This window comes from Bordetella hinzii LMG 13501 (assembly GCF_001548475.1).
Classification (GTDB): domain Bacteria; phylum Pseudomonadota; class Gammaproteobacteria; order Burkholderiales; family Burkholderiaceae_B; genus Bordetella; species Bordetella hinzii.
Window position 1 is genome coordinate 1 of the sequence record NZ_LRUJ01000022.1, and the last position, 57671, is coordinate 57671.

Genomic DNA, 57671 nt, shown 5'->3' on the forward strand with positions numbered 1-57671 from the left:
GGTGGTGCCGTCGTAGGTCTTGCCCGAGGCCGTGATCGCGCCGCTGATGGCCAGCTTGGCGATATCGGCCAGCGTCGTCGTGTTCACCGACGTCAGGCTGTAGTTGCCCGCGTCCAGCCCGGCCAGCGCGCCCGAGACATTCACCGTCTTTCCCGTGCCGGCGTTCTTGTCCGCGAAGCTGCCCGAGGTCGACAGCGAGATGCTGTCGCCCGCCACCGTGCCCGTCAGCGTGCCGCTGGTCGTGGCCGAGGTGGTGCCATCGTAGGTCTTGCCCGCCGCCGTGATCGCGCCCGTGATCGCCAGCTTGGCGATGTCGGCCAGCGTGGTCAGGTTGTAGCCGCTCAGGGAGTAGTTCTGGGCGTCCAGGCCGCCCAGGCTGGCGGACAGATAGACCGTCTTGCCCGTGCCGGCATTCTTGTCCGAGAACAAGCCAGAAGTGTTGAACACCACCTGGTCGCCGCCAAGCACCCCGGTCAGCGTGCCGCTGGTCGTGGCGGACGTCGTGCCGTCATAGGTCTTGCCGCCGGCCGTGACGCTGCCGCTGACGGACCGGGGCGTGATGTCGGCGTAGGCGGTGGCGCTGCCGCTCTCCAGATAATAATTCTGCGCATCGATGCCGCTGAGCGAGATGCCGCTGATCGTCACCGTCTTGTTGTTGCCGGCGTTCTTGTCCGTGAACATGCCGCCATAGGCATTGACGTCGACCCGGTCACCGGAGACGAGGCCATCCAGGCTCTGCAGAGAGACCGTCGCATCGGCGCTGCCATCGTAGATCTTGTTGAGGGCGTTGTAGTTGGCGCTCACGCCCTTCTTGGCGATGGTCAGCGACAAGTCATCGCCGTAGCTGATGTCGTAGCCCAGCTGATCGGAATACAGGCTGCCATTGACCGTCAGCGTGCCGTTGTTCACCGTATAGACACCGGCATCCTTGGCGCTGGTCTGGTAGGTGATCGAGCCGCCGAGCACCGCGTTGGGGATAGACGCGATATACGACGTGCCGCCCGACACTTGGCCGTCGTAAGTCTTGCCTGCCAGGCTGACCGTGACCGGTTTGAGAAAGGCGCGCAGCAGCGGGCCGCTCTGGCCATCGTACAGGCGCCAGACCGTATCGCTGCCGCCGGCGTTGTCTATGCTCCAGCCCTCGGCCACGAACGTGGAGAGCTGCTTGAGTTCGGCCGCGCTCTTGCCGGTGGCGCCCGTATAGACAATGATGAGAGTGGTCGCCGTCAGATCGCTGTTCCAGAAGGAGTGTTCCAGCACCCCCCCGTTCTGCCCGGTCACGCCTCCGGCCAGGATTCCCGGCAGGGACTGGCTGAAGTCCGCGTTGCCATAGGCATAACGCACAGTGCCACCATTCCAGCCCACGACCCCGCCCAGGAATCCCGAGGGGACAAAGTTGTTGGACACCGTCCCATCGAAGTACACGTTCTCGACAAGACCCTTATTCCAGCCCACCAGGCCACCCAGGTAATCAAGGCCCTTCACCTGGCTGCCCATGGCGAAGGAGCCGATGAGGGTGCCGATGCTATAGCCCGCCAGGGCGCCGGTATAGTTTGCGCCCTGGATCTGGGCATTGACCAGGCCGACATCCCTGATCAGGCCGGTGACATCGACCCAGCCGAACAATCCCGTTCCGGTCTGATAGCGCGTGATGTTCACGTCGCGTATCACATGGCCTTGCCCATCCAGGCTGCCGCTGAACAGCCAGGAACTATTGCCGATAGGCTGGAAACCCTCGGCGCCCCACATCCCTTGCGACTGCATGGCGAAGTCGCGCGTCAGGAAATACTCGCCGTCCAGCTTGTAGGCCATCAGCTGCAGCTGATGATCATTGCCGATGCCAACGCTGTATTCGCTGGCCAGCATGGGCCGCGTCTGGCCTTCGATCATGATCCACTGGGCCTTGCCCTGGGCGTCCTTGGCCACCCAGACATCCGTGCTGCCCGGGGCCTGCGACCAGTTGCCGAACGCGGTGTAACTGGCGTGCTGGTAGCCGAGATTGCTGTTGATGCCGGTGACGCTCGGGTCCAGCGTATAGAAGCCGCCCACGGCATTGGCCAGGCCCGTGGTGGTCACATCCCAATGGGAGTTGGTGAGGGTGCCGGCCATGCCGTAGCCGACCAGCCCCCCGGCCAGGCTGCCATTGACCTTGCCGGAGGCATAGGCATTGGTCACCGAGCTGCCATCGTGGCTCGTGCCCACCAGGCCGCCCACGCCCACGCCGCTGTTATTGCCATTGCCCGAGACATTGCCCAGGGCATAGGCATTGCGTATCGTGCCCAGGTTGACCCCGGCCAGGCCGCCGATATCGCTATTCCCGCCACTGACATTGCCGGTGGCGTAGACATTGTCCAGCACACCCTGGCTGCCGTTATTGCCCACCAGGCCGCCGATGAAAAAACCGCCGCTCTGGCCGGTGACCGTCACCCGCGCATTGGCATTGACGATGGTCCCGGTGTTCGAGCCCACCAGGCCGCCGACATTGGCCGACCCACTTAACACGCCCGTGGCCGAGACATTGCGCAGCATGCCGGCATTCTCGCCCGCCAGCGTGCCGGCATAGCTGCCGCCCACCACCTGGGCATTGTCCAGCGCCAGGTCGCGCACCGTGCCGGAGCTGGTCACATTGCTGAACAGGCCGTTACTGCCATTGCCCGGCAGGCCGATGGTCAGGTTGCTGATCGTATGGCCCAGGCCGGCGAAGGTGCCGGACAGCGAATTGATCACCGAGCGGGTATACGAAGTGCCGCCCATGTCGATGTCCTGCGCCAGCGCGTAGCGGCCATTGCCCGCGGCCACCTTGTTGATGATGTCCGCGACCGAGTGCAGCAAGGTATAGGACTGGCCATTGATGGCCAGCGTGGCATTCGCCCCGCTGAGCGTGATGGCGGTATTGACGTAGTAGTCGCTGCCCGCGGCGGCGCTGCCGTTCTGCTTGTAGCCGCCATAGTTGAGCGCCAGGCCGGCCGCCTGGCCGGTGGCGGTGATGGGCGCATTGATGTTGATATCGCCCTGCGCGCTCAGGGTCAGCCTCGTGTCGGCGCTCCACTTGACCGCCGCATTGACGTTGATGTCGCCCTTGCCGCCGCCGCCGGCCAGCGTCTGCAGTTCCACGTTGGTGCCCTGCAGAAGGGCCGCCAGCGTATCCGCCCCGATGCCGCCGCTGGCCGCCGCGCCGGCACCGGCGCTCACCGTGAAATCGGTCGGGTCGATCAGCCAGTTGCCGGTCTTGCCCGCCGCCGCCTTGGTGCTGATATTGGCCCCGCCGGCAATGGCCACCGTGGCCGCCGAGGTCTCGATAAAGCCGCCATTGCCGCCGGCCGGCGCGCTGGCGTCCAGCGTGCCGCCCACGGCGATGCGGTCATTGACCATGTCGCCCAAGAGCATGATCTGCCCCTGCTCGCCCGTGGCCAGCGTGCGCGCCTGCGTGATGCCGGTATGGTTGATGACCGTGCTGGCCAGTTCTCCGGCCGCCTTGGCCGTCAGGTACACCAGCCCGCCATCGGCGCGGATGGCCCCGCCCTGCTCGATCAGCGCATCGAGCGCGCCGGCCTCGACTTCCAGCTTGACCGGGCCGCCCAGGTCCAGCTTGACGCGGCTGCCCGCCCCGATCAGCACATTGCCCCGGTCGGCCACCAAGGTGCCGGTGTTGGTCACCTTGGCGGCGATCAGCGCGATGGAGCCGCCCGGCGCGGCGGTGATATTGCCCTGGTTGACGATGGCATTGCTGCCCGCGCCCTCGAAGCGGTAATTGCCCGCCAGGAAGTCCGCGGTGCTGATGTTCAGCGTGCTGGCCACCAGGCCGCCCACATTGACCTGCGCCGTCGGCGTGAACAGCACCCCATTCGGGTTCACCAGGAAGACCTGGCCATTGGCGTTCAAGGCGCCCTGGATGACCGACACATCCGATCCCAGCACCCGGTTCAGCGCCACCGCGTCGCGGCCGGGCTGGTTGAAATTGACCGTCTTGCCCTGCCCGATCGAGAAGCTCTGCCAGTCGATGGCCAGCTTGCCGCTCGATTGGTCGATATTCATGGTGTTGCCGTTCTGGCGGATGCCGCCCGAACCGGCCACCACCTGCCCGCCCGTGGGCAGATCGGCCGCCAGCGCCGCCGAAGACGCCAGCAGCGCCGCGCTCAATACCGCGGCCGCCGCCGGCCGGCCGCGCTTGCGGCGGCTGTTGGCATGCTCGGCCACGGGTACGAAAGCTCCCAGGCTGTCGTTCCAGACCAGACGATAGATGTGGTTAAGGGAAGGCATCTTCATGGCAATATCCGGCAGCGTCACAATTTGTAAATTTAGCGGCTGAAATATACAGATAGTTGCCTGGCTCAATCTGAGCAAATCTGAGCACTTCGTAATTTTGTGGATATACATCGCACAAAATCAGCGATAAACCGGCGTTTATCGCCCATTCCCTCCTGATCGGCCGGCGTCGGCGCGTTGCAACAAAGCGTCTTCTATGCCGCAAGCGCCGCCGGCCCGCCCGGCAAGCTCAGGCGAAAGCAGATCGGCGCCTCGCCCCCGGCCGAGACCAGCGCCACCGCGCCGCCCAGCCGTTCGGCGATGGAGCGCACCAGGTACAGGCCCAGGCCCGCGCCCGGGCGGGCCTGGGCGTTTTGCCCGCGGTAATACTTCTGGAACAGCCGGCCCTGGTCGGCCTCGGCGATGGGCTTGCCCGGATGGGCGATATCGATATGCAGGCCGCCGCCCCCCTCCGCCAGGCGGACCCGGATGACGGCCTCCGCCGGGCAATGGCGGTCGGCATTGGCCAGCAGATTGCGCAGGGCGATGCGCAACAGCCCGGCATCGCAGACCCGCGCCGGCGCGCCGCCCTCCAGCAGGACGCGCCCGGGCGCGAACTCGCCGGCCAGTTCGGCCAACAGGGCCCGGGGATCGCAGAGGCTCAGGCGCAGTTCGGCGCGCGGTTCGCGCATGCGGTCATCGGTCAGGTATTCATCGACCAGCGCCAGCAGGCGCATGGCGGCATCGCGGATATTGCCGCAGCGCGCCAGGCTTTTTTCCGCCGGCGCGCCCAGGTTGCGCGCCAGCTGCTGGGCCGAGGTGGTGATGATGGCCAGCGGCGTGCGGAACTCGTGCGACACCATGGCGACGAAGTCGCGCTGCTCGGCGAAGACGCGCCGCTCCATCGCCAGCGACGCCCGCAGCTCGTCTTCCAGCGCCACCCGGCGCTGGATCTCGCCCTGCATCTCCACCGTGCGCAGCGCCACCTCCTTCTCCAGCCGCTGGCTGTGCTGGCGCGCCAGCTCGGCCGCCAGATTGGCCTGGCTGCGCTCGCGCGCGCGGCGCCGGCGCTCGTGGCGGCCGATGATGAACAGGCTCAGCAAGAGCATGTGCGCCATGGTCGCCAGCGTGGACACATATTCGGTGTAGGGGTTGACCGGCAGCACGCCCAGGTTGCGCAGAAAAGCCAGCAGCACGCCCAGATAGAACACCCCGAACACCAGCAGGAAAAAGCGCGCCGGCCGCCAGCCGCGCCGCAGCAGATAGAGCGCGCTGCCCGTCAGGCCGACGATGCACAGCAAGGCCAGCATCTGGATGGGCGCCATGCCCTGCCCATAACGGCCCAGCATGACCAGGGCGGCGCAAACCGCGGCCGCCAGCCAGCTCGCCGCTTGCAGCCAGCGCGCCGCGCGGGTCGTCTCCACCTCCAGCTGCTTCAAGGACATGCGCAGGGCCACGGGCAGGCTGACCGCGATGCCCACGCCCAGCCAGCGGTCGCTCCAGTCCACGGGCAGTCCGGTGAGCTGCTGCACCAGGCCCAGCGACAAGACTTCGTTCATGACGCAATTGCCGATATAGGCCAGGAACAGGCCGCTCATGGGCGCGCGCGTGGCGCGCCAGAACAGCGCGTGCAGGCCGATGAGCAGGAGGTAGAAGCCGAAATACAGGCCGAACAACAGGCCTTCGCGCCGCGAACGGTTGTCAAAGGCCAGCCGCTCCCAGACTTCGAGCCGGGTCGCCAGCGCGTTCTTGCTCTGCAACCGCAACATCACGGTATACACGCCGGGCCCCGGGGGCTCGAAAGGGATGACGGGGCTGCGATATTCCACCGGCCAGCGCGAGCGGCTGACGTCCTCGCCGCTATGGCCCAGCAGCGTCCAGGTCTCGTCGCGTCCCATATAGACACGGACATCGTCGAGCAAGGCATTGCTCAACTGCAGCATCCAGCCGCCCGGCGCCATCTCGTCGACCTGCAGGCGCAGCCGCAGCCAGATCGTCGCCGGCGTGAATCCCTGCCCCAGGCTGGCGGGCAAGGCGACCCAGCCCGGCGCCTGGGCCGCGCCCGCGGCGTCGAGCGTGCCCTGCGGGTCGACCAGGCGTTCCATATGGCCCGCGGCATCGGCCATCCGCCCCATGAGCGGCAGGACGCCGGCGCGCGCGCCGCTGCCCGCCAGCAGGCAAGCCAACAAGACCAGCCACGCCCATCGCGTGCGGTAATATTCCGCTTGATTCAAATTCCTTCCCCATGTAACCGGACAGATTACACCAGGCGCAGCCGCCTGCCCCTGAACGCGGAATCCCCATGGCCGAAGTCCTTCTGCTCGAAGACGAGCCCGTGCTGCGCCAGGAACTCTGCGAGTTCCTGGAAGAACAAGGCTATGCGCCGCTGGGCCTGCCGACGCTGGAGGCTTTCGAACAGGCTTTCGATCCGCAGCGCCACCATCTGGCCGTCATCGACCTGGGCCTGCCCGACGGCAATGGCCTGGACCTCATCGAACGCTTGCGGCAAGACGGCCGGCAATTGGGCATCGTGGTGTTCTCCGCGCGCCACGCCAGCGCCGACCGGATACGAGGCCTGGCCACGGGCGCCGATCATTTCCTCGGCAAGGGCTGCGACCTGGACGAGCTGGCCGCCACCCTCGGCGCGCTCAGCCGCCGGCTGCGCCTGGACCCCGGCCCGCGCGCCGCAACGGCCGGATGCTGGATACTGGAAAGCGGCCCGCGCCGCTTGAAGGTTCCCGGCGCGCCGGCGATCGCGCTGTCGCAGCAGGACCTGCAGGTGCTGCGCTGCCTGATGAGCCACGCCGGCCAGAACATCAGCCGGCGCCAGATCATCGAGGCGCTGGGCGCCGACTATCTCGATTACGACCAGCGCCGGCTGGACACCCAGATGCGCCGCCTGCGCCGCCGCGTGCAAGAAGCCAGCGGCCAGCAACTCCCCGTCAAGACGCTGCGCAACAGCGGCTATTGCTTCTATCTGCCGGCCGCCGTGCAGCCCTGAAGCCGCGATGCGGCGCGGCCCGCCGGCAAGACTGTCCACCCCTTGGACACGACGGAACAGGACGCACAAGAATATTGCGGGTAAACCCTAGGTTTTATGTTTTTTTTGCGAAAAACCGACATCCAGCAGCAACTTTTAGTAGCGTTATCCGATATTCCCCCGGAGCAAACGGGTATTCTTCGTGCTCTTGGTCGAAAATCCGCGCTACATCGCGCATCCGACCTCCAGGCCGGGCACGACCCGGCCGGATCCCTATTAGCTATTCGAGACAACGAGGGTGGTACTCAATATGCAATTCAAGCCCCAGAAACTGCTGGTCGCGCTCGCCGCCGCCGGCCTCATCCCGGCCGCCCACGCCGCGGACATCAAACTCGGCGTGGCCGAGGCCCTGTCGGGCGGTGCCGCCCAGTACGGCGTGTCGATCCGCAACGGCTTCCAGCTGGCCGCCGATGAAATCAACGGCGCCGGCGGCATCAATGGCAACAAGCTGGTGCTGGTGGTCGAAGATGAGCAAGGCAAGAAAGAAGAAGCCATCAACGTCTTCAAGAAACTGATCTTCAAGGACAACGTCCTGATGGTCTTCGGCCCGACGCTGTCGAACTCGGCCCAGGCCGCCGACCCCATCGCCCAGGCCGCCAAGACCGTGGTCTTCGGCACCTCCAACACGGCTGACGGCATCACCTCCATCGGCAACTATGTGTTCCGCAACTCGGTCACCGAAGCCGACGTGCTGCCGGCCACCATCTCCACGGTCAAGGCCAAGACCGGCCTGAAGAACGTCGCCGTCCTCTACGGCAACGACGACGTCTTCACCAAGAGCGGCTACGACAACTTCAAGAAGGCCCTGGAAGACCAGAAGATCCCGGTCACCACGACCGAGACCTTCGCCAAGGGCGACGTGGACTTCAAGGCCCAGCTGACCAAGATCAAGGGCACCAACCCCGATGCCATCGTGCTGTCGGCCTTGCTGGCCGAAGGCGGCCCCATCATGGTGCAGGCGCGCCAGCTGGGCCTGAACGTGCCGGTCATCGGCGGCAACGGCATGAACTCGGTCAAGATCTTCGATCTGGCCCCGGGCGGCGCCTCCAACAACCTGTGGATCGGCAGCCCCTGGTCGATCGAGAACAAGACGCCGGAAAACAGCAAGTTCATCGACGCCTACAAGGCCAAGTTCGGCAACGCCCCGGACCAGTTCTCGGCCCAGTCGTATGACGCCATGTACATCGTCGCCCAGGCCCTGAAGAACACCAAGCTGACCGGCGACCTGCCCAAGGACCGCGCCGCCCTGCGCGACGCCCTGCCCTCGGTGCAATGGACGGGCGCCACCGGCGCCTTCAAGTTCCGCCAGGCCAATGACCGCGCCGGCAAGCCGGCCGGCTACGATGCCGACCAGGCGCCGATCATCAGCGTCACCAGGGACGGCAAGTACGTCATCGAGAAGTAAACTGCCGCGCTGTCGGCAGGCCGCCTCTCTATCGGGAAGCACAGCGCCTTGCGGAAGACACAATCCTCCGCAAGGCGCTTGATTTGGGAAGTCCCTCATGTTGGAACAACAATTCGTCAACGCGCTCTCGCTGGGCAGCGTTTACGCCCTCTTTGCGCTGGGATTCACACTGGTCTTCGGCGTGCTCGGCGTCATCAACCTGGCGCATGGGGCAGTATTCATGGTCGGCGCCTATGCGGCCCTGACCGTGGTACAGCATTTCGCCATGCCTTTGTGGCTGGCGCTCATCGTGGCCTTCGTCGTCGCCGGCCTGACCGGCATGCTCATCGACTATCTGGTGCTCAAGCCGCTGCGCAAGCGCAACGCGCCCCACCTGATCCCGATGATCGCGACCATCGGCGTGGGCATCATCCTGAACAACGCCGCGCAAGGCATCTTCGGCGCCAGCAATCTGCGCTTCCCGCATGGCACGGTGCCCGAGGAAGTCATCGAGATCGCCGGCCTGCACCTGACGGTCATCGAGCTGGGCATCATCTTCCTGTCCTTCGCGCTCATGGCCGTGCTGATGTTCATCATGCGCCGCACCCAATTCGGCCGCGCGCTGCGCGCCATCGCCGAATCGCCCAAGGCCGCCTGGCTGCTGGGCATCAACGTCGAAAAACTGTTCATCACCACCTCGTTCGCCGCGGCCGCCCTGGGTGGCGTGGCCGGCGTGCTGATCGGCCTGTATTCGAACGCGCTCTTCCCGCTCATGGGCCAGCCCATGCTGCACAAGGGCATCGCGGTCATCATCCTCGGCGGCATGGGCGACATACGCGGCGCCATGCTGGGCGGTCTCTTCCTGGGATTCGCGGAGGTGCTGTCGGTCGCCTACATCGGCTCGACCATGCGCGATGCCGTGGCATTCGGCCTGCTGTTCCTGATCCTGCTGGTGCGTCCGCAGGGCCTGTTCGGCAAAGTGGTTCAACGCAAGGCGTAAGTGATGAGCGGATTCGAGAATTTCTGGGCCATTTATGGCAACCTGGTGCTCACGCTTGGCACCAACGCCCTGCTGGCGCTTTCCATCTGGCTGACCCTGGCCTGCGGCATGCTGGCCATGGCCAACGCGGCCTTCATGGGCATCGGCGCCTACACGGCGGCGCTGCTGACGATGAACTACGAGGTGTCCTTCCCGGTGGCCTTGGCCGGCGGCATGCTGGCGCCGGCCGTGGTGGCGGCCATCATCGGCCTGCCCACCCTGCGCCTGTCGGGCGTCTACCTGGCCATGGCGACGCTGGGCTTTGGCGAAGTGGTGCGCGTGACGGTGCTCAATACCGAGTCGGTCACCGGCGGCGCCCTGGGCCTTAACGGCATCCCCCAGGTGACCCAATGGTGGCATGTGGCGCTCGCGCTGGTGATCGTGCTGTTCGTGCTGTGGCGCGTGCGCCGCTCCAAGATCGGCCGCGCCTTCGACGCCATCCGCGGCGACGAAACCGCCGCCGGCCTGATGGGCATCGATGTGCGCGCCAACAAGATGCTGGCCTTCGTGGCGGGCGCCATGATCGCCGGCCTGGCCGGCGCGCTCAACGCCCATCTGACCTTCTTCATCGGCCCCAACGAATACGGCTTTGACCGTGGCGTCGAAATCCTGACCATGGCCATCCTGGGCGGCATCGGCGGCCTGGCCGGCCCGGTGCTGGGCAGCACCATCATCACGGTCCTGCCCGAGCTGCTGCGCGGCTTCGCGGATTTCCGCCTGGTCATCAACGGAGTGATCCTGGTGGTGATCGTGTTGTTCCTGCCGCAAGGCATCTGGGATCCGGCGCGCTTCAAGCGCTGGACGCGCCAGGGAGGCAAGCGCCATGCTTGAGCTTTCCTCCATTTCCAAGAATTTCGGCGGTCTGCACGTCCTGCATGATGTCAACCTGTCGGTGCCCGAGGGCAGCATCTACGGCCTGATCGGCCCCAATGGCGCCGGCAAGACCACGGTGTTCAACCTCATCACCGGCCTGCTGCCGCCCAGCGGCGGCAACATCACCTTCAAGGGCGAGAGCCTGTTGAAGCGGGCGCCGCACAAGATCACCCGCATGGGCATTGCCCGCACCTTCCAGAACATCCGTCTCTTCAAGGAGATGACGCTGCTGGAAAACGTGGTGGTGGGCGCCTACCGGCACATGAACTACGGCCTGCCCGGCCTGCTGCTGAGCCTGCCTGGTTTCCGCGAGCACGAGCGGCGTGCCCGCGAGCGCGCCCATGAGCTGCTGACCTGGATGCGCCTGGACCACAAGGCCAATGACCTGGCCGACAATCTCTCCTACGGCGAACAGCGCCGGCTGGAGCTGGCGCGCGCGCTGGCGACCGAGCCCAAGCTGCTGTTGCTGGACGAGCCGGTCGCCGGCATGAACACCGGCGAGCGCGCCGAACTCATGCGCGAGATCCTCGCCATCCGCGAACGCGGCTACACCATCCTCATGATCGAGCATGACATGCGCTTCGTGATGGGCCTGTGCGAACGCATCGCGGTGCTCAACTTCGGCAAGATCATTGCCTGCGGCGGTCCGGACGAGATCCGCAACAATGAACAGGTCATCGAGGCCTACCTGGGCCGCGAAGACGACGAAGACACTGAACAGGCGGAGGCCGTGCAATGAGCGCCATGTTGGAAGTCCGTGGGCTCGAAGTGAACTACGGCCATATCGAAGCGGTGCGCGGGATCAGCCTGGACCTGCGCGCCGGGGAAATCACCGCGCTGGTCGGCGCCAATGGCGCCGGCAAGTCCACCACGCTGCTGGCGCTGTCGGGCCTGCTGCCCAAGGCCGCCGGCCGGATCGTCTTCGAAGGCGAGGACATCACCAACCTGCCGCCCCACCAGCTGGTGATGCGCGGCATCGTGCAGGTGCCGGAAGGCCGGGCCATCCTGACCACCATGACGGTGCTCGAAAACCTGGAACTGGGCGCCTATCGCCGGGGCCTGAAGAACCTCGACAGCGACCTGGAGTATGTCTTCAACCTGTTCCCGCGCCTGAAAGAACGCATCCACGGCATGGCGGGCAACCTGTCGGGCGGCGAGCAACAGATGCTGGCCATCGGCCGCGCCCTGATGGCCAAGCCGCGGCTGCTGCTGCTGGACGAGCCCTCCATGGGCCTGGCGCCCATCGTGGTGCAGGACATCTTCCGATCGCTGCGCGCCATCAACGCCGACGGCCTGACGCTCTTCCTGGTGGAACAGAACGTGCGCCAGGCGCTGAAGATCGCCCAGCACGGCTATGTGCTGGAAAACGGCGCCATGGCCCTGGAAGGCACCGGACGCGAACTGCTGGGCCATCCCCGCGTGCTGGAAGCCTATCTGGGCGCCTGACGGCGCCGCAGCGCTGCGAAAAAAATGCCTGCGCCGCAGGCATTTTTTTCGCCTCTTGTCCGCCGCATGAGACGGCCGCCTGGCCGGTGTCCGTCACCCGAGGGTCAGGCCGTCAACTGCCCGATGGCCGCGCGCAACTTGTCAGGGTCGACGGGCTTGTGCAGCAGCGGCCAGCCGCGCGCGGCGACTTCGGCCAGGCGCCCGGGGTCGGTGTCGCCGCTGACCAGCAGCGCGGCGATGCCGTCGTCGTTGTATTCCTCGCGCACGCGCTCGATGGCCTCGATGCCCGTGGCGTGCTCGCGCAGGCGGTAGTCGCTGATGACCAGCGCCGGCCGCTCGGTCTCGGCCCCGGTCAGGCACAGCAGCTCGTCGGCGCTGCCGGCGGCCAGCACCCGATAACCCCAACTCTCCAGCAATTGCTGCAAGCCATGGCGGCTGAACCCATCGTCCTCCACCACCAGCACCAGCGGCGCGCCGGCCGGGACATCGGCTGGCGGCGGCAAGCCCGGCGCGTCGGCCACGGCGGCCCGCGTGCGAGGCAGGGTGAGGCCGAACACCGTGCCCCTGCCGGGCCGCGAACGCAGCTGCAGGCGGTGGCCCAGCAGCCGGGCCGTGCGCTGCACGATGGCCAGCCCCAGGCCCAGGCCCTTGTTGCGGTCGCGCTCGGGGTTGCCCAGCTGATGAAACTCCCAGAACACACTCTCCTGCTCATGGGCCGGGATGCCGGGGCCCGTATCCCAGACCTCCACCCGCAGGCCGGCGCCCTCGCGCCGGCAGCCCACCAGCACCCCGCCGTCCCCGGTGTGACGGATGGCGTTGTCGATCAGATTACGCAGGATGCGGTCCAGCAGCGCCGGATCGGAGAGCACCGTGGCCGACACCGGCCGCAGCCTCAAGGTCAGGGACTTGGCGGCCGCCTGGGGCGCGAACTCGCGCTGCAGCCGCCGCAGCAGCGGCCCCAGCGCGACGGGCTCCACGCGCGGACGCACGACGCCGGCATCCAGGCGCGACAGGTTCAAGAGCCCGTCGAACAAACCGCCCATGGCCTGGACCGCCTGCGAGATATTGTCCACCACGCGGCGGCTGTTCTCGGGCAGCGGCTGCTCGCGCAGCACGCCGACGAACAGGCTCAGCGCATGCACCGGCTGGCGCAGGTCGTGGCTGGCCGCCGCCAGGAAGCGCGACTTGGCCAAGTCGCTGCGCTCGGCGGCCTCCTTCTCGTGCTGCAGGCGAGCCAGCAGGTCCAGGTTGTCAAAGCGCAGGCGCAGCGAATCAAGCTGGGTGCGATGCATGCGGTGGGCAAACGCCAGCGACACGGCCAAGTAGAGGATGCCGGCGATGCCCATCACCGTCAGCAAGGTGTCGGGGCGCGCCGCCAGCACGAACATGGTCGGCAGGAAATACGGCAGCATGAAGCTGTGGAGCAAGGGCAGATCGATGCAATAGGCATAGATGGCGCCCGTGCCCATGGTCAGGAGGGCGATGATGAAGAACATCTGGTAATGCAGGGGCACATGCGCGATCCAATAGGCCACCGGCAGCCCCCAGGCCAGGCCGCTCAGGAAGACGCCCAGCAGCATGCGGCGGCGCCAGCGGCGGCCCGCCTCCCGCTGCGCCGGCGAAGGCGGCTCGTCGAGCCGCGGAAAACGCCGGGTGTCGCGCCAGCGCAGCAGCGACAGCAGCACATTGCCCCCCGCCCAGCAGGCCAGCTCGGCGTCCGGCACCACATCGGCCAGGGCGGCGACCACCAGCACCATGGTCAGCAGGGTGCCTAACAAGGAAAAAGGCAGGTTGCGCCGCAGCACCAGCAGGCAGGCGGCGAACACGGGGTCGGGCGAGGCAGGACGCATCGGCGGCGGCGGGGCGAAGACGGAAGGCCCATTGTCGCCGTTTCCGGGCCCGGCGGCACGCCGGCCGCGACGGTGCTTCCTCAGCCGCCGATCACGCCCTGCTCCACCCAACGGCGCAAGTCCGCCTCGTCATGTCCCAGCCAGCGGCCGAACACGTCCCGATTGCCGGCCCCCAGGGGCAGGCTGGGTTCGATGGCGCGGCGCGGGCTGCCCTCGAAGACCAGCGGCGAATGCGGCAGGACCACCTCGCCCAGCTCGGGATGGCGCAGGCGTTGCAGGCTGCCGCGCGCATGCATGTTCTCGTCCTGCATGACCTCGGCCAGTTTGCGCACCGGCGCGCAGGGCACTTTGGCCGCCAGCATGCGCCGCGCGATGTCTTCCTTGTCGTGCTGGCGCGTCCAGCCCTCGATCAGTTCGTCGACCCGCTCGAAGTTGCGCACCCGGTCCGACCGCGTGCGCAGGCGCGGGTCCTCGGCCAGGTCGGCCCGCCCCAGCACGTCCAGGATGGCGCGGAAATGATGGTCGCCCGGCGCATTGAGCACCACATAGCCGTCGCGCGCGGCATAGACGTTGTAGGGCGAGATGCCCAGGCCGCCATGGCGGTTGCCGGTGCGCGCCGGCGCGGCATCGCCGCGCGCGTGCAGCATGCCCAGGTTGGACGCCAGCGAGGCATAGGTGGCGTCCTGCATGGAGACTTCCACCACCCTGCCCTGCCCGCTTTGCGCGCGTTCATACAAGGCGGTCACGATGGCCGCATAGAGATGGATGCCCGCCATGAAGTCGCAGATGGCCGCGCCGGCCTTCACCGGAGGCTGGTCCGGATAGCCGGTGGAATCGATGACGCCGCTCATGGCTTGCATGACCAGGTCCATGGCGGGATAGTCGCGATAGGGGCCGTCCTTGCCATAGCCGGAACTCGATCCATAGACCAGCCTGGGATTGAGCTTCAACAGCTCGTCCGCGCCGACGCCCAGCCGGTCCATGACGCCGGGCGCGAAATTCTCCACCAGGATATCGGCGCGCGCCACCATCTCGCGCAACAGCGCCCGCCCCTGCTCCGCCTTGAGGTTGAGCGTGACGGGTTTTTTATTGGAATTGAGCATGGCGAAGGGCAGCGCCGCGCCGCCCATGTCGCCCCGGCTGCGCAGGTGCTCGCCCTGGAAAGGCTCGACCTTGATCACCTCGGCGCCGGCCATGGCCATCAGGAAAGTGGCGTAGGGCCCGTTGTAGACGTGCGAAAGATCGATGACCGTCACTCCTGCCAGGGGCAGGGCGCGCTGCCCGCCCATGCTTGCCGCATTCATGGTTTTCGTCTCCGTGGTCATGCTTTGCCGGCCGCCCGCTCCAGCACCCTGCGCGCCGCGCGGTAGTGCGGGCGATCCAGCATCTTCCCGTCCAGCGCGACCACCGCCGCGCCGCCGGCCTCCTGGAAAGCGCGCAGCACACGTTCGGCCTGCCGCAAGGCTTGCGGCGCGGGCGTGAAGGCTTCGTTGATCACCGCCACCTGCGCCGGATGGATGGCCGCCTTGGCCGAGAAACCGTCGCGCAGGGCATCGAGCGCCTCGGCGCGCAGACCTTGCAGGTCGCGGAAGTCGGGATAGACCGCGTCGATGGCCGGCACGCGCGCGGCCGCCGCGCCCAGCAGGGCGAGGCTGCGCGCCATCTCGTAGGGCGCGGTATAGCGGCCGGAGGCATCGCGGTTGGCCTGCGCGCCGAGGTCGGCGGCGAGATCCTCGCCGCCCCACATCAAGCCATCCAGGCGCCCGCCTGCTTCGTACTGCGCGGCGCGCAACGTCGCCGCGGCCGTCTCGGTCACGATGGGCAGCAGCCGCAGGCTGCCCGCCGGCAGCCCTTCGCGCACTTCCAGGATGTCCAGATAGCGCGACACGGCCTGGACATCGGCCGCTCCGCCGCACTTGGGCAACAGGATGCCCCGCGGACCGGCGCGCGCCACGGCCGCCAGGTCCGCCAGGGCATGGGGCGTGTCCAGCGCATTGATGCGCACCCACAGCGGCAGGCGGTCGCGATGCCGCGCGACAAAACCAGCGCAGCCCGCGCGCGCCGCGTCCTTGGCCGCTGGCGGCACGGCGTCCTCCAGGTCCAGGATGAGCGCATCGGCGCCGCTGTCCAGCGCGCGTGCGAGTTTGCGCGCATCATGGCCCGGCACGAATAGCAGCGACCGCATCTCAGAACGTCCCCATGCCCAGGAAACCCTCCACCGGATCGAAATCGGCCAGCAATTTCTTGCCCACCAGGTCCTTCAGGGTCTCGGTGGCCCCGCCGCCCAGGGTGCCGTAGCGCACGCCCCGGTAAAAGCGCGAGACCGGATACTCGTCGGTGAAGCCATAGCCACCATGCACCTGCAAGGCCTCGCTGGTCACGCGGATGGCCATCTCATTGACCACCATCTTGGCGATGGCCGCCTCATGCGGGTCCGGGAAGGGATCGGCCGTCAGGCAGGCGCGATAGAGCAGCGAACGCCCGGCCTCGATCTCGCGGTACATATCGGCCAGCTTCCAGCGTATGCCCTGGAACTCGCCCACGCTGTGGCCGAAGATCTGGCGCTCGCGCACATATTTGATGGCCTCCTCGAACGCGCCTTCGGCCAGGCCCAGCGACACGCTGGGATTGAGGCAGCGCTGGGTATTGAAGGCCGACAGCAGCTTCTTGAATCCCCCCTGGCGCAGGATGACGTTCTCCACCGGCACCTCGCAATTGTCGAACTGGATCTCGGCCAGGTTCTCGCCGCCCATGGTGTGATAGCGCGCCGTCACGCTGAAGCCCGGGGTATTGCGGTTGACCAGGACGCAGCCTATGCCTTCGCGGCCGGGCGTGCCGTCGATGCGGCTGAAGACCACGAACCACTCGGCCTCGTCGGCGCGGCTGATCAGGGTCTTGACGCCCTTGACGATCGCGCGGTCGCCCTTGATGACGGTGTTGGTGCGATAGTTGGGCACATCGGTGCCCGCATGCGGTTCGGTCATGCACACGGCCAGCATGGCCTCGCCCGTGCAGACCTTGGGCAGGATGTCGCGCTTCATGCCCGGCGGCGCATAGGTCGAGATCACGCGCACCTGCACGCCGACCTCGCCCATCAAGGCCATGGCCGTGGCATAGCAGACCTTGGACACCTCCTCGATCACCAGCGCCGTATCGAAGACCGCGAGATCGGAGCCGCCGTACTCCTCGGGAATCGACATGCCCAGCACGCCGATGGCCGCCAGGTCGCGCAGGTTTTCCCACGGAAAGGTGCCGTCCAGGTACTTCGTGGCGCGGTCGCGGAACTTGTCGCGCGCCAGTTCGCGCACCGTGCCCACCAGGGCGCGTTGTTCGGACGTCAGTTGCAGGCGTGGATGGCTCATGGATTCCTCGATGTGATGAAGCCGCGCGGCGACAGGCCGCGCCGGTGTTTGTCGCGCCTCAGCGCAAGGTGTCGGTAGAACGGGGCGCGGCCCGCCCGGATCGTCCCGCGGCGCATCGGGACTCATACCGGTTCCTCGCCGAAAGCCTGGCGCAGGCCGTCCCGGAACGCGGGATGCGCGATGGCCAGCAGCCGGGCCCGGCGCTGCCGCAATCCCACCCCGCGCAGATGCGCCGCGCCATACTCGGTGACGACCACGTCCACGTCGCTGCGCGCCGTGGTGACCGGGCCGGACAGCCGTGCCACGATGCGCGAGCGCGCGCCATCCGGCGTGGTGGACGGAAAGGCCAGGATGGACTTGCCGCCGGGCGAAGCCATGCCGGCGCGCACGAAGTCCACCTGCCCGCCCACGGCCCCCAGATAGCGTCCACCCGCCACTTCGGCATTGACCTGGCCGCTCAGATCGATCTCGATGGCCGAATTGATGCTGTGCAGTGCATGCAGGCTGGCGGTCACCGCGAGCGCATGCGTGTACTCGGCGCCGCGCATGGACACCAGGCCCGACGCCGCCGCGAAGCGCCGCAGGCGCGCGGTGCCGAACAGGCCGCCCGTCACGCTGCGGCCCGCATCGCGCCCCTTGTGCGCATTGCTCACCACCCCGGCCTCGACCAGGTCCACCAGCGCGTCCGAGACCACGCCGCTGTGCACGCCCAGCTCGCGGTGCCCCATCAGGGCGCGCGCCACGGCGGCGGGCAAGGTGCCCACGCCCAGCTGCAGCGTGGCGCGGTCGGGCACCAGGGCCGCCACCTGGGCGGCCACGGCATCTTCCACCGCCGAGGACCGGGGCTCGGGCATTTCCACCAGGCGCTCGTCACGCTCGACCAGCAGATCGATGTCGTCCGCCGCCACCGCCGCATCCTCGCCGAGGGCCGGCAAGGCGGGATTGAGCAGCGCGATGACCACCCGGGCGCGCGCGATCATGGCCGCCGTGAAATCCGCGATGACGCCGAGGCTGTAGCGGCCGTCGGGCAATGGCGTGACCTGGATCAACAGCACGTCCAGCGGCAGCGCGCCGCCGCGCAAGAGCGCCGGCAAGGCGCTCACATGCAGGGGATAGCATTCGGCGTCGGCGGTCGCCCGGCGGCTGCCGCCCGCGCCATTGAGCGCATGCAGGGCAAAGCGGCGGGACAGTCCGGGCCGCAGGGTATCGCTCGCCGTCAGGCCGAACAGCAGCCCCCGGTCCGGCAGGCTGTCGGCCTGGTCCAGCAGGGCGCGCGTCAGCGCCAGCGGCTCGCCCGGTCCCTGGGGCCAGGCAATCACATCGCCCGGCCGGGTCCACTCGCTCAAGCGCAGGTCCTGGATCGCACAGCGGCGCATGGCTACTCCGCCTTCAGGCCGGCATCGCGCGCCAGCTTCTGCCAGCGCTGGTAGTCCGCGCGGATGAGCTCGCTGAAGGCCTGCGCGCTGCCCGGACGCGGCGTGATGCCTTCGCGGGCCAGCACTTGCTGCATCTCGGGGGTGGCCAGCGCGGCGTTGAGTTCGGCGTTCAGGCGCTGCACGATCCCGGCCGGCAGCTTGGCCGGCCCGCTCAGCCCCCACCACACTTCCAGCTCGAATCCGGGCAAGCCGGCTTCGGCCGCCGTGGGCATCTCGGGCAGCAGGGGCGAACGCTGGGCGCTGGTCACCGCCAGCCCGCGGATGCGCCCGTCGCGGATAAAGGGCGCGGCCGAGGGCACGCTGGGCAGCATGACCTGCAGGCTGCCGGCGAACATATCGTTGAACGCCAGCGAGATTCCCTTGTAAGGCACGTGCACCAGCTTGATGCCGGCCGCGTGCGCCACCAGCTCGGTGCCAAGATGGTTGATGCCGCCCACGCCGGCGGTGCCGTAGTTCAGCGTGCGCGGCTTGGCGCGGGCCAGCGCGATCAGCTCGCCCAGGGTCTTGGCCGGCACCGCATTGCCCACCGCGATCACAAAAGGCCCCGAGCCGATCTCGCCGATGGGTTGCAGGTCCGTGACCGGGTCATAGGGCAGTTTCTTGCCCACCACCGCGTTGGTCATGATGGACTCGGACGCGAACAGCAGCGTGTATCCGTCGGGCGCGGACTTGGCCACGAACTCGGTGCCGATGGAGCCGCCCGCCCCGCCGCGGTTCTCGACCACCACCGGCTGGCCCAGGCGATCGGTGAGCTTGGCGCTGACCACGCGCGCCACCACATCGTTGCTGCCGCCCGGGGCGAAGGGCACGATAAGCCGTATCGGACGCTCGGGCCAGGCCGCCGCTGCCGACATGGCTTGCGCCGCCAGCGCGAAGGCCGCCACGATCGGCGCGCAACGCGCCAGGATCCTGCCAGTGTGAATCCGCATCTCTGTCTCCTTGTTGTCGTCCGGCGCTGCCTGCCGCCGGTTCGGGGTCCGTCCGGATCAGCGCCGCGCCACCATCGCGGCGGCCAGCTCGCGCACGTCGCCAAGTGTCTCCAGATCCATCACCAGCTCGCGCAGATGCCCGGGGGCATCGGCGGCAAAGCGCAAGGCCGAGGCCGCGAAGCAGTCGCCGGCCTTGGCGTCGCGGGCCGCCCGCGTCATGGGCCGGGCCGGATCGCCTTCGGGACGATCCACCCGCTCGCGCAGCACCGTCCCGTCGCGCAGCCGCAGCTCCAGCAGCGCGGGCGACACACCACGCCCCCAGTCGCGTTCCAGCGCATCGTCCACATAGGGCTGGACCCGGGCGGCGACCGCCAGCAGGTCTTCACGGCGCCAGGCATCCGCCTCGAAGTGCGCCAGCGTCACGGCGCCGTCGACCAGGGCCGCGGCCACGGTATACGGGAGGCTGAACTGGGCCTGCACGGTGGACTGCGGCGCCCGGCGCACCGCCGGCGGCGTGCACACCGCCTCATAAGCCTGGCGGTTGAGCCCCACGCGCAGCGATTCGATGTCGGCGGGCGCGATCGCGTGGCGCCGCCGCAGCGCCGCCACGGCGTCGATGCCGGTGTGGTTCAGGCGGCAGCAGGGGTAGGGCTTGTAGCTGAGATTGAGCAGCTCATAGCGCCGCCCCAGGCCCTCGCGCAGCGCGGCGCGGTCGCAGGCGCCGCGCAGATAGACGCGCAGAAAACCGTCCAGGCCCTCGAAGGTGGCCTGCGCGCCGCGGATGCCGCGCCGCGCCATCTGCGCCGACACCAGCGCTGCCTTGGCCGCGAAGCCCGGCTGCATGCGCTTGGTGAGCGCGCCATCGCGCGTGACCTGGTGATTGCCGGCGACTTGCGAATAGCCGATGCCGATGGCGTTGAGCGTCTGGCCAGGCGACAGGCCCAATACCCGCGAGGCGGCGACCGTGGCGGCGAAATGCCCGAACAGCGAGGTATACATATACCCGCTCTCGACGATGCCGATGCGCGTGGCCACGCCCAGGCGGCAGATGGTCTCCAGCCCGGCGGCCACCGCCGCGATGAAGTCCGCGCCGCTGGCGCCGCCGGCCAGCTCGGCCGCGGCCAGCGCGGCCGGCACCACGGACACGCCGGCATGCAGCACGGCGGCATCGTGGGTATCGTCGTAATCGCGCGCATGGGCCATGGCGCCGTTGACCCAGGCCGCGTGATGCGCGGGCACCTTCAGGCCATGCACCCAGATCGTGGCCTGGGGCGCGCCGCCCCATTCGCCGGCCAGCTCGCGCAATGCGGCGATGCCGGCGGCCGACGAACCCGCCACCGCGCAGGCCAGCGTATCGTGGACATTGGTTTTCACCGCCTGGACCACGGGCGCTTCGAGCGCCTCCAGCCCCAGCCCGGCGCCGAAATCCGCCAGCACTTCGGCAAAATCCGCGGCGCCCGCGGCGTCTCCGGCCGGCACCGCCTGCTCCTGGGAAGGGGTCACCATCTGTCTCCGTTGCGGCATGGCCCTTTGTCCATGCACTGTCTGGGGATATAGTTTAGGAAACGACGACAGGCCACTCCATGGGGATTTTTGGGACACGGCATTCTCGATTCCCGAACAATCCCGCAACAGGCGCGGCGGCGACCGCGAGGCCATCACAAGGGAGACCGGACGCGCGCGTCCGACACCAGCATGCTTATCGATCTCGTGCAGCTCAGGACGTTTGTCGCGGTCGCCGATGAACAGCACCTGACCCGCGCCGCCGAACGGCTGCACATCAGCCAATCCGCCGCCAGCGCCCATGTGCGCGCGGTGGAAGACACGCTGGGCACGCAGCTGTTCGCGCGCACCAATCGCAATCTCGAATTGACCGAGGCGGGCAAGCTGCTGCTGGCGCGCGCCAAGACCCTGCTCAACGAAGCGACGCTGTTCACCTCCTTCGCGCGCGAACTCAACGGCAAAGTCGAAGGCAAGCTCATCGTCGGCTCGACCAGCGAGCCGGTTTCCAGCCGCATCGGCGCCATGATCGCCCGGCTGCGCGGCACCCATCCGCTCATCCATGTGGACCTTCGCGCCCGGCCGTCCTCCAGCTCGCGCGAGGGCCTGCATGGCGGCGAACTGGACCTGGGCCTGTTCCTGGACCGCCCCACCGACCCGGACTTCACTTACTATCAACTGGCGACCATCCCCTTCCGCGTGGCCGGACCCATTGCCTGGAAGGCCCAGATCGAAGCCGCCGACTGGGCCGGGCTGGCGCGCCTGCCCTGGATCGCGCCCAACGAAAACAGCATCGCCTACGCCACCATGCTGCGCCAGCTCTTCGATGAGCGCGGCCTGACCCTGAACGCGGTGGCCTGGTTCGACAACGCCACCCTGGGCCGCGCCATGCTGGAAGCCGGCGTCGGCATGATGCTGATGCGCGAAGAGCGCGTGCGCCAGGGCGTGGCGCAGGGATTGCTGGCGGTCTCGCCGCTGGTCGAGACCGCTTTTCCGCTGTTTCTGGCCCACCTGGCCAGCCGCCGCAACGATCCGCTGGTCGATGCCTTCCTGGGCGCGGCCGCCGAGACCTGGCCCGATATGCGGCGCACGCGCCAGGAGAGCGTCACGGCCCCCGCCTAGGCGAGCGCGCCATCGACGCAACAGCGCGGCGATAGACCCTGATTGACGCGCGGCCCGAATCCTCGGAAACTCAGCAGGCGACTGCTCTCGTCGCTTTGCTTCTGCCCGTTCGGCTTGACCTGCAAGAGATGAGGATGGTTCCGCCATGCCCGGCCGTTTGCCTGCCCCGCCCTCCCTGCGCGCCACGCTGTGCGCCCTCCTGACCACGCTGTCGGTGTCGGCCCATGCCCAATCGGCCGACGACGCCAACACGTCCAACAACCCGCTCCACCCGGCCCTGTCCCTGGGCCTGCAGAACTACTACACCCCCCGGCTGTTCGGCACCTCGTCGCATACCAATGATTTCCTGCTGCGCCCCACCCTGCCCATCGCGCCCGGCGACGGGATAGGCGTGCCGCAGATGCTGCGTCCCACCGTGCCCATCTCGACCCGGCCGCAGGCCGATGGCAGCTACCGCAGCGGCCTGGGCGATATCAGCGTGTTCGATATTTTCCTGCTCCAGCAGGGCAGCGTGGACATCGGCGTGGGGCCGATGCTGACCCTGCCCACCGCGACCGACAGCGTGCTGGGCGCGGGCAAGTGGTCGGGCGGCTTTGCCGCGGTGGCCGTGCACAAGAGCGCGGCCGGCCTGTTGGGCGGCCTGCTCGAGTGGCAGCACTCCTTTGCCGGACAGAGCAACCGCGACACCGTCCATACGGCCACGCTGCAGCCCTTCCTCATCCGCAATCTGCAGCAGGGCTGGTACGTGCGCTCGACGGCCACCTGGACCTTCGACCTGCAGCACAAGGAGTACTACATCCCGCTGGGCCTGGGCGCGGGCCGCGCCTGGCGCATGGGCAAGACCATCGTCAACGCCTACATCGAGCCGCAATGGACCGTCGCCCACAAGGGCGAAGGCCTGCCGCAGTTCACGGTTCTCGCGGGCGTGAATTTCACCTTCGGGCAATAAGCTTTCCGGAGAAGACTCCATGTCGGCGCTGAATCGCAATCTCAGGCTTGGCGCGCCCGCGCTCCTCCTGTCGCTGCTGGCCGCCTGCGCCCAGCCGCCGGCCAAGCCGCGCGCTTATTCTCGCCCACCCGGCCCAAGGACGCTGCCAACTGGATACAGACCCTGCCCGGCAAGAGCTGGTTCACGATCTTCCGTCTCTACGGGCCGCTGCAGCCATGGTTCGACAAAAGCTGGAAGCTGAACGATATCGAAGCGCAATAACGTCCACCGGCAAGCCCACCCACAGGAAACCACCATGAACCGTACCCTGATCGCCGCGCTGGCCCTGGCCTGTGCCGGCACTGTCCAGGCCAAGGACACAAACGCCTACCGCTTTGAGCGCGGCTACCCGACAGCCCAGACCTCGCGGCAGGCGCGTGCCGACCAGGCCCTGCAGCGCGCGCTGATCGCCTATCGCTATTGGTACCCCACCGTTTCGATGGAAGGCATCTTCAATGGCAATCGCGTCGCCGGCATCGCCGACGGCAAGCAATGGGGCATCGCCGCCACCGGGCCGCGCCAAGTGGGTTTCACGCTGAACTCCGACACTCCCTACGGGTCCGCCGTCATCGACCTGAGCAAGGGCCCGGTGGTGGTCGAGCTGCCGCCCGGCCCCTACATCGGCCTGGTCAACGATCACAACCAGGGCTGGGTGCAGGATCTGGGTCTGCCCGGCCCCGACGCCGGCAAAGGCGGCAAGCACCTGGTGGTGCCCATGGACTACCAGGGCAACATCCCCGAGGGCTATCACGTGGGCCGCTCGCCTTCGATCAAGAACCTGTTGGCCATCCGCGCCTTGCCCGTGGGCGGCGATGCGGCCAAGGCGCTGCAGGCCTTGCGCGCCGTGAAGATCCACCCCTGGTCGGAAAACGGCGCCGCCGCTCCTTCGCTGGAAACGGTGGATACCTCGCAGGTCGCGCTGGACAGCTCATCGCTCAAGTGGGAAGACAACTTCCGCTTCTGGGAGGTGCTTGACAAGGTCATCCAGGAAGAGCCCGTCGATACGCGCGCCCGAGCCATGTATGGTCTGCTGGCCGAGCTGGGCATCGAAAAAGGCAAGCCTTTCAAGCCGGACGCCAAGCTGCGCGAAACGCTGACCCAGGCCGCGCGCCTGGGCCGCGACCAGATGCTGGTGGCCGCCTTCGACAGCGACCGGAGCGACCGCCGCGCCTGGCCCGACCGTCAATGGGAGTGGGTGGGCCTGGTGCCGGGCAGCGCCCAATTCGAAACCCCGGCCGGCATGGACATGGAGGCGCGCGACCGCTGGTTCGCGCAGGCCATCGTCACCTCGCCGGCCATGTTCCGCCGCGATCCGGGCGCGGGCTCGCTGTACTGGCTCGGCGCGCGCGACGCCAAGGGCACCTATCTGGACGGCGGCAGGCAATACACGCTGACGCTGCCGCAACCCGTGCCGGGCAAGCTTTTCTGGTCGGTCACCCTCTACGACAGCAAGACACGTTCGCAGGTGCAGACCAGCCAGGACAAGGCCGCGCTGCGCTCGCTGTTCGAGCTAAAGGACGTGGACACCAGCAAACCGCTCACGCTCTACTTCGGTCCCAAGGCGCCGGCCGGACTGGAGAACCGCTGGATCAAGACCAATCCCGGCCAGGGCTGGTTTGCCTATATCCGCATCTACGGACCGGAAGCGGCCGCCTTCGACAAGAGCTGGAAACCGGGCGACTTTGAACGGCAGGAGAAGTAACCGGCCCCGGCCCGCGGCCGGGCATCCCATTTATCCGCCTATATGCCCGGCCAGGAACTCGACGCAGGCGCGGACTTTGGCGGAGGCGTTCAGGCGCGCGGGGTAGACGGCCCAGACATTGGCGGTCTGGCGGTATTGGGGCAGGATGGGGACGAGCTTGCCCGCGTCGATCAGCGGCTGCACGTCCCAAGTGGAACGCAGGATGATGCCGCGCCCGTCGACCGCCCATTGCACGGCCATCTCGCCATTGTTCGCCGACAAAGGCCCGCGCACCTTGACCGTCTGCTCGCGCCGGCCGCGCTGCAGGCGCCAGACGCCAAAGGGATGGTCGCGCTCCTTGATGACCAGACAATCGTGCGCGGACAACTCGGCCAGGCTGCGCGGCGTGCCGCGCTCGGCGAGGTAGGCGGGCGAGGCGCAGAGCACGCGGTGATTGGCGGCGAGCTTGCGCGCGATCAGGTGCGGCGCGATGTCGTCGCCCACGCGCACGTCCAGGTCATAACCTTCGGCCGCGACATCGACCAGGCGGTCGAAGACCTCGAAGCGCACCTGCACGGCGGGATGGCGCGCCACGAAGGCCGACAGCGCCGGCGCCACCACGCGGCGGCCATAGCCGAAGCTGCTGCACACCCGCAGCAGGCCGCGCGGCTCGCGCCGCGTGATCCCCGCCTCTTCGACCAGATGATCGACGTCGTCCAGGATGCGCTGGGCCCAGTGGTAGACCCGCTCGCCGGCCTCGCTGATCACCACGCGGCGCGTGGTGCGATGAAACAGCGGCGTGCCCAGGCCGGCCTCCAGCAGGCGGATGCGCTTGGTGACATAGGCGGGCGACATGCCCAGGGCTTCGGCGGCGGCGGAAAAGCTGGAGGCCCGCGCCACGGCGCAAAACACCCGAAGATCGGCCGGCAGCACGTCATTATTCATGTTTCGTGCATAGTCATTTCACAGATTGATCCATTGTATATGGATCATGCAGATCCTAGGATGGGCCTTTTTTCGCCTGAGCCCGACCATGACCCAAGTATTCAAGATCGCCGCCATCGCCGGCGACGGCATCGGCAATGAAGTGATGCCCGAAGGCCTGCGCGCCGTGCAAGCCGCGGCCCGCCGTTTCCATCTCCCGCTGCGGATCGACAGCTTCGACTGGGCCAATTGCGATTACTACGCGCGCCACGGCGAGATGATGCCGCCGGACTGGAAAGAGCAGCTGCAGGGCTATGACGCGATCTTCTTCGGCGCGGTGGGCTGGCCGGCGACCGTGCCCGACCATGTGTCGCTGTGGGGGTCGCTGCTGAAGTTCCGCCGCGAGTTCGACCAGTACATCAACCTGCGCCATGTGCGCCTCTTCGAGGGCGTGCCCTGCCCGCTGGCGGGCCGCCGCGCCGGCGACATCGATTTCTTCATCGTGCGCGAAAACACCGAGGGCGAATACACCAACCTGGGCGGCCGCCTGTTCGCCGGCACGGACCGCGAGATCGTGATCCAGGAGTCGGTCTTCACGCGCCACGGCACGGACCGCGTCATGCGCTTTGCCTTCGACCTGGCCCGGCGCCGCGAACGCAAGCACCTGACGGTGGCCACCAAGAGCAATGGCATCGCCATCAGCATGCCCTGGTGGGACGAGCGCGCCGACGCCATGGCCGTCCACTATCCCGACGTCAGCACCGACAAGCAGCACATCGATATCCTGGCCGCGCGCTTCGTGCTGCAGCCCCAGCGCTTCGATGTGGTGGTGGCGTCCAATCTGTTCGGCGACATTCTTTCCGACCTGGGCCCGGCCTGCGCCGGCACCATCGGCATCGCGCCGTCGGCCAACCTCAATCCCGAACGCCGCTTTCCCTCGCTGTTCGAGCCGGTGCACGGCTCGGCGCCGGACATCTATGGCAAGGGCATCGCCAACCCCATCGCCATGATCTGGTCGGGCGCGCTGATGCTGCAATTCCTGGGCAGCCAGGAGGCGCATGACGCCATCCTGCGCGCCGTCGAACACTGCCTGAAGGACGGACCGCGCACGCCCGACCTGGGCGGCCAGGCCCGCACGGCGGACATCGGCCAGGCCATTGCGGCGCACATCGAGGCCGGACGCTGAGGTCGCTCGCCGCGCCGGGCGCGGCGGATGTACATTCACTTCACGGAACAGGCCCGGCTGGTCACGATCGAGCAGCAGGGCCGGCCTCTACCGCGCCGCCACCGCCGCGAGACCCACACCTGCCGCTATCGACCATGTCCGCTTCCCGCAACGTCCTGTTCCTGTGCACCGCCAACTCGGCGCGATCCATATTGGCCGAAGGCCTGTTCAACAGCCTGGCCGGCGCGGGCTGGAAGGCGTATTCGGCCGGCAGCCATCCCAAGGGCGAAGTCCACCCGCTGGCCCTGGCCACCCTGCAGGCGCTGGGCCTGCCGGCCGAGGGCTATCGCAGCAAGAGCTGGGATGAATTCGCCGGCGGCGACGCGCCGCCCATGGACGTCGTCATCACGGTGTGCGATGCCGCCGCCGGCGAAGCCTGCCCTCTCTGGCCCGGACGCCCCCTGACCGCCCACTGGGGCGTGGCCGACCCGGCCGCCTGCGCCGGGGGCGAGACCGAGCAGCGCAAGGCCTTCCATGACGCCGCGCGGGTGCTCAAGCGCCGCATCCAGCTGTTTTTGTCGCTGCCCTTCGACCGCCTGGACAGGCCGTCGCTGCAGGATGAGCTGCGCGGCATCGGCAAGACCTGGGCCCCCCTACAATAGCGCTGTCCTCCTTGCCCTCGATACGACCCATGTCCTTGCACGCTCACGCCGAACAATACCGGTTCGAACTCCTGGACGCCGCCCAGCAAGCCGCCCGCCTGCCCGCGCCGGTGGCCGCGGCGCTGCCGGCCCGCGACGCCCTGGTCTTCGCGGTCGATGACGCCCATTCCGACACGGCGCAGTTCAGCGCCCGCTACGGCTTCGGGCTGGGCGATTGCGCCAATACCCTGGTGCTGCGCTACAAAAAGGCCGGCGGCGAACACTACGCCGCCGTGGTCTCGCTGGGCGACCGCCGGCTGAACATCAATGGCGCGGTCAAGGCGCGCCTGGGCGCGCAGCGCCTGTCCTTCGCCAAGCGCGAGGACGCCGTGGCGCTGACTGGCATGGAGTTCGGCGGCATCACGGCCTTCGGCCTGCCCGCGGACTGGCCCGTCCTGATCGACGAGGCCGTCATGGCGCGTCCCCATGTGGTCATGGGTGCCGGCGTGCGCACCCTCAAGCTGCTGCTGCAGCCGGACCGGCTGCGCGGCCTGGCCGGCGCCGATATCGCGCCGCTGACCCTGGCCGGCGAGTAACCGGCGCTGCGCGTTTTCCCCAGCTGTCCGGCATGGCGGACGGCGGTAAAAGCCTAGGACGATCATCCCGGGGGTAGACCCATGTCCCGTCTTCAGGCCGCCGCCCTGTTCTGCCTTGCCTGCGCCACCACCCAGGCGCAGACCACGCTGGACCTCATCAACGAATACCCGGCCACCTCCATCACGGCGGCGACAGACCTGCAGTTCGCCGACGCGGTCAAGACGCTGTCGCAGGGCAAGCTGGCGATCCGTCCGCTGCAAGAGAAGGACAACCCCTTCAAGGGCGTGGACCAGGTCGACGCCGTGACCAGCGGCAAGACACAGATGGGCACGCTGTTCGGCGGCATCGTCGGCAACCGCGACTCGCTCTTCCTGCTGACCTCCCTGCCTTTTGCCGCGCGCGACTTCAAACAAGCCAGGGCGCAATACGATTGCGTGCGCGGCGCGCTGCAGGCGCATGCGCTCAAGCTGGGCGCCCGCCTGCTCTATGTCACGCCCTGGCCGCCCTCGGGTATCTGGTCGGTCAAGCCGCTGCAAAGCGAGGCCGACATCAAGGCCCTGAAGATCCGCACCTACGACGCCACCAGCAAAGCCGTCTTCGAGCGCCTGGGCGCGCAAAGCGTGGAGCTGCCCTATTCGGCCCTGGCCCAGAAACTGGCCGCCGGCGAGGTCAACGCCGTGCTCACCTCGGGCGATGGCGGCGCGGGCCGCAAGCTCTGGGACCAGCTGCCCCATTTCACGGCCGTGAGCTACTCCATCCCGTTGAGCTACACCCTGATCAATGAAAAGACCTGGGCCGGCCTGGCGCCGGACCAGCAGGCGGCGCTCTCCCAGGCCGCCGAACAAGTCTCGGCCCAGGCCTGGGCCGGCGTCGAACAGCGCATCAACGAAAACTACGCCAATATGCGGGCGAACAAGATGACGCTGAACACCGCGCCGGCGCCCGGGATCATGGCCGCCCTGAACCAGGCCGGCGCGGCGGAAACCCAGGCCTGGCTGGCCCACAACAAACTGGGCTCGCAGGACGCGGCCTGCCTGCTCAAGTAAGGGCGGCGCCGCCGGCGGCCTGATCCGCCAGACCCTGGGCCAGGCGCGCGCGCAGGCCGTCCAGCACGGCCGGCCATCCTTGCTCGGCGCGCAGCAGTTCGACCGAGGCATACCAGGGGGTGTCGGCGCGCCGCAGCTGCCAGCGCCAGTCCGGCATGGCGGGCAGCAGCAGCCAGGTGGGGACTTCCATGGCGCCGGCCAGGTGAGCGGGCGCGCTATCGACGCTGATGAGGCGGTCGAGATTGGCCATCAAGCCGGCGGTGTCGTCAAAATCGGCCAGCGGCGCCAGGTAGAGGCGGCCGGCCGCGCCGCTGCCGCGCCAGGCGTCGATCGCCTGGAGATCGGCGGGACGCACGTCTTTCTGCACGCAGACAAAATCGCAGGGCGCCTGCAGCAAGGACGCCAGCGCCGCGAAGGGAATGGAACGGTTGCCGTCGTCCGGATGGGCGGCGCTGCCCGACCAGCACAGGCCGATACGCGGCCGGGCGGGGCCGTCGAACACCTGGCCGAGCCGGCCGGCCCAGGCCGCCTTCAGGTCCGGCGAGGCCTGCAGGCGGCGCGCCAGCGGCAAGGGCTCGGAGCGCGACAGGGCCAATGGCAGGCTCATCAAGGGCACATGGTGGTCAAAGGCGGGCAGCGGCTGGCCTTCGGCGATCACGCTGACCTCGGGCAGGTAGGCCTGCAGCAAGGCCTGCAAGGGCGGCTGCACGCGCAACACCACGCGGCCGGCCAGCGCCGCCAGCGCCGGCACATAGCGGCTGAACTGCAGGGTGTCGCCCAGGCCCTGCTCGGCATGCACCAGCAGCGTCTTGCCGGCCAGCGGTGGCCCGCCCAGCCAGGGCGCGCCTTCGAAGGGCATGGCCTGCACGCCATCGCGCCAGCGCCACTCATAGTCGCGCCAGCCATGGGCATATTGCCCCAGCAGCAGATTGGTCTGCGCGCGGTTGTTGCGCGCGCCGGCATTCTCGGGGTCGATGGCCAGGGCCTGCTTGAAATGCCGCAGCGCATCCTGGAAGCGGTGTTCATCGCGCGCCAGCACGCCCAGGTTGGTATGGGCATCGACCAGCCGGGGGTCGAGCTTGAGCGCGGTCTCATAGGCCTGGCGCTCTTCGCGGCGGCGCGCCAGCGCGCCCAGCGCCACGCCGCGCACATAATGCAGCGCCGCGGACTGCGGCGCCAGCGCCAGGATGCCGTCGACAAAGGTCAGCGCCTGGTCGGCGCGGCCCAGCTGCCGCAGCACGTCGACCACCTGGCCCAGCAGCGCCACGTCATTGTTCGACAGCCGGTAGGCGGCGCGATAATGGGCCAGCGCCGCTTCCAGGCGGCCCGCCTTGCGGTTGACCGCGCCCGCATCGCGCAGCAGCGCGGCGTCGGCCGGCCGCAGCCGCGCGGCCTCGTCAAAACGGTCGGCGGCCTCGTCCAGGCGGCCCAGGCGGCTGAGCGCATAGCCCAGCGCGCCCTGCACGGCGCCGTCCCGCGGCGCCAGGGCAAGCGCCTCGGACAGCAGGCTGGCGGCCTGGGCGTAATCGCCCGAGGAAAACGCCTGCGCGGCGCGGGTCTGCAAATCGGAAATGGAGTCGGTCATGCTGCGGCCAGGTTGGGCCCCCCGGGGACCGGGGGCTGGCGGCGATTTTATCGCCACCCGCTGCGGCTCAGCGGACCTGCTGCTCGACCACCATGTCCAGCACGTAGACCTGGGACGGCGCATCGGCCGGCGCGTTTTTCAAGTCATAGCGCTTGACGCGCAGCACGGTGCGCACGCCGTCGCGGTGTTCATAGCCCTCGATGGACGAGTACAGCGCATGCCAGTCGTCCTGCGGCGGCAGGGCCACGCCGGATTCGTTGTAGCGGCGCTCGCGCACCTGCAGGCAGCGGTGATCCGGCATCAGGGGATGGCTGCACTGCACGCGCTGCGGAGCCACCTCCAGGAACACCGTGACCCCGGGACCGCCATAGCGCGTCTCGGCCGTGGGGTCGCCGGCGAAGGTCAGGACGCTGCCGTCCGCGGCCGCCAGCCGCAGGCGCGGCGCGGCCGCATCGCCCGACTGCGTGACGCGCAATTCGCCCTTGAACAGGCGCGCGACCTCGGCGTCCAGGCGCATCAGCGCGGGTTCGCAGGCCTTCATGGTGGAGGCCAGGTTGGCCACGCTGAGCACGCCGCCGGCAAGCCGGTAGCCGCCGAACTGGCCATTGCAGCCGCCCTGGATGTTCAGGGCATCGCCGCTGAAAGACAGCCGCAGCGGCCGTTCGACGCCGGTTTGCAGCGCGGCCTGCCCGCGGGCGTCGGTGGCGCCCACCAGGCGCCAGGTATAGGCCGTCAAGGGCAGGGAAACAGGGGCAGCGGACATGGGCGAAGATCCTTCGCGGGTTGCGGGCGCGCAAGCCGCCAGCATGGCGGCCAGCACGGGGACCAGGAGCAGATTTTTCATCGTTGTTCCTCTCTGGATGACAGGGCGCATTCTACGTAGCGGTCCTGCCCCGCCCGCGGCGCCCCGTTTCAAAATCTATACGAAGCCCGGGCCGCCGCCCCCGCGGCTTACACACTGACACCATTGAGCCGGGCCAGCGCGGGCTCGGGCAGCCACTCCTCCAGGGTCACCTCGAAGGTCATGCAGATGGCGTTGGCGCCGGGGACGAAAGGCCCGCCATGCACCTGGCCGGCCGGATCGGCGACCACGCCGGACAGGCTGGCGCGCAAAGAACCGTCGGGTTGCGCGCGGACCTCGCCGGCCAGGCTCACGATCTCCACCGCCGGCCCCTCGATGCGGCGATAGCCGCCCTGGGCGGTATACAGGCAGGCATCGACCAGGCTGCCCAGGGCGCCGCGCACGAAGGCGTGGCGGAACCCGAGCGACAGGCAGAATTTCTCCACGCCCTGCACCAGGTCTTCGTTGGGGCCGATGCGGGCATATGCCACCCGCCCCATGCGGCCGCGCTCGATCTCAGCGTCGTTCATGATGCTCATCCTTGAAAGGCTGCAACAGACGGATATGGGTTTCCTCATCGTAGCTGGCGCGCAGTTCGAAGCCCTCCAGCGACGTCGCCAGCACGGCCAGCGCCCCCGCTCCGATGATGCTGGTCTGCGGCACGATATGGCCGCCGGCCAGGCGGCCGCCGGCGTCGCGGAACACGGCATGGCAATGCACCAGGGGCAGGCCGCCATCGGTCTTGCCCAGGGTCGCGTTGCCGAAGACGAGATCGGCCGCGCCCGCCTGGATGGGCTCGGTATAGGCCACCACGGCCTGGTGCGTGGGATCGGGCGGCGCGGTGCAGTAATCCAGCCGCGCGAAGACACCGCCCAACAGCGTCATGGACGCCTGGGCGATGCCGGCGCGCGCCAGCGGGCCGACCAAGGCCTCGTAGAGCGTGGCGCCCGGCCGCAGCAACAGGCGGATATGGCGCGCCAGGGGCGCGCTGCAGCTTTGTATACGGACCGGGTTGTAGCTGCCCGGGTGGATCAGCGTCCTGGGACGCGGCGGCATGGCGCCGCTTTCGTGACGATGCACGGTGGGGTATCGCATGGCAGGGCTCCCCGCGCTTGTGGCGCGACGGTCGTCAATGGGCAAGCATGCCGGCCGCGGTAAAGCCGCCGTCCACGCAGATGATCTGCCCGGTCACATAGCTCGAAAGACGGTCGTCCAGCAGCCACGCCACGGTGCCGTTCAACTCGTCGGGCGCGGCATAGCGATGCTGCGGCACCGCGCGCTCCCAGGCCTGGCGCGCCTGGCGGGTGTGCATCTGCGACACCAGCGGCGTGTCCACCGGACCGGGCGCCACCGCGTTGACCCGTATGCCGTGCTCGGCCAGTTCGACCGCCATCACGCGCGTGAGCGTCACCACGGCGCCCTTGGACGCGCCATAGGCCGCCCGGCCGGCATTGCCGCGCAGGCCCGAGACCGAGGCGATGTTGACGATGGCCCCGGCGCGGCGCTCGCGCATGCGGCGCGCCGCCTCGCGCGCCACCACGAAAGAACCCACCAGGTTCACATCGAGGATACGCCGCAGCAAGGCCGTGTCCGTGTCCAGGAAAGGCACGTCGCGGCCGATGCCGGCCGAATTGACCAGGCCCGCGATAGGGCCGAATTCTTCCTCGATGCGCGCCATGGCCCGCAGCACGCTATCTTCGTCGGCCACGTCCATGCAGACGCGCCCCAGTTGCTCCGGCGGCGCCAGCCCGGTCATGGCCTCCAGACGCTCTTGCGACACATCGGCCGCCAGCACGCGCCGCCCGGCCTGCAGCAATCCGCGCGCCACGGCCAGGCCTATGCCCGAAGCGCCTCCTGTCACCAGCACCAGCTCCTGCCCTGCTTGCATGTCTGCTCTCCCTTGTAAGGATCAGGCGGCCTGGGGTAGGTGGCCGCGTTCGTACAATGCATCCCGCACCAGCTTTTTGGTGATCTTGCCGTAGCCCGATCGGGGCAAGGTCTCCCAGAAGAAGACACGGCGTGGCAGCTTGTAGCGCGCCAGGCGCGGCGCGAGCCACTCCAGCAAGGCGCTCTCGTCGAGGACGTGGCCCTGGCGCAGCACGCACACCATGACACCGACCTCTCCCCACACGGGATCGGGCACACCCAGCACCGCCGCCTCCTCGACGGCGGGATGGGCCAGGACTTTCTCCTCGATCTCGCGCGGATAGATATTCGACCCCCCGGAGATATACATGTCGGATTGCCGGCCCGTGATGTAGAGGAAACCCTCATCATCCAGGTAGCCCAGGTCGCCGGTGCGGAACCAGCCATCCCGGAAAGCCTTGGCATTGGCTTCGGGATTGGCGTAATACCCGGCGAATACCGCCGGCCCGCAGACGCAGATCTCGCCGCTCTCGCCGGGCCCCAGTTCGCGCCCGTTGTCGTCCTGGATGCTCAGCTCCATGCCGGTGCGCGCATAGCCGCAGCTGCCGACCCGCACGCCCGGGCCGTCGTGGGCGCTGTGCAGCGCCGGCGGCAGCACGGTGATGTTGCCGGTCACTTCGCCCAGGCCGAAATACTGCACCAGCACCGGCCCCAGCTTGAGCAGCGCCCGTTTCTGGTCTTCGCGGTACATGGGCGCGCCGGCATAGATCACATAGCGCAGGCTGCTATGGTCATGGCGGTCGACCGAGGGATGATCGACCAGCATCTTGACGATGGTGGGCACGGTGAACATATTGCTGACGCGATGGCGCGCCACCAGCGCCCAGATGGCCTCGGCGTCGAACTTGTCCTGGTCGGGCAGGATGCTGCGCGCCGCCCGCGCGACCTGGGTCAGGAAGTGGATGCCCGCGCCGTGCGACAGCGGGGCGACGACCAGGCTGACGTCCTGCTGCGTCGTGCCGGGCATGAGATCGCACAGATGATTGGTGATGACGAAACTCATCTGCCCATGCGTGAGCACCGCGGCCTTGGGCCGGCCCGTGGTGCCCGAGGTGAAGAAGAACCAGCACGGATCGTCATAGTCCACGCGCGCGCAGTCGGCGGGCTGGGCCAGGTGGGCCTCGACCAGCGTGGCCGTATCGGTCTCGCCCAGTTCCCCGGCGCCCATGCGCGCCAACAGGACCAGGTCCGGCATGGCCTGCGACACCGTGCGCGCATGCGCATCGAAGACGCCATCGCACAGGAAAGCGCGGGCGCCGGAGGCCTGCGCCAAGTAGGCGGCCTCGTCCGGCGAGATGCGGAAGTTGGTCGGCACCCATACCGCCCCCAGCCGGAAGACGGCGAACAGGGTCTCGATATAGGCGATGCTGTTGCGGCCATGGACCAGCACGCGGTCGCCCTTGGCGATGCCGCGCGCGGCCAGCGCGGCGGCCAGCGCGGCGCTGCGCGCCTGCAGGGCGGCCCAGCTGATGTCGCGCCCGCCCTCGGAGACGGCGATCCCGTCGGGGTGGCGCCGCGCGGCCTGCGCCAGGAAGGTGGCGAGGTTCATGACGCGGCGCGTGGCGGGCGCCACGCCGCCGGCCGGCGTCGTGCCAGCCGGGCTCATTTGCGGCGCTCCAGCAGGCTGACGTAATTGGCCACGGCCGCTCCGCCCATGTTGAAGACCCCCGCCAGCGTGGCGCCGGGGATCTGCATCCCGCCAGCCTCGCCCATGAGCTGCATGCAGGCCATGACATGCATGGACACCCCGGTGGCGCCCACCGGATGGCCCTTGGCCTTCAGCCCGCCCGAAGGATTGACCGGCAGGCGGCCGGTTTTTTCGGTCCATCCTTCCAGCAGCACCTTGCCGCCTTGCCCTCTCGGCGCGAGCCCCATGGCCTCGTACTCCAGCAGCTCGGCGATGGTGAAGCAATCGTGGGTCTCGACCAGACTGAGGTCGTCCAGCTCCAGTCCGCCCGCGGCCAGCGCCTGCCGCCAGGCACGGCGCGCGCCCTCGAAGGCGGTCGGATCCCGCCGGCTCAAGGGCAGCAAGTCGTTGACATGGGCACGCGCGCGAAAAGCGATAGCGCGCGCCAGCGAGGCCGCGGTGTCTTCGTCGGCCAGCACCAGCGCGGCCGCCCCATCGGACACCAGGGAGCAATCCGTGCGGCGCAGCGGCGCGGCCACATAGGGATTCTTCTCCGAGACCGTATTGCAGAAATCAAAGCCCAGATCGCGGCGCAGCTGCGCATAGGGGTTGTCCACGCCATTGCGGTGGTTCTTGGCGGCGATGCGCGCCAGGGCCGCGCTTTGATCGCCGTGCTGCGCGAAATAGGCCTGGGCGATCTGCGCGAACAAACCGGCAAAGCCGCCCGCCACATCGGCCTCTTCCTTGCGGTAGCTGGCATTGAGCAGGATGTCGCCGACTTCGCTGGTGGGCCGGGCCGTCATTTTCTCGGCGCCCACCACCAGGGCCACGCGGCCGCGTCCCGCCTCGATGAAATCCATGGCGGCGTACAAGGCCGCCGAACCGGTGGCGCAGGCGTTCTCCAGGCGGCAGGCCGGCACGTGCTCAAGCCCGGGCACCGAGGTCGCCACCAGCGCGCCCTGGAAATCCTGCTTCTGGAAGCCGCTGTTCATCACGCCGACATAAATGCCATCGACCGCCTGCGCATCCAGGCCGGCATGCGCCAGGGCGGGAGCCGCCACCCTGGCCATCAGGCTCTCGGTGTCGGGGTCATCCAATTTGCCGAAGGGGATGTGATGCCATCCCACGATCACGGCACGCTTGCTCATTGCAGTCTCCTCAGGTTGTGCCCGAGGCCCGCCCGGACTGGCGGACTCAGGACTTGGTTCGGTTCGGCGGATCCGCCGGGTGCAGCTGTGCCTGCAGGCGCCCGGCTTCGCGCGCCAGCAGCTTGGCCATCTGGAACTGCCGCTCTTCGTCCATGCGGGACTCCACGGCGGCGATGCTGAGCGCGCCCAGCACCTGGCCGCCGGCGTCGCGCACCGGCATGCCTATGCCCCAGGAACCCGGGATCACCAGGCCTCGGTTCACGGCATAGCCCTGCTCGCGCACCTCTCTGACGAGGCTGCGGATGAGCGGCAGGGAATAGTGGGGATAGCGGGCCGCGATCAAGGCGGCGTTGGCCTGCAGGCAAGCCTCGATGTCCTCGTCCTCCAGGGCGGCCAGGATGGCCAGGCTGCCCGCGCCTACGCCCAGGGGATGGCGGTCGCCGGGCATCAGCACATGGGTCTTGAGCGGATAGTCGCCGTCTTCGCGCATGGCGCACACGGCAAATACATCGCGCCGGATGGAGAAGAACGCCGAGTCGCCGCACTCATGCGCCAGGCGGGCGACGATGGGCGCGGCCAGCCGGTTGATGCCGAAGCGCGCGCTGGCGATATTGCCCAGCACATGGCACTCGGGGCCCAGGTAGTAGCGGCGCGTGGCGGCATCCTGCTCGACCATGCCTTCGGCGGCCAGCGCAGAGAGCAGGCGGTGGACCGTGGGCTTGCTCATGCCGGTATCGCGGGTAAGCGCCAACAAACCCGCGCCGTCGCCGCGCGAGACGGCGCGCAATACCTGCATGGCGCGCGCCAGGGTCTGCGCGCCCTCCACCTGGACCGGGGTATCCCGCAACTTGCCTCCTCCATCAGGCGGTCCATTTTGTGGACCTAGTGATTTTTTCTTGCTCACCATTTTTTCCTCGATTTTACGCATTTACGCTTGATATTCAATATGCTTAAATAAATTCATCGCTTTTCTTAGGTCCATATAATGGACCATATCAAGAAAGCGTGCAAGACGCCGATGACGGCGCACACCCGGGACAACCGGCACCACACAGAGGAGACAGCATGAACAAGACCCGTCGCAATCTCATGCGCGCCACCGGCGGCGCGGCGCTGCTGGCCGTGGCCCCTTTTCATCGCGCCATGGGGGCCGTGCAATACCGCTACAAATACGCCAACAACCTGCCGCCTTCGCACCCGATGAATCTGCGCGCCCAGGAAGCCGCGCGCAATATCGCGCGCGACACCAACGGCCGCTTCGAGCTGGCGATTTTTCCCAGCAGCCAATTGGGCTCCGACACTGACACGCTCAGCCAGCTGCGCTCCGGCGCGGTGGAGTTCTTCACGCTTTCGGGCCTGATCCTGTCCACGCTGGTGCCCTCGGCGTCGATCAGCGGCGTGGGCTTCGCCTTTCCGGACTACGACGCGGTCTGGAAGGCCATGGACGGCGATCTGGGCGCCTATATCCGCGCCGAAATCCGCGGCAAGGGCCTGCATGTGATGGACCGCATCTGGGACAACGGCTTTCGCCAGGTCACCACCAGCTCGCGCCCGATCGCGGGCCCGGCCGACTTCCAGGACCTGAAGATACGGGTGCCGGTCAGCCCGCTGTGGACCTCGATGTTCAAGGCCCTGGGATCCGCGCCGGCCAGCATCAACTTCAACGAAACCTATTCGGCCTTGCAGACCAAGGTCGTCGACGCCCAGGAGAACCCCCTGGCCATCATCCAGACGGCCAAGATCTACGAGGTGCAGAAGTATTGCTCGCTCACCAACCATATGTGGGACGGCTTCTGGTTCCTGGCCAACCGGCGAGCCTGGGAGAAACTGCCCGAAGACATCCGCGAGGTGGTCGCGCGCCATATCAACGCCGCCGGCATGGCCGAGCGCGCCGACGTGCTGGCCCTGAATAATGCGCTGCAGGCCAAGCTGGCCGAGGAAGGCCTGAGCTTCAACCAGCCCGATCCCGCGCCCATCCGCGCCGCCTTGGCCAAGGCGGGCTTCTATGCCGGCTGGAAAGAAAAATACGGCGACAAGGCCTGGCGTCTGCTGGAGCAATCGGCCGGGAGACTCGCATGAGGGCCGCCGGGATCGCGGCGAGCCCGCCCATCGCCGGCCAGGGCGCGCTCGCCGCGCTGGACCAGGCGCTGGGCCGGCTGGTGGAGATCCCGGCCGCCTTGCTGGTGGTGGCCGAGATCGTCATCCTGTTCGCTGGCGTGGTCGCGCGCTACGCCCTGCATACCCCCCTGGTCTGGTCGGACGAATTGGCCTCGCTGCTTTTCCTTTGGCTGGCGATGCTGGGCGCGGTCGTGGCGCTGCGGCGGGGCGAGCACATGCGCATGGCCGCGCTGGTGAACCGATGCAGCCCGGCCACGCGCGCCGCGCTGGACATGGTGGCGGTCTGCGCGGCGCTGGCCTTTCTCTTGATGGTGCTGGCGCCCGGCTATGAATACGCGCTCGAAGAGCAGTACGTCAGCACCGCCGCGCTGGAGATCCCCAATATCTGGCGCGCGGCGGCGCTGCCGGTGGGCATTGTCCTCATGTCGGCCATCTGCCTACTGCGCCTGCTCGCCCACGCCCAATGGCGCACCACCGGTATCGCCCTGCTGCTGGTGGGCGCGGCGGTCGGGATCATGGCGCTGCTGCAGCCGGTCTTGGCGCAGCTGGGCAACGCCAATCTGCTCATCTTCTTCGTGGGCATCGTGGCGGCCTCGGTGTTTGCCGGCGTGCCCATCGCCTTCGCCTTCGGGCTGGCGACCTTCGGCTATCTGTCCTTGACCACCGACGTGCCGCTCATGGTGGTCGTGGGCCGCATGGACGAAGGCATGTCGCATCTCATCCTGCTGGCGGTCCCGCTGTTTGTCTTCCTGGGCCTGCTGATCGAGATGACCGGCATGGCCACGCGCATGGTGGCCTTCCTGGCCAGCCTGCTGGGCCATGTGCGCGGCGGCCTGTCATATGTGCTGATCGGCGCGATGTATGTGGTCTCCGGCATCTCCGGCGCCAAGGCGGCCGACATGGCGGCGGTGGCCCCGGTGCTGTTTCCGGAGATGCGCAAGCGCGGCGCCGACGAAGGCGAGCTGGTGGCCCTGCTCTCGGCCACGGGCGCGCAGACCGAGACCGTGCCGCCCAGCCTGGTGCTCATCACCATCGGCTCGGTGACGGGGGTGTCCATCACGGCCTTGTTCACCGGCGGCCTGCTGCCCGCGGTGGTGCTGGGCGCCATGCTCTGCCTGGTGGTCTGGTGGCGCAACCGCCACCTCGCCCGCGGCCTGGCGCGCAAGGCCTCCGGCCGCGAGATCGGCCGCAGCTTCATGGTGGCCCTGCCGGCCCTGGCGCTGCCCTTCGTGATCCGCGCCGCCGTGGTCGAAGGCGTGGCGACGGCCACCGAAGTCTCCACCATCGGCATCGTCTATGCGGCGCTGGTCGGCTTGCTGGTGTACCGCTGCTTCGACGCGCGGCGCCTGCTGCCCATGCTGGTCGACACCGCCTGCCTGTCCGGCGCCATCCTGCTGATCATCGGCACGGCCACCGCCATGGCCTGGGGGCTGACGCAATCGGGCTTCTCCGGGCAGCTGGCTAGCTTCATGGGCGGCCTGCCGGGCGGCAGCCATACCTTCATGGCGGTCTCCATCATCGCCTTCATCATCCTGGGCAGCGTGCTGGAAGGCATCCCGGCCATCGTGCTGTTCGGCCCCCTGCTCTTTCCCATCGCCCACCAGATGGGGGTGCATGAAGTGCACTACGCCATGGTCGTCATCCTCGCCATGGGGATAGGCCTGTTCGCCCCGCCCTTCGGCGTGGGCTACTACGCGGCCTGCGCGATCGGCAAGGTCTCGCCCGATGCGGGCATACGGCCCATTGTCGGCTATATGTGCGCCATCGCGGCCGGGACCGTCATCGTGGCGGCCATCCCCTGGCTGTCGACGGGCTTTTTGCGCTGAAGGACGGCGGCCGGGCCGCGGCCGCCAGGCGAAAAAAAAGCCCCCTTGCGGGGGCTCTCTTGCCGGCTCCGCAAGGAGCGGCGCGCGGCATTACACGCGCTTGATCTTTTCCAGCATCTTGAACACGCCCTTGGGAGCGTTGACGAACAGACGCTTGAAGGACTTGCCCAGGCAACGACGTTCGAGGGTGTTGCGACGCACGCGCTTGCGTTCGGCCATGATGTTTCTCCGCTAAAGGTTCGGTAGGGTTGGATTCGAGCCGCCCCGCACACCTGCGCGCGGCGAAAATTCGGTTAACCCGGAATTCTAGCCCGAAACAGCCAGGGAGGCCAGACCCGCCCAACCACTCCGTCCCTGTTATGCATCCCCCAGGCGAGCGAAGACGGCCTCCGGATGCGGCATGGGGTCGACCGCGCCATAGCCCAGGGTGGACAGGGCCGCGGCCGCGTTGGCATAGGCCACGGCATCCGGCCAGCTATCTCCCAGGACGCGGCGCGCCAGCAGATTGCCCGCGAAGCAATCCCCCGCCCCCGTGGCGTCGACCGCCTGCACCGGACAGCCGGGCAGGCGCCGGCGTTCGCGGCCGTCGTCCAGCACCGCGCCCTCCCGGCCCAGCTTGAGCACCACCACGCCGGCGGCGCCAGCGGCGCGTATCCAATCCAGCGTGGCGTCGACATCCTCATGCCCGGTGAGATGGCGCATATCGTCCATGCTGGGCAGAAAGAGGTCCACCGCGGCCATGGCCTCGCGCAAAACGGCCCGCGCGCGCGCCAGCGGCCACAGCCGCAGGCGCAGGTTGGAGTCCAGGCTGGTCTGCACGCCGGTCTGGCGGGCGTGCTCGAGGGCGGCGAACACCGTGTCGCAGGCCGAGCCGCTGATCGCCAGGCTGATGCCGGAGACATGCAGAAAGCGGGCCCGGCCTATCATGCCGCGCTCCAGGCCGGCCGCGGTCATGCGGCTGGCGGCCGAGCCGCGCCGCAGGTAATTGAAGACATGGCCTTGCGGACCGTGCTGCACGAAATAGACGCCGGTATGCGCGTCCGCGTCCACCGCCACGCCGGCCACGTCCACGCCCTCGCGGCGCCACAGCGCCAGCAACTGCGCGCCAAAGGCATCGTCGCCCACCCGGCTGAGATAGGCGCAGCGCGCGCCGGCGCGGGCCGCCGCGATGACGGCGTTGGAGGTATCGCCGCCATAGCCCTGCAGATATTGTTGACGGCCGGGTTCGGTCTGGTTGAATTCGATCAGCGCTTCGCCCAGCGCGATGATGTCGTAGTCAGCCACGGGCCTGCTCCAGGGTGCCGGCCACCTGGCGCGTCAGCACGCCAGTGTCGCGCGCCGCGAAAGCGGCCTTCTCGAACAGGTTGCCGCCCATGCCCACCATGGCGGCGCCGGCGCGGAAATACTCCCCCATATTGCCGGCGCTCACCCCGCCGGTCGGGCAGAACACCACATCGGGAAACACCGAGGCCAGGGCGGCCAGATGCCGCGGTCCGCCGGTATCGGCTGGAAAGATCTTGACCACATCGGCTCCCTCGCGCCGCGCCGCGATCACTTCCGAAGGCGTGAACGCCCCCAGCAGGCAGAGCGCGTCCACGGCATGCGCCATATCGGCCAGCCCGGGCACGAAGCCGGGCGAGACCAGGAAGTCCGCGCCGGCCTCCAGGGCCTGCCGCGCCTGGTCCGCGTCGAGCACCGTGCCCACGCCCAGCAGCAGCGCCGGCCCATGCTTGTCGCGCAAGGCGCGCACCAGATCGGCGACGCCGGGAATGGTCCAGGTCAGCTCCAGCGTCGCGCAGCCCGCGCCCACGGCCACCTCGGCGGCATAGGCGGCCGTCGCGGCATTGTCGTAGCGCAACACGGGGATCAGGCGGGCGGCGCGCAGGGCGGCAAGCCGGGCATGGCGATGGGCAGAGGGGTGGGTCATGACAGTCCTTGCGCCAGGGGTTGGCCAAGATGCCGCGCGGCGCTGTCGCGCAGCCGCAGCAGGGGTTGGATATAGGTATCGCGGGCCTGCATGCGGAAGCGCAGGACGCTGACGCTGACGCAGGCCTGTCCGCCGGGCAGGGCGATCCCGAAACAGCAGATGCCCGCCTCGTTTTCTTCGTCGTCCGTGGCATAGCCGTCGGCGCGCGCCTGGGCCACCCGCTCGCGCAGGCGCGCCAGCACGGCCGGATCGGCGCAGGCCGGCAGCGCCCGCATGGCCTGCAGCGCGGCCTCCGGATCCAGGCTCGCCAGCCACGCGCGCCCCACGGCGCTGCGGTGCACGGCCACGCCCGCGCCCACGCGGGAAGCCATGCGCAGCGGCCCGGGGGATTCCAGCTTGTCGATATAGATCATTTCGGCGCCGCCCGGCACGGCCACATGGACGGTTTCGCCGGTGGCGTCGCGCAAGGCCCGCAGGTCGGCCGCCAGCAGGCCGCGCACGTCGGGCATGGCCCGGGCCGCCAGGCCCACCACGCGCATGCCCATGCGGTAGCCGCCCTCGGCCTCGGCCAGCATGCCATGCTCGGCCAGCGCGCACACGATACGGTGCACGGTGGCGCGCGGATAGCCGCAGGCCCGCGCCAGCGCGGCGACCGAGAGCGGCGTCTCGGCGTCGGCCACGGCCTGCAGCACCGTCATGAATTTGGCAAAGGCCGCGGTTCCCGCGACGGGGGACGCCTGCATGTCTTCCTCCGACGCGGCGCGCGCCGCCCCTGCCGCCGGCAGGGGATTTGCGATCGCGTCATAAATTTGGTGTACTGTTTATCTATACAGCTTGTTGCCGACGCAAATCCGGCAAAATGCCCATATATGACCACATTGTGGGCATGCCTTTCACAATGTAGGCAATTATTCCATATTGCCGGCCTTGCCTCCACCCCGGACTCGCCCTCACACACCGGCTACGATTACGCCTCATGAGCTCCCATATCCGCATCGTTGGCGCCCGCCAGAACAACCTCAAGAACCTTGATCTCACCATCGCCACCGGCGAGCTGGTCGTCGTGACCGGCGTCTCCGGATCGGGCAAGAGCTCCCTGGCCTTCGACACGCTGTACGCCGAAGGCCAGCGCCGCTATGTCGAGACCTTCTCGCCTTATGCGCGCCAGTTCCTGGACCGCATGGACAAGCCCCAGGTCGACCGCATCGAGGGCATCCTGCCGGCCATCGCCATCGACCAGACCAACCCTGTGCGCAGCTCGCGCAGCACGGTGGGCACGATGACGGAGCTCAACGATCACCTCAAGCTGCTGTTCGCGCGCGGGGCGCAGCTTTATTGCCGGGGCTGCGGCAAGCGCGTGCGGCGCGACACGCCCGAGTCCATCTTCCATTCGCTGGCCGAGCGCAGCGCCGCGGCGGGCGACCCGCGCCTGGTCATCACCTTCCCCATCGCCGTGCCGGCCAATTTCACCGAAGACGAGGTGAAGGGCTTTCTCGAAGGGCAGGGCTACACCCGCGTGCACCACGAGGACGCCGCGCCCGCGGCGCCGGCCAAGGGCAAGGGCCGCGGCAAAAAGACCGAGGCCGCCGAAGCGCGCCGCACCCTGCACGTGGTGCAGGACCGCCTGCGTTTCGCCAGCGCCGAGCGCGAGCGTGTCATGGAGGCGCTGGACACGGCGCTGCGCATGGGCGCGGGCCACCTGGCCGTCTACGTCATGGACGCCGAGGGCGGCGATGCCGCCGTCTGGAAATACAGCGACCGGCTGCACTGCGCCGACTGCGACATCGAATACAGCGACGTGCTGCCCAGCAGCTTCTCCTTCAATTCGCCGCTGGGCGCCTGCGAAGCCTGCCGCGGCTTCGGCCGCGTGATCGGCATCGACCTGGGCCTGGTCATCCCGGACGAGGGCAAGACGCTCAAGGAAGGCGCCATCAAGCCCTGGCAGACCCCCTCCTTCAAGGAGTGCCAGGACGACATGATGAAGTACGCGCCGCGCGCCGGCATTCCCATTTCGGTGCCCTGGAAGTCGCTCACCCAGGCGCAGCGCGACTGGGTGCTCCACGGCGACCCGGACTTCAAGGGCGGCGACTCGGCCTGGAAGCATCAGTGGTACGGCGTGCACCGTTTCTTCGTCTGGCTGGAAAGCAAGGCCTACAAGATGCATGTGCGCGTGCTGCTGTCCAAGTACCGCAGCTACACGCCCTGCCCCGCCTGCCATGGCGCCCGGCTCAAGCCCGACGCGCTGCTGTGGCGCCTGGGCAGCAAGGCCGAGGCCGATGCCGTACTGCCGCCGGGCGATGAGCGCTACCAGCGCTTCATGCCGGCCGGCGTGAGCTGGACGCGCGAACGGCTCGACAGCCTGGACGGCCTGTCGGTGCACGATGTCATGTTGCTGCCCATCGAGCGCGTGCGGCGCTTCTTCGACGACATCCGGTTCCAGGGCGCCATGGACGCGGCCGCGGACCTGCTGCTCACCGAGGTGCGCGCCCGCCTGAAATTCCTCTGCGACGTGGGCCTGGGCTATCTCACGCTGGACCGCCAGAGCCGCACCCTGTCCGGCGGCGAGGTCCAGCGCATCAACCTCACCACGGCGCTGGGCACTTCGCTGGTCAACACCCTGTTCGTGCTGGACGAGCCCTCCATCGGCCTGCACCCGCGCGACATGCACCGCGTGGTGGAGGTCATGCACCGCCTGCGCGACGCCGGCAACACGCTGGTGGTGGTCGAGCACGATCCCCAGGTCATGGTGGCGGCCGACCGCATCATCGACATCGGCCCCGGCCCCGGCGAGCGGGGCGGGCGCATCGTCTTCGACGGCACGCCCGCGCAGCTGCGCGCCGCGCCCACCCTGACCGGCGACTATCTCGGCGGCCGGCGCCACGTCGAAGCGCCGCGCCCCATGCCGGTGGCGGCCAACACGCCGCGCCTGCTGCTCGAAGGCGTGCGCGCCCACAACCTCAAGAACGTCTCGGTCGAACTGCCGCTGGGCCGCCTGGTCTGCGTGACGGGCGTCTCCGGCTCGGGCAAGTCCACGCTGGTGCAGGACGTGCTCTTTCCCGCCCTGCTCAAGCACCAGGGCAAGCCGTCCGAGGCGCCGGGCCCCTTCGACCGCCTGCTGGGCGCCGAACAGATCGCCGACGTCGTCATGGTCGACCAGACGCCCATCGGCAAGACCGCGCGCTCCAATCCCGCCAGCTATGTCGGCGCCTTCGACGCCATCCGCAAGCTGTTCGCGCAGGCGCCGCTGGCCAAGGAGCGCGGCTACACCGCGGGCACCTTCAGCTTCAACGGCGGCGACGGCCGCTGCCCGACCTGCGGCGGCACCGGCTTCGAGCACGTCGAGATGCAGTTCCTGTCGGACGTCTATCTGCGCTGCCCCGATTGCGACGGCAAGCGCTTCCGCCCCGAAGTGCTGGAGGTCCGCGTCGAGCACCTGGGCAAGAGCGCATCCATCGACGAAGTGCTCGAAATGACGGTCAGCGAGGCGCTGGAGTTCTTCCGCGGCCTGCGCGACGTGCAGACCGGCCTGGCGCCGCTGGGCGACGTGGGCCTGGAGTACGTGCGCCTGGGCCAGCCCGTGCCCACGCTGTCCGGCGGCGAGGCCCAGCGCCTGAAACTCGCCGGCCATCTGGCCGAGGCGGCGCGCTCGGGCATCTCGACGGCCAAGGTCGCCAAGAAGGGCAGCCTCTTCCTGTTCGACGAGCCGACCACCGGCCTGCACTTCGATGATGTGGCGCGGCTGATGCGCGCCTTCCGCAAGCTGCTGGCCGCCGGCCACACCTTGCTGGTCATCGAGCACAACCTGGACGTCATCCGCGCGGCCGACTGGCTGATCGACCTCGGCCCCGACGGCGGCGACGCCGGCGGCGAAGTCGTGGGCGTGGGCACGCCGCAAGACCTGATGGACAATCCGCGCTCCTACACGGGCCAGGCCCTGCGCGACTACGAAACCAGCATCCTGCCGGCCGATGTGGTGGTGTCCACCGACGCCGACCGCCAGGAAGCCGAGCAGGCCGGCCTGACGGCGGTGATCGAAGAACCGGCCACGCCCTACGAAACCGGCACGCCGCTGCAATCGCTGATGCGCCGCCGCCGGCGGCAGGCCGAGGCCATCGAGATCCGCAACGCGCGCGAGCACAACCTGAAGAACGTCAGCGTGGAAATCCCGCGCGACACCTTCACCGTCATCACCGGCGTCTCCGGTTCGGGCAAATCCACCCTGGCCTTCGACATCCTGTTCAACGAGGGCCAGCGCCGCTACCTGGAATCGCTCAACGCCTATGCCCGGGCCATCGTGCAGCCGGCGGGCAAGCCCGACGTGGACGCCATCTTCGGCATCCCGCCGACCGTGGCCATCGAGCAGCGCACCAGCCGCGGGGGCCGCAAGTCCACCGTGGCCACGATGACCGAGATCCACCACTTCCTGCGCCTGCTCTACGTCAAGCTGGGCACGCAGTTCTGTCCTGATTGCCAGGTGCCGGTCGAACCGCAGAACACCGAGCAGATCGTCGCCCGCCTGCTGCGCGAGCACAAAGGCCGCCACCTGGGCCTGCTGGCGCCGCTGGTGACCGCGCGCAAAGGCTATTACACCGACCTGGCCAAATGGGCGGGCGGCAAGGGCTATACGCATCTGCGCGTGGATGGCGAGTTCATCCCGGTCAGTCCCTGGCCACGCCTGGACCGCTACAAAGAACACACCATCGAGCTGCCCGTGGCCGATCTCGTGGTCGACCCGGCCCACGAGGCCGCGCTGCGCGAGGCCGTCAAGCGCGCGCTGGAGCATGGCCAGGGCGTCATGAGCATCCTCTGGGACCTGACGCCTGGCGCCCAGGGCGATGCCCAGCTGCGCCGCGAGGCCGGCCTGAACGCCCGCCCGCAGCAGCAGCATTTCTCGGTCAAGCGCGCCTGCCCCTCCTGCGGCATCAGCTTCCCCGAGCCCGATCCGCGCCTGTTCTCCTACAACTCCAAGCACGGCTGGTGCGAGGGCTGTTTCGGCACCGGCCTGCAGCTGCAGGGTTTCGACGCGGAACAAACCGGCGAGGAAACCGCCTGGAACGCCTGGTACGAAGGCGAGACCCAGGCCTGCGGCGTCTGCCATGGCCAGCGGCTCAACCGGACGGCGCTGGCCGTGCGCTGGCGCGACCGCTCCATCGCGGAACTGGCCGCCATGCCGGTCTCCGAGGCGCACAGCTTCTTCACCGGCCTGATCATGCGCGGGCGCGAGGCCGAGATCGCGCGCGACATCCTGGCCGAGATCCGCGGCCGCCTGGATTTCATGCAGGAGGTCGGCCTGAACTACCTGGCGCTGGATCGCGCCGCGCCCACGCTGTCCGGCGGCGAGGCCCAGCGCATCCGCCTGGCCGCGCAGCTCGGCTCCAATCTGCAAGGGGTGTGCTATGTGCTGGACGAGCCCACCATCGGCCTGCATCCGCGCGACAACCGCATCCTGCTCGACGCGCTGGCGCGCCTGGAGGGCAATGGCAACACGCTGGTGGTCGTCGAACACGATGACGACACCATCCGCCGCGCCTCGCACATCATCGACATCGGGCCGGGCGCCGGCATCCGCGGCGGCCGCGTGGTCGCCCAAGGCAGCGCGCAAGACCTGATCGACGCTCCCGAGTCCGTCACGGGCCGCTACCTGGCCAAGCCCCTGGCCCATCCGCTGCAGGGACGCCGCGCCATCGAGAAAGACACGCCCATGCTGCGCATCAAGGCCGCCCACCTGCACAACCTGGGCAATGTCAACGCCAGCATCCCCGTCGGCCGCCTCACCGTGGTGACCGGCGTGTCCGGTTCAGGCAAGTCCACCCTGGCGCGCGAAGTGCTGCTGGACAACCTGAGCCGTGTCGTCTCGGCCGGCAAGGCCGAGCAATGGATAGGCTGCGCCCGCATCGAGGGCTGGGAGGCCATCGACCGCGTGCTCGAGGTCGACCAGACGCCCATCGGCAAGACCCCGCGCTCCTGCCCGGCCACCTATGTCGGTTTCTGGGACGATGTGCGCAAGCAGTTTGCCGACACGCGCGAGGCGCGCATGCGCGGCTGGAGCGCGGCGCGCTTCTCCTTCAATACCGGCGACGGCCGCTGCCCCATCTGCGAAGGCCAGGGCATGCGGACCATCGAGATGAACTTCCTGCCGGACGTGAAAGTCCCCTGCGACGCCTGCAACGGCGCGCGCTTCAATGCCGATACGCTGAGCGTCCAGATGCGCGGCAAGAATGCCGGCGAAGTCCTGTCCCTGGAGGTCGATGACGCGCTGGCCTACTTCGCCGCCCACCCCAAGATCCACCGCCCCCTGCAGCTGATGCAGGATGTCGGCCTGGGCTACCTGACGCTGGGCCAGCCCTCGCCTACGCTGTCCGGCGGCGAGGCCCAGCGCATCAAGCTGGTGACCGAACTGGCCAAGGCCCGCCTGACCGACGGCGTCATCAAGACCGGCCGGGCCTCGCGCATCCCGCACACGCTCTATGTGCTGGACGAACCCACCGTGGGCCTGTCCATGGCCGACGTCGAAAAACTCATCCACGTCCTACATCGCTTGGTCGAAGCCGGCAACACCGTGGTCGTCATCGAGCATAATCTCGATGTCATCGCCGAAGCTGATTGGCTGCTGGACCTCGGTCCGGAAGGCGGCACGGGCGGCGGCCAATTGGTGGCCGAAGGCTCTCCGGAACATGTCATGAGCCTGCGCGACCGGTCCCACACAGGCCAAGTGCTCGCCGAGTTCCTCCAACACTAGAGAAATATGGATTGCTGGTTCGAAGACCGCCTGGCCGGGCGGTCGCGCCGCCTGTCGGGGCAGGTGGCGCGCATCCAGGCCGCGCAGCCGCAAGCGCTGCCGGCCGCCTGGGCGGCCATCGAATCGGCGCGCCGCGCCGGTCATTGGGTGGCCTTGCTGCTGGACTACGAGCTGGGCGAATGGCTGCTGCCCGAAGTGCTGCAAGCGCCGCCGGACGGGCCTCATCCGCCGCCTCGCGCCGATCTGCCCCCGCGCCTGACCGCCCTGGTCTTCGAACACGCCGAGCTGACCGGTCCCTGGACGGGCAGCACGGCGGCCCGCGTCGTCTCCGCCCTGCCGCGCCAGGCCGAGGCCGACTACGTCCGGCGCGTCGAACGCATCCGGGCCGGCATCGGCGCGGGCGAGTTCTACCAGGTCAACTACACCCAGCCGCTGGATGTGCGCATCGAAGGCGCGCCGGACGCGCTCTACCGCGGCATCGCCCAACGCCATCCCGTGGCCCATGCCGCCTATGTGCGCGACGGCCGGCGCACGGTCTTGTCGTTTTCGCCCGAGCTGTTCGTGGCCCGCCAGGGAGACCGCCTGCTCACCCGGCCCATGAAAGGCACCGCGCCGCGCTCGGCCGATCCCGACGAAGACCGGCGCCTGGGCCAGGCGCTGTTGGCCAGCGAAAAAGACCGGGCCGAAAACCTGATGATCGTCGACCTGCTGCGCAACGACCTGGGCCGGCTGGCCCAACCGGGCTCGGTCAAGGTGGACGCCCTGTTTTCGCTCGAGCGCTATCCCACGGTCTGGACTCTGACCTCGACGGTCAGCGCCCTGGCGCCCCATGCCAGCCTGGCCGAGGTGATGGGCGCGCTCTTTCCCTGCGGCTCGATCACCGGCGCGCCCAAGATCGCCGCCATGCGCCGCATCCGGCAGCTGGAGATCGCCCCGCGCGGCCTGTACTGCGGCAGCGTGGGCTGGCTGGCGCCGGACGGCGATTTCTCGCTCAACGTGGCCATCCGCACCCTGGTGCTGGATGACAGCGGCCAGGGCGTCTACAGCACCGGCGGCGGGATTGTCTACGACTCCGACCCCGCGTTAGAGTGGCAGGAATGCCACTGGAAGGCCCGCATCCTGGGCCTGCCCCACTAGGACCGCCATGGCCCCCGAGCTGATCGAAACCCTACTCGTCACCGCCGACCGCAGCCTGCCCCTGCTGGGCCGGCACCTGACCCGGCTGGCCGCATCGGCCCAGGCCCTGGGCTACCGCTGCGACGAGGCCGCCATCGAGCGCGACATCCTGGCCGCCGCGCGCGGCCTGGCCGGCCTGGAGCCGCAGCGCCTGCGCCTGCTGCTCGAACGCGGCGGCCAATACAGCATCCACACCGCCCCGCTGGCGCCGCTGCCCCTGGTGCAGGAAATCCTCCTGTCGCCCGAGCCGCTGGATTCGCGCGAGCCGCTGCTGCGCTACAAGACCACCTTCCGCCCCTGGTACGCCAAGGCGGCGGACTGGCTGCCGGCGCATCCGCAGATCTTCGACATGGTGTTCTTCAACGAAAAAGGGCAGTTGTGCGAAGGCAGCCGCAGCAATCTCTACCTGCTGCTGCGCGGCCAGTGGTACACCCCGCCGGTCGAGTGCGGCCTGCTGCCCGGCGTGCAGCGCGCCGAACTGCTGGAGGCCGGCCAGGTCCGCGAGCGCGTCCTGGAGGTCGACGACCTGCGCCGCGCCGAAGGCCTGCGCCTGTCCAACGCGCTGCGCGGCTGGATAGACGTCACCCTGCACGATTACTGACCCGCGCGCGGGCGGGCTCAGGCCGGGATATCCGGCTCCACCAGGCGGGCCAGCTGCACCAGCGACTCCTGCCAGCCCAGATAGCACATCTCCACCGGTATCACCTCGGGGATGCCCTCCTGCGCCACACGCAGCTCGGTGCCGCAGGACACGGACACCAGGGTCACCGTGACCAGGATCTGCCCCGGCAAATTGGGGTCATCGAAACGGTCCGTATAGCGGATCTTCTCAAAGGGGACGAGCTCCAGGAACTCGCCGCCAAAGGAACTGGCCTGCGCGGCCGCGAAATTGCGGAAAGACATGCGGAAACTGCCGCCCACGCGCGCATCCATCTGGTGCACCTCGCAGGTAAACCCATAGGGCGGCAGCCATTTGGCGAGAGCGTCGGGCTCGAGAAACGCCCGGTAGACGCGCTCCGGGGGCGCGCGCAGGACGCGATGCAAGTGAACGGTGCCAGTAGCCATGGTGAAGGACCTCGTGGAGTGGAATGCCTGGGGCTGGGCAGGTTATTCTGGACCAGGCGGGCCGCCGGCTGCAATGCCGGCCGCCCGCCGATAAAATCGGTAACGATGCAAGTCCGCCAGGAGCCGGCAATGGCCCGCCACGATCCCAACAACGTGTCGCACTATTGGTGGGACAGGCACACACCCGGCCTGAGCCTGATGTGCGCCGATTTCACCACGCAGGAATACCCGCCTCATACCCATGAGGGCTTTGTGATCGCCGTGACCGAAGCCGGCGGCTCGGTGGTCAAGAGCCGCGGCGTGGTCGAGGAGGCGCGCCGCTCCACCCTGTTCGTCTTCAACCCGGCCGAGGCGCACGCGGGCTGGATGGGCCACAGCGAGCGCTGGCGCTACCGCTCCTTCTATCTGACGCAGTCGGCCATCGACGCGGTGGCGCGCGGCCTGGGCATCGAAGCCGTGCCCTATTTCACGCGCAACCTGTTCGCCGACACCGACCTCATCGACGGTTTCCTGGCCCTGCATCGCGCGCTGGAGGACGGCGGCGACCTGTTCCGCGAGCGCGAACTGCTGTTCTCCACCTTCGGCCGGCTCTACCAGCGCCACGGCTGCGGCGGCGGGCGCATCGATCCGCCGCCGCGCGACCAGGTCCTGCTGCGCCTGGTGACCGACCTCATCCAGGACCGGCACGCCCAGGACTTGCGGCTGGAAACCCTGAGCGCGGCCGCCGGCCTGACGCCCTTCCAGCTGATCGGCCTGTTCAAGCGCGGCCTGGGCATGACGCCGCACGCCTACCTGATCCAGGCGCGGCTGCAACGGGCCTGCCACTATCTGCGGCGCGGCATGCCGCTGGCAGAGATCGCCGCGGCCACCGGCTTCTACGACCAGAGCGCCCTGAACAAATACTTCAAGCGCTACTACGGCATCACTCCGCTGCAATTCGCCCGCGCCGCGCGGGCCGCCTAGGGCCGGTTCGCGCCAAGCGCAATTTCTGCCAATACGGCGGCCGGCGGCAGGGCCATACTGGGAGAAACCTTCACACGGAGTCTCTATGCCCGCGCCGGCTTTCTATCATGCCCATCCGGAAACCCTGATCCTGGAAACCCAGGTCGTGGACGCCCGCCCGGGCCGCGTCCTCTTGGCCGAATCGCCCTTCTATCCCGGCGGAGGCGGCCAGCCGGCCGACCGGGGCAGCCTCCAGGGGCAGGGCCAGCCGCTGGCGGTCAGCGGCTTCGAGACCGTCGCCGGGCGGACCTGGATCCTGCTGGCCGACCCCGGCGCCGAATTGCGCGACGCGGTGCGCGCCACCGTGGACGCGGATTTCCGCCAGATGATGCGCGAACTGCATACCGGCACACATATCCTCAACGCCCTGGTCTTCCAGGCCTTCGACGGCGCGCTGGTGACAGGCGTGCAGATGAACGAGGACGGCACGGCCCGCATGGACTTCGACCTGCCCGAGGCGGACAACGACCGGATCCGCGCCCTGGAAGGCGCCATCAATGACGCCATCCGCCAGGACCTGCCCGTGCGCGACGTCTACCTGCCCATGGCCGAGGCCCAGCAGGCGCACGGCCTGATCCGGTCCAAATCGGTCGCCCCGCCGCCCACGGAGGACAACCTGATCCGCATCGTGGACATCGTCGGCCTGGACCGCCAGGCTTGCGGTGGCACGCATCTGGCGCGCACCGGCGCATGCCGGCCCTTGCGCATCCTCAAGATCGACAACAAGGGACGCCACAACCGCCGCGTGCGCCTGGCGCTGGCGGGCCTATGAGCGCCGCATCCTCGCAGGCGCGCCCGCAGCTGCGGCGCGCGCTGGGACTGCACAGCGCCGTGGCGCTGGGCGTGGGCGGCACCATAGGCGGCGGCATCTTCGTGCTGGTGGGGCACAGCGCGGCCCAGGCCGGTCCGGCGGCCCTGTTGGCCTTTGCCCTGGCTTTCCTGGCCTCCCTGCTCATCGCCCTGCCCTATGCCGAGCTGGCCTGCCGCTATCCGGAGGCCGGCGGCGGCTATGCCTTCGTGCGCAAGGTGCTGGGCCCGGGCTGGGGCTTTCTCATGGGCTGGATCTTCTGGGGCGCCTATCTGATGGTCAGCGGCTATGTCACGCTGGGCTTCGGCGGCTATCTCCAGGTACTGACCGGCTGGCCGGCGCAATGGAGCGCCATGGGCCTGGTGGCCCTATGCGCCCTGATCAACCTGGCCAATGTCAGGCTGTCGGGCCTGGTGCAGGTGCTGGTCATGTCGCTGGCCGTGGCCGGCCTGCTTGCCTTCTCGCTGCTGGGCATGCCCGCCGTCGACCTGGCGCGCTTCACCCCGGCGATGCCGCATGGCCTGGCCGGCCTGTTCTCCGCCGCGGTGCTGGCCTTCCTGGCCTTTGGCGGTTTCGATATGGTGGCGGCCGCCGGCGAGGAAATCGAGCGGCCCGAACGCAATCTGCCCCTGGCCATCCTGCTGACGCTGGCGGTGGTGCTCTTCGTCTACCTCATGGTGGTGTTCGTGGCCCTGGGCACGCTGGGCTGGCAGGCGCTGGGCGCCTCCGACGCCCCGCTGGCCGCCGCCGCGCAGCAATTCCTCGGGCCGGCCGGCGGCCGCGCCCTGGCCGGGGTGGCCGTCCTGACCACGGCGGCCACGGCCAACGCGGTGCTGGTGGTGGCGTCGCGCATCAGCTTCGCCATGGCGCGCGACGGCCTCCTGCCGGCCGTGCTGGCCCGCATCCACCCGGCCACCGGCATTCCCCGGACAGCGGTGCTGACCAGCGCCGCCATCCTGCTGTTGGTGGCCGGGTTCGATAGCCTGCCGCTCACCACGGCGATCGGCGGCTTCCTGTATGTGGCGCACTTCGTTCCGCCCCTGATCGTGCTGATGAAACTGCGCCGCGCCGGCGGCCCCGCGCCCGCCTTTCAGATGCCCTGGCCCAAGCTGCTGCTGCCCCTGGCCCTGGGCGGGTCGCTGCTGCTGCTGATGTCCAGCGGATGGCTGGGCCTGGCCGGCGGCCTGGGCTGGATGGCCCTGGGATGGGTGCTGCGGCGCTCAGCCGCCTGAGGCGGCGCCGGCCAGGATGGCCTGGACGGCCTCGTTGGCGGCCGCCATGCCCATGGCCGCCGTCACCATCACCACCGAACCATAGCCGGCGCAGGACAGCCCCTGCGGCGCCAGCGGCCCGGCGAGCAGGGCGACGTCGTCTTCGTCCTCGCGCCGCCAGGCCGCCGGCAGGATGGCCGGCTGGTCGAACCACAGGGCACGCACGCCCATGCGCGGCACGCGCTTGAGCGCCCGGCCCTGCGCGTCGCTGGCGCGCGGAAAGCCGTGCTCGCGGCGCAGCTTGTTGCGCAGCTTGGACAGCAGCGCGTCATTGACGGCCTGGGACAAATCGCCGGCGCGCAGCGCGAGCGGATCGGTCTTGCCGCCGGCGCCGCCGCAAAGCAGCATGGGCAGGCCGCGCGCCCGCGCATGCAGCACCATGGCGATCTTGGCGGCCGCCTGGTCGGTGCAATCGACGATCATGGCGTAGTCGTCCGCCAGGACCCGCGCCACATTGCCGGGCTCGACGAAGTCCTCCACGCGCACCAGGCGGCAATCCGGATTGATGCCCGCGATGCGCTCGGCCATGGCGTCCACCTTGGCCTGGCCCAGCGTGGCGCTCAGCGCATGGATCTGCCGGTTGACGTTGGATTCGGCGATATTGTCCAGGTCGATCAGGGTCAGCGCGCCAACCCCGCAGCGCGCCAGCGCTTCGGCCGTCCAGGATCCCACGCCGCCCAGGCCAGCCACCGCCACATGCGCGCCGCGCAGCCGTTCGGGCGCCTGGGGGCCATACAGACGGGCCAGGCCGCCGAAACGGCGCTCGGCATCGATATCACAAGAAGCGGGCAGGTTCATGGGCCTTATTGTCCCACGGCGGCGTCGCCGCCCAGCGCCTGATAGACCTGGACCTGGTTGCGCAGGCGCTGCAGGCGGTTCTCGTCGGCGGCCACCTCGGCCGCGCGGCGTTTTTCCTGGGCATCGAGCCAGAAACGCAGCGCCACGGCGCCGGCGCGGTAGCGCACCTCGTACAGGCGCTCGGCCTCGCGCGCGGCATCCAGCGAGGCCTGCAGCAGGCGCGCCCGGTCGGCCAGCTGGCCGCGCGCGGACAGGGCATTCTCCACATCGCTCATGGCCTGGTAGAGAGTCTGCCGGAACTGCGCCACCAGGATTGCGTAATCCGTCTCGGAAATCCGGATATTCAGGCGCATCTGGTTCCAGTTCAGGAAAGGCAGGGCCAGGCCCGCGCCCAGCGCGGCCACCGGATTGGCCAGCAGATTGCCCAGGGAATCGCTGGCCGAACCCAGGGAACCGGTCAGGGTCAAGGGCGGGTAATAGCTCGCGCGCGTGGCATCGGTCGTGGCCACCGCCGCGCGCAGCCGCGCCTCGGCGGCGCGCAGGTCGGGCCGCCTGCCGAGCAGCTCGGCGGGCAGGCCGGCGTCCACGCCGGGCAGCGGCCCCTGGGGCAGGCGCTGCGGGTCGGCGGCGATGCGGTCCGGCGGCCCGTCGAACAGAATGGCCAGGCCATTGATGGTCTCCACCCGCTGCTGCAGCAGATCGGTGTGCGCGGCCTGCTGGCTGGCCAGGTTCTGGCGCGCCTCGGCCACCTCCAGGCCAGAGGCCCCGCCGGCGGCATACTGCGCCTGCACCAGCTCCAACGTGCGCCGCGCATAGGCGATGCTCTCGCGGCTGCTCGCCAGCCGCTGGTTGAGGAAAGCCGTCTGCCAATAGAGCCCGGCCGTGGTGCCGATCAGGCTGAGCGCGGCGGCCTGGCGGTCCTCCTCGGTCGCCAGCGCCTGCCACTGGGCCGCATCGCGGGCACGCGCCAGGCGCCCCCAGAGATCCAGCTCCCAACTCGCCGACAGCTCCACATTGGTGGTTCGCGCGCTGGCGCGGCCGCTGTCCAGGGCGCGGCTGCGGTTGACATTGCCCAGGCCGCTCAAGGTGGGGTAGAGATCGCTCTGGGCCAGGCCGGCCTGCAGCTGCGCGCGGCGCACCTGCAAGGCGGCCACGGCAAGATCGTTGTTGCGCGCCAGCGCGCTTTCCACCAGCGTGTCCAGCACCGGATCCTGGAAGTTGCGCCACCACGGGCCGCCGGGGACCGGCGCCGCGGCCGGCGCATGCTGCCAGCGCGCCGGCGTCTGCACCGCGGGCCGCTCATAGGGAGTATGGATGCATCCCGCCAGCAGCAAGGACGCCAGGACAAGGGCAGGCTTCATTCTCTTGCCAGCGATTCGATAGGGTCCAGGCGCGCCGCATTGCGCGCCGGAAGATAACCGAAGGCCACGCCGATCAGCGTGGAACAGACAAAGGCCGCCACCATGGACCCCCCCGAATAAATCATCTGGAAGGCGCCCCGCGTGGCCTGCGACACCAGCACGCCGATGGACAGCGATAGCAGGATGCCCAGCAGACCGCCGATCAGGCAGACCAGAATGGCCTCGATCAGGAACTGCTGCATGATGTCGCTGCGGCGCGCGCCCACGGCCATGCGCACGCCGATTTCGCGCGTGCGCTCGGTCACCGACACCAGCATGATGTTCATCACGCCGATGCCGCCCACCACGAGGGAAATCACGGCGATCAGGGACACCAGCAGCGTCAGCGTGGCCGTGGTGCGCTCGATGGTCTGGCGGATGGTGTCGGTGTTGAAGACAAAGAAATCCTTGGTGCCGTGGCGCTGCATCATCAGCTTGGTGATGGCCTCCTCGGCCGCCTTGGTCGGCATGTCGTCGCTGACCCGCACGGTGATGCTGCGCAGATGCTGCTGTCCCAGGATGCGGCTGAGCGCCGTGGTGTAGGGAATCCAGACGTGCAGGGTATCGGCATTGGCGAACAGGGTCTCCTGCGGCTGGGTGACGCCGATCACGCGCGCCGGCACCGAGCCCAGGAAGATCACCTGGCCGATGGGGTCGGTGTGATTGCCGAACAGGCTCTTGCTGGTGTTGGGATCGATCACCACGTCCTGGCTGCGGCGCGCCACGCCGGCCGCGTCGAAGAACTGGCCCTGCGCGAGGCTCACGCCGCGCACGCGGAAATACTGCTCGCCCACGCCCTGGACCGAGCCGTTGACCGACACATTGCGAAAACGCAGCGTGGTCGTGGTCGACACCTCGGGCGACACGCTGTCGGCGTAGGGCTGGCGCGCCAGGGCCTCGGCATCGGCCGGCACCAGGGTGCGGATGGTGGCGGCCTTCTCGTCGCCAAAGTCCTTGCCGGGATAGACGTCCACGGTATTGGTGCCCATGGCGCTGATATCGCTCAGGATCTTCTGGCGCGAACCCGTGCCCAGGGCCACGACCGACACCACGGCGGCGATGCCGATGATGATGCCCAGCATGGTCAGGCAGGTGCGCAGCCGGTGCGCGTTCATGGCGAGCAGGGCCATGCGCAGGGCCTCGCGG

General features: G+C 68.7%; 48 protein-coding genes (1 of these 48 running past the window's edge). 22 read left to right on the forward strand and 26 right to left on the reverse strand.

The genetic code is table 11. The annotated features are described in order from the left end of the window. On the reverse strand, positions 1-4266 hold a 4266-nt coding region (locus AXA74_RS14815), incomplete at its 3' end, for a two-partner secretion domain-containing protein (RefSeq protein WP_155680876.1). 194 nt (positions 4267-4460) lie between these two features. Further along, positions 4461-6479: a sensor histidine kinase gene (locus tag AXA74_RS14820; protein WP_032979096.1), complete on the reverse strand. Its 2019-nt coding sequence runs from the start codon at positions 6477-6479 to the stop codon at positions 4461-4463. 68 nt (positions 6480-6547) lie between these two features. Between AXA74_RS14820 and AXA74_RS14825 the strand changes: the two genes are divergently transcribed. From AXA74_RS14825 to AXA74_RS14850, 6 genes are all read left to right on the forward strand, one after another. After that, entirely contained in the window at positions 6548-7246 is a 699-nt protein-coding gene (locus AXA74_RS14825; RefSeq protein ID WP_029581468.1) for a response regulator transcription factor, read from the forward strand. A gap of 289 nt (positions 7247-7535) precedes the next feature. Continuing rightward, complete coding sequence (locus AXA74_RS14830) at positions 7536-8690, forward strand: ABC transporter substrate-binding protein (RefSeq protein WP_029581469.1); 1155 nt, start codon at positions 7536-7538, stop codon at positions 8688-8690. Between the two features lie 97 nt (positions 8691-8787). Next, positions 8788-9669, forward strand: coding sequence for a branched-chain amino acid ABC transporter permease (locus tag AXA74_RS14835; RefSeq protein WP_029581470.1), 882 nt, complete (start codon positions 8788-8790; stop codon positions 9667-9669). A 3-nt stretch (positions 9670-9672) separates the two neighbouring features. After that, complete coding sequence (locus tag AXA74_RS14840; RefSeq protein ID WP_029581471.1) at positions 9673-10539, forward strand: branched-chain amino acid ABC transporter permease; 867 nt, start codon at positions 9673-9675, stop codon at positions 10537-10539. Next, a complete protein-coding gene (locus AXA74_RS14845; protein ID WP_029581472.1) occupies positions 10532-11320 on the forward strand; it encodes an ABC transporter ATP-binding protein in 789 nt (262 codons plus the stop codon). The genes AXA74_RS14840 and AXA74_RS14845 overlap by 8 nt, the downstream gene beginning before the upstream one ends. Beyond that, positions 11317-12027: an ABC transporter ATP-binding protein gene (locus AXA74_RS14850; protein ID WP_029581473.1), complete on the forward strand. Its 711-nt coding sequence runs from the start codon at positions 11317-11319 to the stop codon at positions 12025-12027. The genes AXA74_RS14845 and AXA74_RS14850 overlap by 4 nt, the downstream gene beginning before the upstream one ends. Before the next feature lie 104 nt (positions 12028-12131). Here AXA74_RS14850 and AXA74_RS14855 read toward each other — a convergent pair whose 3' ends face one another. From AXA74_RS14855 to AXA74_RS14885, 7 genes are all read right to left on the reverse strand, one after another. Beyond that, positions 12132-13877, reverse strand: a complete 1746-nt coding sequence (locus AXA74_RS14855; protein WP_029581474.1) for an ATP-binding response regulator — start codon at positions 13875-13877, stop codon at positions 12132-12134. Between the two features lie 80 nt (positions 13878-13957). Further along, the gene (locus AXA74_RS14860) at positions 13958-15181 is read right to left on the reverse strand and encodes a CaiB/BaiF CoA transferase family protein (protein WP_164725172.1); all 1224 of its coding nucleotides are present in this window, start codon (positions 15179-15181) and stop codon (positions 13958-13960) included. A 17-nt stretch (positions 15182-15198) separates the two neighbouring features. Further along, positions 15199-16062 carry an HpcH/HpaI aldolase/citrate lyase family protein gene (locus tag AXA74_RS14865; RefSeq protein ID WP_029581476.1) on the reverse strand — a complete coding sequence of 288 codons (864 nt, stop codon included), beginning with the start codon at positions 16060-16062 and terminating at the stop codon, positions 15199-15201. A 1-nt stretch (position 16063) separates the two neighbouring features. Further along, a complete protein-coding gene (locus tag AXA74_RS14870) occupies positions 16064-17239 on the reverse strand; it encodes an acyl-CoA dehydrogenase family protein (RefSeq protein ID WP_029581477.1) in 1176 nt (391 codons plus the stop codon). 122 nt (positions 17240-17361) lie between these two features. After that, positions 17362-18615, reverse strand: coding sequence for an acetyl-CoA hydrolase/transferase family protein (locus tag AXA74_RS14875; RefSeq protein WP_032979098.1), 1254 nt, complete (start codon positions 18613-18615; stop codon positions 17362-17364). A gap of 2 nt (positions 18616-18617) precedes the next feature. After that, positions 18618-19604: a tripartite tricarboxylate transporter substrate binding protein gene (locus AXA74_RS14880; RefSeq protein ID WP_032962906.1), complete on the reverse strand. Its 987-nt coding sequence runs from the start codon at positions 19602-19604 to the stop codon at positions 18618-18620. Positions 19605-19661: 57 nt separating this feature from the next. Next, positions 19662-21110, reverse strand: coding sequence for an MmgE/PrpD family protein (locus AXA74_RS14885; RefSeq protein ID WP_051593951.1), 1449 nt, complete (start codon positions 21108-21110; stop codon positions 19662-19664). Between the two features lie 189 nt (positions 21111-21299). Here AXA74_RS14885 and AXA74_RS14890 point away from each other — a divergent pair, with 189 nt between their 5' ends. The 4 genes from AXA74_RS14890 (at position 21300) to AXA74_RS14900 (ending at position 24916) form a co-directional block, all read left to right on the forward strand. Then, positions 21300-22226, forward strand: coding sequence for a LysR family transcriptional regulator (locus tag AXA74_RS14890; RefSeq protein ID WP_032962905.1), 927 nt, complete (start codon positions 21300-21302; stop codon positions 22224-22226). Positions 22227-22371: 145 nt separating this feature from the next. After that, positions 22372-23175 (forward strand): hypothetical protein, encoded by an 804-nt coding sequence (locus tag AXA74_RS14895; protein WP_029581482.1) that lies wholly within the window; start codon positions 22372-22374, stop codon positions 23173-23175. 84 nt (positions 23176-23259) lie between these two features. Then, on the forward strand, positions 23260-23436 hold the full coding sequence (locus AXA74_RS24700) for a DUF1214 domain-containing protein (protein ID WP_223850575.1): 177 nt from the start codon (positions 23260-23262) through the stop codon (positions 23434-23436). A gap of 34 nt (positions 23437-23470) precedes the next feature. Further along, the gene (locus AXA74_RS14900; protein WP_032979100.1) at positions 23471-24916 is read left to right on the forward strand and encodes a DUF1254 domain-containing protein; all 1446 of its coding nucleotides are present in this window, start codon (positions 23471-23473) and stop codon (positions 24914-24916) included. Positions 24917-24946: 30 nt separating this feature from the next. On the opposite strand, the gene AXA74_RS14905 is transcribed toward AXA74_RS14900, so the two are convergent. Next, positions 24947-25840: a LysR substrate-binding domain-containing protein gene (locus AXA74_RS14905; RefSeq protein WP_032979102.1), complete on the reverse strand. Its 894-nt coding sequence runs from the start codon at positions 25838-25840 to the stop codon at positions 24947-24949. An 88-nt stretch (positions 25841-25928) separates the two neighbouring features. On the opposite strand from AXA74_RS14905, the gene AXA74_RS14910 reads away from it, so the two are divergent. The 4 genes from AXA74_RS14910 (at position 25929) to dctP (ending at position 29268) form a co-directional block, all read left to right on the forward strand. Further along, positions 25929-27005, forward strand: coding sequence for a tartrate dehydrogenase (locus tag AXA74_RS14910; protein WP_029581484.1), 1077 nt, complete (start codon positions 25929-25931; stop codon positions 27003-27005). Between the two features lie 134 nt (positions 27006-27139). Continuing rightward, positions 27140-27646: an arsenate reductase ArsC gene (locus AXA74_RS14915; protein WP_032979104.1), complete on the forward strand. Its 507-nt coding sequence runs from the start codon at positions 27140-27142 to the stop codon at positions 27644-27646. 20 nt (positions 27647-27666) lie between these two features. Next, entirely contained in the window at positions 27667-28221 is a 555-nt protein-coding gene (locus AXA74_RS14920) for a YbaK/EbsC family protein (protein WP_080700960.1), read from the forward strand. An 81-nt stretch (positions 28222-28302) separates the two neighbouring features. Further along, the gene (dctP, locus tag AXA74_RS14925) at positions 28303-29268 is read left to right on the forward strand and encodes a TRAP transporter substrate-binding protein DctP (RefSeq protein WP_032979108.1); all 966 of its coding nucleotides are present in this window, start codon (positions 28303-28305) and stop codon (positions 29266-29268) included. Here dctP and AXA74_RS14930 read toward each other — a convergent pair. The 8 genes from AXA74_RS14930 to AXA74_RS14965 form a co-directional block, all read right to left on the reverse strand. Next, positions 29261-30853, reverse strand: a complete 1593-nt coding sequence (locus AXA74_RS14930) for a tetratricopeptide repeat protein (protein WP_029581488.1) — start codon at positions 30851-30853, stop codon at positions 29261-29263. The two genes, dctP and AXA74_RS14930, sit on opposite strands and share 8 nt — an antisense overlap. A 67-nt stretch (positions 30854-30920) precedes the next feature. Continuing rightward, positions 30921-31661: a DUF4377 domain-containing protein gene (locus tag AXA74_RS14935; protein ID WP_223850576.1), complete on the reverse strand. Its 741-nt coding sequence runs from the start codon at positions 31659-31661 to the stop codon at positions 30921-30923. A gap of 143 nt (positions 31662-31804) precedes the next feature. Continuing rightward, positions 31805-32224, reverse strand: a complete 420-nt coding sequence (locus AXA74_RS14940) for a PPC domain-containing DNA-binding protein (protein ID WP_029581490.1) — start codon at positions 32222-32224, stop codon at positions 31805-31807. Next, positions 32211-32789 (reverse strand): PCC domain-containing protein, encoded by a 579-nt coding sequence (locus tag AXA74_RS14945; RefSeq protein WP_029581491.1) that lies wholly within the window; start codon positions 32787-32789, stop codon positions 32211-32213. Before AXA74_RS14945 ends, AXA74_RS14940 begins: the two co-directional genes overlap by 14 nt. 34 nt (positions 32790-32823) lie before the next feature. Then, positions 32824-33582, reverse strand: coding sequence for an SDR family NAD(P)-dependent oxidoreductase (locus AXA74_RS14950; RefSeq protein WP_029581492.1), 759 nt, complete (start codon positions 33580-33582; stop codon positions 32824-32826). A 21-nt stretch (positions 33583-33603) separates the two neighbouring features. After that, on the reverse strand, positions 33604-35226 hold the full coding sequence (locus AXA74_RS14955; protein WP_032957064.1) for an acyl-CoA synthetase: 1623 nt from the start codon (positions 35224-35226) through the stop codon (positions 33604-33606). Next, a complete protein-coding gene (locus AXA74_RS14960) occupies positions 35223-36395 on the reverse strand; it encodes an acetyl-CoA acetyltransferase (RefSeq protein WP_032957061.1) in 1173 nt (390 codons plus the stop codon). The genes AXA74_RS14955 and AXA74_RS14960 overlap by 4 nt, the downstream gene beginning before the upstream one ends. A 46-nt stretch (positions 36396-36441) precedes the next feature. Continuing rightward, positions 36442-37242 carry an IclR family transcriptional regulator gene (locus AXA74_RS14965; RefSeq protein WP_032957058.1) on the reverse strand — a complete coding sequence of 267 codons (801 nt, stop codon included), beginning with the start codon at positions 37240-37242 and terminating at the stop codon, positions 36442-36444. A gap of 218 nt (positions 37243-37460) precedes the next feature. Here AXA74_RS14965 and AXA74_RS14970 point away from each other — a divergent pair, with 218 nt between their 5' ends. After that, the gene (locus AXA74_RS14970) at positions 37461-38474 is read left to right on the forward strand and encodes a TRAP transporter substrate-binding protein (RefSeq protein WP_032957055.1); all 1014 of its coding nucleotides are present in this window, start codon (positions 37461-37463) and stop codon (positions 38472-38474) included. After that, a complete protein-coding gene (locus AXA74_RS14975) occupies positions 38471-40339 on the forward strand; it encodes a TRAP transporter large permease (protein WP_029581497.1) in 1869 nt (622 codons plus the stop codon). Before AXA74_RS14970 ends, AXA74_RS14975 begins: the two co-directional genes overlap by 4 nt. 90 nt (positions 40340-40429) lie before the next feature. Here AXA74_RS14975 and AXA74_RS24795 read toward each other — a convergent pair whose 3' ends face one another. From AXA74_RS24795 to AXA74_RS14990, 4 genes are all read right to left on the reverse strand, one after another. Beyond that, a complete protein-coding gene (locus AXA74_RS24795) occupies positions 40430-40558 on the reverse strand; it encodes a hypothetical protein (protein WP_005016451.1) in 129 nt (42 codons plus the stop codon). Between the two features lie 138 nt (positions 40559-40696). After that, positions 40697-41623, reverse strand: coding sequence for a sugar kinase (locus tag AXA74_RS14980; RefSeq protein ID WP_029581498.1), 927 nt, complete (start codon positions 41621-41623; stop codon positions 40697-40699). Further along, complete coding sequence (locus AXA74_RS14985) at positions 41616-42266, reverse strand: bifunctional 4-hydroxy-2-oxoglutarate aldolase/2-dehydro-3-deoxy-phosphogluconate aldolase (RefSeq protein ID WP_032957051.1); 651 nt, start codon at positions 42264-42266, stop codon at positions 41616-41618. Before AXA74_RS14985 ends, AXA74_RS14980 begins: the two co-directional genes overlap by 8 nt. Continuing rightward, positions 42263-43009, reverse strand: a complete 747-nt coding sequence (locus tag AXA74_RS14990) for an IclR family transcriptional regulator (protein WP_029581500.1) — start codon at positions 43007-43009, stop codon at positions 42263-42265. The genes AXA74_RS14985 and AXA74_RS14990 overlap by 4 nt, the downstream gene beginning before the upstream one ends. Before the next feature lie 233 nt (positions 43010-43242). Here AXA74_RS14990 and uvrA point away from each other — a divergent pair, with 233 nt between their 5' ends. Genes uvrA through AXA74_RS15005 form a run of 3 tightly spaced genes read left to right on the forward strand, consistent with a single transcriptional unit; the run spans position 43243 to position 50782 of the window. Then, complete coding sequence (uvrA, locus tag AXA74_RS14995; RefSeq protein WP_032979109.1) at positions 43243-49005, forward strand: excinuclease ABC subunit UvrA; 5763 nt, start codon at positions 43243-43245, stop codon at positions 49003-49005. Between the two features lie 6 nt (positions 49006-49011). Continuing rightward, a complete protein-coding gene (locus AXA74_RS15000; protein ID WP_032957048.1) occupies positions 49012-50142 on the forward strand; it encodes an aminodeoxychorismate synthase component I in 1131 nt (376 codons plus the stop codon). A 7-nt stretch (positions 50143-50149) separates the two neighbouring features. Beyond that, positions 50150-50782: an aminotransferase class IV family protein gene (locus tag AXA74_RS15005; protein WP_029581503.1), complete on the forward strand. Its 633-nt coding sequence runs from the start codon at positions 50150-50152 to the stop codon at positions 50780-50782. A 17-nt stretch (positions 50783-50799) separates the two neighbouring features. Here AXA74_RS15005 and AXA74_RS15010 read toward each other — a convergent pair whose 3' ends face one another. After that, positions 50800-51246, reverse strand: a complete 447-nt coding sequence (locus AXA74_RS15010; RefSeq protein ID WP_032957047.1) for an SRPBCC family protein — start codon at positions 51244-51246, stop codon at positions 50800-50802. Positions 51247-51375: 129 nt separating this feature from the next. Here AXA74_RS15010 and AXA74_RS15015 point away from each other — a divergent pair, with 129 nt between their 5' ends. The 3 genes from AXA74_RS15015 (at position 51376) to AXA74_RS15025 (ending at position 54288) form a co-directional block, all read left to right on the forward strand. Beyond that, the gene (locus AXA74_RS15015; RefSeq protein WP_029581505.1) at positions 51376-52209 is read left to right on the forward strand and encodes a helix-turn-helix domain-containing protein; all 834 of its coding nucleotides are present in this window, start codon (positions 51376-51378) and stop codon (positions 52207-52209) included. Positions 52210-52294: 85 nt separating this feature from the next. After that, positions 52295-53020 carry an alanyl-tRNA editing protein gene (locus AXA74_RS15020; protein WP_032979111.1) on the forward strand — a complete coding sequence of 242 codons (726 nt, stop codon included), beginning with the start codon at positions 52295-52297 and terminating at the stop codon, positions 53018-53020. Further along, positions 53017-54288 (forward strand): APC family permease, encoded by a 1272-nt coding sequence (locus AXA74_RS15025; RefSeq protein WP_029581507.1) that lies wholly within the window; start codon positions 53017-53019, stop codon positions 54286-54288. Before AXA74_RS15020 ends, AXA74_RS15025 begins: the two co-directional genes overlap by 4 nt. Here AXA74_RS15025 and AXA74_RS15030 read toward each other — a convergent pair. The 3 genes in view from AXA74_RS15030 to AXA74_RS15040 are tightly spaced (at most 5 nt apart) and all read right to left on the reverse strand, a layout consistent with a single transcriptional unit that may run on beyond the window. Further along, positions 54277-55125, reverse strand: coding sequence for a tRNA threonylcarbamoyladenosine dehydratase (locus AXA74_RS15030; protein ID WP_032979113.1), 849 nt, complete (start codon positions 55123-55125; stop codon positions 54277-54279). The two genes, AXA74_RS15025 and AXA74_RS15030, sit on opposite strands and share 12 nt — an antisense overlap. A gap of 5 nt (positions 55126-55130) precedes the next feature. After that, the gene (locus AXA74_RS15035; RefSeq protein WP_032979115.1) at positions 55131-56486 is read right to left on the reverse strand and encodes an efflux transporter outer membrane subunit; all 1356 of its coding nucleotides are present in this window, start codon (positions 56484-56486) and stop codon (positions 55131-55133) included. Further along, on the reverse strand, positions 56483-57671 hold the 3' portion of the coding sequence (locus AXA74_RS15040; protein ID WP_029581509.1) for a MacB family efflux pump subunit. 779 nt of this gene lie beyond the right edge of the window; the window shows 1189 of its 1968 coding nt (coding positions 780-1968); its start codon lies beyond the right edge, outside the window; it ends in the stop codon at positions 56483-56485. Before AXA74_RS15040 ends, AXA74_RS15035 begins: the two co-directional genes overlap by 4 nt.

Coding starts and splice junctions, on each gene's coding strand:
- AXA74_RS14835 (WP_029581470.1), top strand. CDS start 8,788: ATGTTGGAACAACAATTCGTCAACGCGCTCTCGCTGGGCAGCGTTTAC.
- AXA74_RS14865 (WP_029581476.1), bottom strand. CDS start 16,062: ATGCGGTCGCTGCTATTCGTGCCGGGCCATGATGCGCGCAAACTCGCA.
- AXA74_RS14970 (WP_032957055.1), top strand. CDS start 37,461: ATGAACAAGACCCGTCGCAATCTCATGCGCGCCACCGGCGGCGCGGCG.
- AXA74_RS15015 (WP_029581505.1), top strand. CDS start 51,376: ATGGCCCGCCACGATCCCAACAACGTGTCGCACTATTGGTGGGACAGG.
- AXA74_RS14960 (WP_032957061.1), bottom strand. CDS start 36,395: ATGAGCAAGCGTGCCGTGATCGTGGGATGGCATCACATCCCCTTCGGC.
- AXA74_RS14935 (WP_223850576.1), bottom strand. CDS start 31,661: ATGCTGGCGGCTTGCGCGCCCGCAACCCGCGAAGGATCTTCGCCCATG.
- AXA74_RS14905 (WP_032979102.1), bottom strand. CDS start 25,840: ATGAATAATGACGTGCTGCCGGCCGATCTTCGGGTGTTTTGCGCCGTG.
- AXA74_RS14900 (WP_032979100.1), top strand. CDS start 23,471: ATGAACCGTACCCTGATCGCCGCGCTGGCCCTGGCCTGTGCCGGCACT.
- dctP (WP_032979108.1), top strand. CDS start 28,303: ATGTCCCGTCTTCAGGCCGCCGCCCTGTTCTGCCTTGCCTGCGCCACC.
- AXA74_RS15000 (WP_032957048.1), top strand. CDS start 49,012: ATGGATTGCTGGTTCGAAGACCGCCTGGCCGGGCGGTCGCGCCGCCTG.
- AXA74_RS14890 (WP_032962905.1), top strand. CDS start 21,300: ATGCTTATCGATCTCGTGCAGCTCAGGACGTTTGTCGCGGTCGCCGAT.
- AXA74_RS15035 (WP_032979115.1), bottom strand. CDS start 56,486: ATGAAGCCTGCCCTTGTCCTGGCGTCCTTGCTGCTGGCGGGATGCATC.
- AXA74_RS14855 (WP_029581474.1), bottom strand. CDS start 13,877: ATGCGTCCTGCCTCGCCCGACCCCGTGTTCGCCGCCTGCCTGCTGGTG.
- AXA74_RS14895 (WP_029581482.1), top strand. CDS start 22,372: ATGCCCGGCCGTTTGCCTGCCCCGCCCTCCCTGCGCGCCACGCTGTGC.
- AXA74_RS14975 (WP_029581497.1), top strand. CDS start 38,471: ATGAGGGCCGCCGGGATCGCGGCGAGCCCGCCCATCGCCGGCCAGGGC.
- AXA74_RS14910 (WP_029581484.1), top strand. CDS start 25,929: ATGACCCAAGTATTCAAGATCGCCGCCATCGCCGGCGACGGCATCGGC.
- AXA74_RS14985 (WP_032957051.1), bottom strand. CDS start 42,266: ATGACCCACCCCTCTGCCCATCGCCATGCCCGGCTTGCCGCCCTGCGC.
- AXA74_RS14940 (WP_029581490.1), bottom strand. CDS start 32,224: ATGAACGACGCTGAGATCGAGCGCGGCCGCATGGGGCGGGTGGCATAT.
- AXA74_RS14930 (WP_029581488.1), bottom strand. CDS start 30,853: ATGACCGACTCCATTTCCGATTTGCAGACCCGCGCCGCGCAGGCGTTT.
- AXA74_RS14850 (WP_029581473.1), top strand. CDS start 11,317: ATGAGCGCCATGTTGGAAGTCCGTGGGCTCGAAGTGAACTACGGCCAT.
- AXA74_RS15005 (WP_029581503.1), top strand. CDS start 50,150: ATGGCCCCCGAGCTGATCGAAACCCTACTCGTCACCGCCGACCGCAGC.
- AXA74_RS14915 (WP_032979104.1), top strand. CDS start 27,140: ATGTCCGCTTCCCGCAACGTCCTGTTCCTGTGCACCGCCAACTCGGCG.
- AXA74_RS14860 (WP_164725172.1), bottom strand. CDS start 15,181: ATGAATGCGGCAAGCATGGGCGGGCAGCGCGCCCTGCCCCTGGCAGGA.
- AXA74_RS15030 (WP_032979113.1), bottom strand. CDS start 55,125: ATGAACCTGCCCGCTTCTTGTGATATCGATGCCGAGCGCCGTTTCGGC.
- AXA74_RS14840 (WP_029581471.1), top strand. CDS start 9,673: ATGAGCGGATTCGAGAATTTCTGGGCCATTTATGGCAACCTGGTGCTC.
- AXA74_RS15020 (WP_032979111.1), top strand. CDS start 52,295: ATGCCCGCGCCGGCTTTCTATCATGCCCATCCGGAAACCCTGATCCTG.
- AXA74_RS14875 (WP_032979098.1), bottom strand. CDS start 18,615: ATGCGCCGCTGTGCGATCCAGGACCTGCGCTTGAGCGAGTGGACCCGG.
- AXA74_RS14845 (WP_029581472.1), top strand. CDS start 10,532: ATGCTTGAGCTTTCCTCCATTTCCAAGAATTTCGGCGGTCTGCACGTC.
- AXA74_RS24795 (WP_005016451.1), bottom strand. CDS start 40,558: ATGGCCGAACGCAAGCGCGTGCGTCGCAACACCCTCGAACGTCGTTGC.
- AXA74_RS14830 (WP_029581469.1), top strand. CDS start 7,536: ATGCAATTCAAGCCCCAGAAACTGCTGGTCGCGCTCGCCGCCGCCGGC.
- uvrA (WP_032979109.1), top strand. CDS start 43,243: ATGAGCTCCCATATCCGCATCGTTGGCGCCCGCCAGAACAACCTCAAG.
- AXA74_RS14955 (WP_032957064.1), bottom strand. CDS start 35,226: ATGAGCCCGGCTGGCACGACGCCGGCCGGCGGCGTGGCGCCCGCCACG.
- AXA74_RS14950 (WP_029581492.1), bottom strand. CDS start 33,582: ATGCAAGCAGGGCAGGAGCTGGTGCTGGTGACAGGAGGCGCTTCGGGC.
- AXA74_RS14945 (WP_029581491.1), bottom strand. CDS start 32,789: ATGCGATACCCCACCGTGCATCGTCACGAAAGCGGCGCCATGCCGCCG.
- AXA74_RS14885 (WP_051593951.1), bottom strand. CDS start 21,110: ATGGTGACCCCTTCCCAGGAGCAGGCGGTGCCGGCCGGAGACGCCGCG.
- AXA74_RS15010 (WP_032957047.1), bottom strand. CDS start 51,246: ATGGCTACTGGCACCGTTCACTTGCATCGCGTCCTGCGCGCGCCCCCG.
- AXA74_RS14880 (WP_032962906.1), bottom strand. CDS start 19,604: ATGCGGATTCACACTGGCAGGATCCTGGCGCGTTGCGCGCCGATCGTG.
- AXA74_RS14870 (WP_029581477.1), bottom strand. CDS start 17,239: ATGAGCCATCCACGCCTGCAACTGACGTCCGAACAACGCGCCCTGGTG.
- AXA74_RS14825 (WP_029581468.1), top strand. CDS start 6,548: ATGGCCGAAGTCCTTCTGCTCGAAGACGAGCCCGTGCTGCGCCAGGAA.
- AXA74_RS14990 (WP_029581500.1), bottom strand. CDS start 43,009: ATGCAGGCGTCCCCCGTCGCGGGAACCGCGGCCTTTGCCAAATTCATG.
- AXA74_RS15025 (WP_029581507.1), top strand. CDS start 53,017: ATGAGCGCCGCATCCTCGCAGGCGCGCCCGCAGCTGCGGCGCGCGCTG.